Annotated in this window: 48 protein-coding genes and 2 riboswitches (2 of these 50 running past the window's edge); of the genes, 31 read left to right on the top strand and 17 right to left on the bottom strand. The window is 74.1% G+C overall.

Translation table 11 applies throughout. The features are described from left to right. A protein-coding gene (locus AB0L74_RS18885) for a TetR/AcrR family transcriptional regulator (protein ID WP_365652995.1) crosses the window boundary here: on the bottom strand, positions 1–480 show its 5' portion. Its footprint begins 180 nt before the window's first position; 480 of the gene's 660 nt are visible here — the first part of the coding sequence; its start codon is at positions 478–480; the stop codon falls past the left edge of the window. Positions 481–672: 192 nt separating this feature from the next. Between AB0L74_RS18885 and AB0L74_RS18880 the strand changes: the two genes are divergently transcribed. From AB0L74_RS18880 to AB0L74_RS18865, 4 genes are all read left to right on the top strand, one after another. Continuing rightward, positions 673–2,202 carry an ABC transporter substrate-binding protein gene (locus AB0L74_RS18880; protein WP_365652992.1) on the top strand — a complete coding sequence of 510 codons (1,530 nt, stop codon included), beginning with the start codon at positions 673–675 and terminating at the stop codon, positions 2,200–2,202. A 69-nt stretch (positions 2,203–2,271) separates the two neighbouring features. Then, on the top strand, positions 2,272–3,213 hold the full coding sequence (locus AB0L74_RS18875) for an ABC transporter permease (RefSeq protein ID WP_365652989.1): 942 nt from the start codon (positions 2,272–2,274) through the stop codon (positions 3,211–3,213). Next, positions 3,210–5,054, top strand: a complete 1,845-nt coding sequence (locus tag AB0L74_RS18870; protein WP_365652986.1) for a dipeptide/oligopeptide/nickel ABC transporter permease/ATP-binding protein — start codon at positions 3,210–3,212, stop codon at positions 5,052–5,054. The genes AB0L74_RS18875 and AB0L74_RS18870 overlap by 4 nt, the downstream gene beginning before the upstream one ends. Continuing rightward, entirely contained in the window at positions 5,051–5,902 is an 852-nt protein-coding gene (locus AB0L74_RS18865) for an ATP-binding cassette domain-containing protein (RefSeq protein ID WP_365652983.1), read from the top strand. The genes AB0L74_RS18870 and AB0L74_RS18865 overlap by 4 nt, the downstream gene beginning before the upstream one ends. 90 nt (positions 5,903–5,992) lie before the next feature. Here the strand turns inward: AB0L74_RS18865 and pgm are convergent, their stop codons facing one another. Further along, complete coding sequence (pgm, locus tag AB0L74_RS18860) at positions 5,993–7,633, bottom strand: phosphoglucomutase (alpha-D-glucose-1,6-bisphosphate-dependent) (RefSeq protein WP_365652979.1); 1,641 nt, start codon at positions 7,631–7,633, stop codon at positions 5,993–5,995. 554 nt (positions 7,634–8,187) lie between these two features. Here pgm and AB0L74_RS18855 point away from each other — a divergent pair. After that, positions 8,188–8,328: a hypothetical protein gene (locus AB0L74_RS18855; RefSeq protein WP_365652976.1), complete on the top strand. Its 141-nt coding sequence runs from the start codon at positions 8,188–8,190 to the stop codon at positions 8,326–8,328. 320 nt (positions 8,329–8,648) lie between these two features. Here AB0L74_RS18855 and AB0L74_RS18850 read toward each other — a convergent pair whose 3' ends face one another. Beyond that, positions 8,649–9,002, bottom strand: a complete 354-nt coding sequence (locus tag AB0L74_RS18850; protein WP_365653181.1) for a hypothetical protein — start codon at positions 9,000–9,002, stop codon at positions 8,649–8,651. A gap of 160 nt (positions 9,003–9,162) precedes the next feature. Here AB0L74_RS18850 and AB0L74_RS18845 point away from each other — a divergent pair, with 160 nt between their 5' ends. Then, positions 9,163–9,912, top strand: a complete 750-nt coding sequence (locus AB0L74_RS18845; RefSeq protein ID WP_365652973.1) for an SOS response-associated peptidase — start codon at positions 9,163–9,165, stop codon at positions 9,910–9,912. 128 nt (positions 9,913–10,040) lie between these two features. Further along, positions 10,041–11,198 carry a Ku protein gene (locus AB0L74_RS18840; protein ID WP_365652968.1) on the top strand — a complete coding sequence of 386 codons (1,158 nt, stop codon included), beginning with the start codon at positions 10,041–10,043 and terminating at the stop codon, positions 11,196–11,198. A gap of 283 nt (positions 11,199–11,481) precedes the next feature. Here the strand turns inward: AB0L74_RS18840 and AB0L74_RS18835 are convergent, their stop codons facing one another. Beyond that, a complete protein-coding gene (locus tag AB0L74_RS18835) occupies positions 11,482–12,372 on the bottom strand; it encodes a hypothetical protein (RefSeq protein WP_365652965.1) in 891 nt (296 codons plus the stop codon). A gap of 218 nt (positions 12,373–12,590) precedes the next feature. Here AB0L74_RS18835 and AB0L74_RS18830 point away from each other — a divergent pair, with 218 nt between their 5' ends. Both AB0L74_RS18830 and AB0L74_RS18825 read left to right on the top strand, forming a co-directional pair. After that, on the top strand, positions 12,591–12,803 hold the full coding sequence (locus tag AB0L74_RS18830) for a hypothetical protein (RefSeq protein ID WP_365652962.1): 213 nt from the start codon (positions 12,591–12,593) through the stop codon (positions 12,801–12,803). Positions 12,804–12,938: 135 nt separating this feature from the next. Next, positions 12,939–13,622: a PepSY domain-containing protein gene (locus AB0L74_RS18825; RefSeq protein WP_365653180.1), complete on the top strand. Its 684-nt coding sequence runs from the start codon at positions 12,939–12,941 to the stop codon at positions 13,620–13,622. A gap of 178 nt (positions 13,623–13,800) precedes the next feature. On the opposite strand, the gene AB0L74_RS18820 is transcribed toward AB0L74_RS18825, so the two are convergent. From AB0L74_RS18820 to AB0L74_RS18810, 3 genes are all read right to left on the bottom strand, one after another. Beyond that, positions 13,801–14,226 (bottom strand): GAF domain-containing protein, encoded by a 426-nt coding sequence (locus tag AB0L74_RS18820; RefSeq protein ID WP_365652959.1) that lies wholly within the window; start codon positions 14,224–14,226, stop codon positions 13,801–13,803. Then, positions 14,156–14,779: an ANTAR domain-containing protein gene (locus AB0L74_RS18815; RefSeq protein WP_365652956.1), complete on the bottom strand. Its 624-nt coding sequence runs from the start codon at positions 14,777–14,779 to the stop codon at positions 14,156–14,158. The genes AB0L74_RS18820 and AB0L74_RS18815 overlap by 71 nt, the downstream gene beginning before the upstream one ends. Before the next feature lie 166 nt (positions 14,780–14,945). Next, a complete protein-coding gene (locus tag AB0L74_RS18810; RefSeq protein ID WP_365652953.1) occupies positions 14,946–16,319 on the bottom strand; it encodes an APC family permease in 1,374 nt (457 codons plus the stop codon). 490 nt (positions 16,320–16,809) lie between these two features. On the opposite strand from AB0L74_RS18810, the gene AB0L74_RS18805 reads away from it, so the two are divergent. The 3 genes from AB0L74_RS18805 to AB0L74_RS18795 all read left to right on the top strand — a co-directional run bounded on the left by AB0L74_RS18805 (position 16,810) and on the right by AB0L74_RS18795 (position 20,136). Further along, complete coding sequence (locus tag AB0L74_RS18805) at positions 16,810–17,250, top strand: amidohydrolase family protein (protein ID WP_365653178.1); 441 nt, start codon at positions 16,810–16,812, stop codon at positions 17,248–17,250. Positions 17,251–17,282: 32 nt separating this feature from the next. Next, complete coding sequence (locus tag AB0L74_RS18800; RefSeq protein ID WP_365652950.1) at positions 17,283–18,269, top strand: LuxR C-terminal-related transcriptional regulator; 987 nt, start codon at positions 17,283–17,285, stop codon at positions 18,267–18,269. Positions 18,270–19,032: 763 nt separating this feature from the next. Beyond that, positions 19,033–20,136, top strand: coding sequence for a GNAT family N-acetyltransferase (locus AB0L74_RS18795; RefSeq protein ID WP_365652947.1), 1,104 nt, complete (start codon positions 19,033–19,035; stop codon positions 20,134–20,136). A 127-nt stretch (positions 20,137–20,263) separates the two neighbouring features. Here AB0L74_RS18795 and AB0L74_RS18790 read toward each other — a convergent pair whose 3' ends face one another. Further along, the gene (locus tag AB0L74_RS18790) at positions 20,264–21,217 is read right to left on the bottom strand and encodes a LysR family transcriptional regulator (RefSeq protein WP_365652944.1); all 954 of its coding nucleotides are present in this window, start codon (positions 21,215–21,217) and stop codon (positions 20,264–20,266) included. A gap of 97 nt (positions 21,218–21,314) precedes the next feature. Here AB0L74_RS18790 and mdlC point away from each other — a divergent pair, with 97 nt between their 5' ends. From mdlC to AB0L74_RS18775, 3 genes are all read left to right on the top strand, one after another. Next, positions 21,315–22,895 (top strand): benzoylformate decarboxylase, encoded by a 1,581-nt coding sequence (gene mdlC, locus AB0L74_RS18785; RefSeq protein ID WP_365652940.1) that lies wholly within the window; start codon positions 21,315–21,317, stop codon positions 22,893–22,895. A 116-nt stretch (positions 22,896–23,011) separates the two neighbouring features. After that, positions 23,012–24,466: a benzaldehyde dehydrogenase gene (locus AB0L74_RS18780; protein WP_365652937.1), complete on the top strand. Its 1,455-nt coding sequence runs from the start codon at positions 23,012–23,014 to the stop codon at positions 24,464–24,466. Positions 24,467–24,549: 83 nt separating this feature from the next. Then, a complete protein-coding gene (locus tag AB0L74_RS18775; RefSeq protein WP_365652934.1) occupies positions 24,550–25,806 on the top strand; it encodes an aromatic acid/H+ symport family MFS transporter in 1,257 nt (418 codons plus the stop codon). Positions 25,807–25,918: 112 nt separating this feature from the next. On the opposite strand, the gene AB0L74_RS18770 is transcribed toward AB0L74_RS18775, so the two are convergent. Further along, the gene (locus AB0L74_RS18770) at positions 25,919–26,338 is read right to left on the bottom strand and encodes a hypothetical protein (protein ID WP_365652931.1); all 420 of its coding nucleotides are present in this window, start codon (positions 26,336–26,338) and stop codon (positions 25,919–25,921) included. A gap of 386 nt (positions 26,339–26,724) precedes the next feature. Here AB0L74_RS18770 and AB0L74_RS18765 point away from each other — a divergent pair, with 386 nt between their 5' ends. The 4 genes from AB0L74_RS18765 to AB0L74_RS18750 all read left to right on the top strand — a co-directional run bounded on the left by AB0L74_RS18765 (position 26,725) and on the right by AB0L74_RS18750 (position 31,666). After that, complete coding sequence (locus AB0L74_RS18765; protein WP_365652928.1) at positions 26,725–27,447, top strand: TetR family transcriptional regulator; 723 nt, start codon at positions 26,725–26,727, stop codon at positions 27,445–27,447. 171 nt (positions 27,448–27,618) lie between these two features. After that, positions 27,619–29,247: an MDR family MFS transporter gene (locus AB0L74_RS18760; RefSeq protein WP_365653175.1), complete on the top strand. Its 1,629-nt coding sequence runs from the start codon at positions 27,619–27,621 to the stop codon at positions 29,245–29,247. A gap of 212 nt (positions 29,248–29,459) precedes the next feature. Further along, positions 29,460–30,836 carry a cytochrome P450 gene (locus AB0L74_RS18755; protein ID WP_365652925.1) on the top strand — a complete coding sequence of 459 codons (1,377 nt, stop codon included), beginning with the start codon at positions 29,460–29,462 and terminating at the stop codon, positions 30,834–30,836. A 194-nt stretch (positions 30,837–31,030) separates the two neighbouring features. Next, the gene (locus tag AB0L74_RS18750) at positions 31,031–31,666 is read left to right on the top strand and encodes an adenosylcobinamide amidohydrolase (RefSeq protein WP_365653172.1); all 636 of its coding nucleotides are present in this window, start codon (positions 31,031–31,033) and stop codon (positions 31,664–31,666) included. A 21-nt stretch (positions 31,667–31,687) separates the two neighbouring features. On the opposite strand, the gene AB0L74_RS18745 is transcribed toward AB0L74_RS18750, so the two are convergent. Together AB0L74_RS18745 and AB0L74_RS18740 are read right to left on the bottom strand one after the other, a co-directional pair. Then, positions 31,688–33,259: an amidohydrolase gene (locus tag AB0L74_RS18745; RefSeq protein ID WP_365652921.1), complete on the bottom strand. Its 1,572-nt coding sequence runs from the start codon at positions 33,257–33,259 to the stop codon at positions 31,688–31,690. Positions 33,260–33,364: 105 nt separating this feature from the next. Next, a complete protein-coding gene (locus tag AB0L74_RS18740; RefSeq protein WP_365652918.1) occupies positions 33,365–34,921 on the bottom strand; it encodes an APC family permease in 1,557 nt (518 codons plus the stop codon). 141 nt (positions 34,922–35,062) lie between these two features. Between AB0L74_RS18740 and AB0L74_RS18735 the strand changes: the two genes are divergently transcribed. Next, a complete protein-coding gene (locus AB0L74_RS18735; protein WP_365652915.1) occupies positions 35,063–35,683 on the top strand; it encodes a TetR/AcrR family transcriptional regulator C-terminal domain-containing protein in 621 nt (206 codons plus the stop codon). A gap of 141 nt (positions 35,684–35,824) precedes the next feature. Here AB0L74_RS18735 and AB0L74_RS18730 read toward each other — a convergent pair whose 3' ends face one another. Then, on the bottom strand, positions 35,825–36,199 hold the full coding sequence (locus AB0L74_RS18730; RefSeq protein ID WP_365652912.1) for a transglycosylase family protein: 375 nt from the start codon (positions 36,197–36,199) through the stop codon (positions 35,825–35,827). Between the two features lie 100 nt (positions 36,200–36,299). Then, positions 36,300–36,758: a phosphotransferase gene (locus tag AB0L74_RS18725; RefSeq protein WP_365652909.1), complete on the bottom strand. Its 459-nt coding sequence runs from the start codon at positions 36,756–36,758 to the stop codon at positions 36,300–36,302. 793 nt (positions 36,759–37,551) lie between these two features. Here AB0L74_RS18725 and AB0L74_RS18720 point away from each other — a divergent pair. Next, the gene (locus AB0L74_RS18720; RefSeq protein WP_365652906.1) at positions 37,552–38,052 is read left to right on the top strand and encodes a lamin tail domain-containing protein; all 501 of its coding nucleotides are present in this window, start codon (positions 37,552–37,554) and stop codon (positions 38,050–38,052) included. Positions 38,053–38,058: 6 nt separating this feature from the next. On the opposite strand, the gene AB0L74_RS18715 is transcribed toward AB0L74_RS18720, so the two are convergent. The 3 genes from AB0L74_RS18715 to AB0L74_RS18705 form a co-directional block, all read right to left on the bottom strand. Beyond that, positions 38,059–38,940 carry a universal stress protein gene (locus tag AB0L74_RS18715; RefSeq protein ID WP_365652903.1) on the bottom strand — a complete coding sequence of 294 codons (882 nt, stop codon included), beginning with the start codon at positions 38,938–38,940 and terminating at the stop codon, positions 38,059–38,061. A gap of 97 nt (positions 38,941–39,037) precedes the next feature. Then, the gene (locus tag AB0L74_RS18710) at positions 39,038–41,407 is read right to left on the bottom strand and encodes a glycosyl hydrolase family 65 protein (protein ID WP_365653169.1); all 2,370 of its coding nucleotides are present in this window, start codon (positions 41,405–41,407) and stop codon (positions 39,038–39,040) included. Between the two features lie 241 nt (positions 41,408–41,648). Beyond that, positions 41,649–42,161, bottom strand: coding sequence for an N-acetyltransferase (locus AB0L74_RS18705; RefSeq protein WP_365652900.1), 513 nt, complete (start codon positions 42,159–42,161; stop codon positions 41,649–41,651). Positions 42,162–42,659: 498 nt separating this feature from the next. Here AB0L74_RS18705 and AB0L74_RS18700 point away from each other — a divergent pair, with 498 nt between their 5' ends. Both AB0L74_RS18700 and AB0L74_RS18695 read left to right on the top strand, forming a co-directional pair. Continuing rightward, positions 42,660–43,982, top strand: coding sequence for a lipase family protein (locus tag AB0L74_RS18700; RefSeq protein WP_365652897.1), 1,323 nt, complete (start codon positions 42,660–42,662; stop codon positions 43,980–43,982). Between the two features lie 394 nt (positions 43,983–44,376). After that, positions 44,377–45,864 (top strand): MFS transporter, encoded by a 1,488-nt coding sequence (locus AB0L74_RS18695; RefSeq protein WP_365653166.1) that lies wholly within the window; start codon positions 44,377–44,379, stop codon positions 45,862–45,864. Positions 45,865–46,072: 208 nt separating this feature from the next. Here the strand turns inward: AB0L74_RS18695 and AB0L74_RS18690 are convergent, their stop codons facing one another. Then, positions 46,073–47,059, bottom strand: coding sequence for a ferric reductase-like transmembrane domain-containing protein (locus tag AB0L74_RS18690; RefSeq protein ID WP_365652894.1), 987 nt, complete (start codon positions 47,057–47,059; stop codon positions 46,073–46,075). Positions 47,060–47,337: 278 nt separating this feature from the next. After that, positions 47,338–47,495, top strand: a riboswitch (cobalamin riboswitch). A gap of 179 nt (positions 47,496–47,674) precedes the next feature. Between AB0L74_RS18690 and AB0L74_RS18685 the strand changes: the two genes are divergently transcribed. The 8 genes from AB0L74_RS18685 to AB0L74_RS18650 form a co-directional block, all read left to right on the top strand. After that, the gene (locus AB0L74_RS18685) at positions 47,675–48,616 is read left to right on the top strand and encodes a hypothetical protein (RefSeq protein WP_365652891.1); all 942 of its coding nucleotides are present in this window, start codon (positions 47,675–47,677) and stop codon (positions 48,614–48,616) included. Next, positions 48,613–49,635, top strand: a complete 1,023-nt coding sequence (locus AB0L74_RS18680) for a cysteine synthase family protein (protein ID WP_365652889.1) — start codon at positions 48,613–48,615, stop codon at positions 49,633–49,635. The genes AB0L74_RS18685 and AB0L74_RS18680 overlap by 4 nt, the downstream gene beginning before the upstream one ends. Further along, positions 49,632–50,885: an ATP-grasp domain-containing protein gene (locus AB0L74_RS18675; RefSeq protein WP_365652886.1), complete on the top strand. Its 1,254-nt coding sequence runs from the start codon at positions 49,632–49,634 to the stop codon at positions 50,883–50,885. Before AB0L74_RS18680 ends, AB0L74_RS18675 begins: the two co-directional genes overlap by 4 nt. A 31-nt stretch (positions 50,886–50,916) precedes the next feature. Continuing rightward, positions 50,917–52,143 (top strand): MFS transporter, encoded by a 1,227-nt coding sequence (locus AB0L74_RS18670; RefSeq protein ID WP_365652883.1) that lies wholly within the window; start codon positions 50,917–50,919, stop codon positions 52,141–52,143. Next, the gene (locus AB0L74_RS18665) at positions 52,112–52,861 is read left to right on the top strand and encodes a class I SAM-dependent methyltransferase (RefSeq protein ID WP_365652879.1); all 750 of its coding nucleotides are present in this window, start codon (positions 52,112–52,114) and stop codon (positions 52,859–52,861) included. The genes AB0L74_RS18670 and AB0L74_RS18665 overlap by 32 nt, the downstream gene beginning before the upstream one ends. A 53-nt stretch (positions 52,862–52,914) precedes the next feature. Next, a riboswitch (cobalamin riboswitch) is annotated at positions 52,915–53,097 on the top strand. Between the two features lie 29 nt (positions 53,098–53,126). Continuing rightward, positions 53,127–54,170: an ABC transporter substrate-binding protein gene (locus AB0L74_RS18660; protein WP_365652876.1), complete on the top strand. Its 1,044-nt coding sequence runs from the start codon at positions 53,127–53,129 to the stop codon at positions 54,168–54,170. Positions 54,171–54,229: 59 nt separating this feature from the next. Continuing rightward, the gene (locus tag AB0L74_RS18655) at positions 54,230–55,282 is read left to right on the top strand and encodes an iron ABC transporter permease (protein ID WP_365653163.1); all 1,053 of its coding nucleotides are present in this window, start codon (positions 54,230–54,232) and stop codon (positions 55,280–55,282) included. Continuing rightward, positions 55,279–56,013, top strand: partial view of an ABC transporter ATP-binding protein gene (locus AB0L74_RS18650; RefSeq protein WP_365652873.1) — the 5' portion only. The gene runs 84 nt beyond the window's last position; 735 of the gene's 819 nt are visible here — the first part of the coding sequence; its start codon is at positions 55,279–55,281; its stop codon lies off the right edge, out of view. The genes AB0L74_RS18655 and AB0L74_RS18650 overlap by 4 nt, the downstream gene beginning before the upstream one ends.

Here is a 56,013-nt window from a genome sequence, read left to right as displayed (position 1 = left end):
CGGGCCGCCCTCGGCTTGCAGAGCGGCGACGAGCACCGTCACCTCCTCCCGCAGGATGCGGTAGCGCTCCTTGAAGTAGCGGTGCGCGGGATGCCCGGGGTCGGTGGCCTCGGCGGACAACTTCGTGTACAAAGCGACGAGTCCGGGAGTGGCGCTGTTGCGCGCGACCAGACCGACCAGCCGGCGCAGCCGTTCGCGCGGACCGGGCTCCGGCGTGCCGGGGTGGGCGATGCCGGGGAAGACGGACTGCGCGTCGATCCTGTCGCGGCGCTCCAGCACCTCGATGAGCAGGGACTCCTTGCCCGAAAAGTGGTGCAGCAGCCCGGGGTGGGTCAGCCCCGCGTGTGCGGCGATGTCGCGCAGTGACACCGCGTTGAAGCCGCAGCGGGAGAACAGTTCGGCCGCGGAGTCGAGGATGCGGGCCCGTGTGCGCTCGCCCTTCGACGGGCGGCGCGGGCCGCTCGCGGATCGTTGGCTCACTGCGGCGGCCCCCTCGTTCCCCTCGCGCCGGCTCTTCCGGCGGGCCCGCGCTCCCGGGCGGCGCCCGCCAGAACCTACCAGCCGGCCGATTCAGCCAGCGGAAAACCTACCAAGTGGTTGATTCCGCGGGTAAGCTCACCGCCCATCTCGCCCGGGACGCCCCTCCCCGGCTCTCCAGACGGAGTGAACCTCATGAGCACAAAAGCCCGAAACGGGGCCGTCGCCGCGTGCGTGGCGGCATCCCTCGCCCTCGCGGGATGCACCGGCTCCGGCGCCGAGAGCACCGGTTCGTCGACCCTGAACATCGCGACGCTGACCTTCCCCCAGAGCCTGGATCCCGCCCAGGCGGTCGGCAGCGCCCTGCCCTTCTTCCAGGCCACGTACGACACGCTCGTCAAGCGGGAACCGGACGGCCGCTTCAGTCCGATGCTCGCCACCGAGTGGTCGTACAACGACGACCGCACCGAACTCGGCCTCACCCTGCGCAAGGACGTCAAGTTCGCGGACGGCACCGCTTTCGACGCGGCGGCCGTCAAGGCGAACATGGAGCGCTTCCGGAAGGGCGGCGGCGCCGCCGCGAAGTGGCTGGGCGACCTGGAGTCGGTGCGGGTCGTCGACCCCGCCCATGTGACGCTGAAGCTCAAGCAGGCCAACCCGGCCATGTTGTTCTACCTGAGCGACGCCGCCGGCCTCATGGCGAACCCCGCCAAGTTCAAGGAGGCCGACAGCCTCAAGACGAACCCCGACGGCACCGGCCCCTACCGCCTCGCCAAGTCCAGGACGACGATCGGCACCAAGTGGGTCTACGAGCGCAACCCCGACTACTGGGGCGCACGGCTCCCCTACGACACCCTCACGATCAGCTTCTTCGACAACGAGACGGCGATCGTCAACGGCCTGCGGACCGGGCAGGTGAACGCGGCCCTGCTGCAGAGCGCCGATCAGCAGGTCGGCATCGAGTCCGACACCCGGATGAAGACGGTGAAGCAGGAGTTCGACTTCCAGGGGCTGCTGCTCTTCGACCGTGACGGGAAGCTGACGCCCGCGCTCAAGGACGCCCGCGTCCGCCAGGCGCTGAATCACGCCATCGACCGCAAGACGATGCTCGGCACCATCCGCCAGAACCGCGGTGAGATCACCGGCCAGGTCTTCGGCCCGGACACCCAGGGGTACGACGAGAAGCTGGACACGTACTACTCCCACGACCCGGCCAGAGCCAAGGCGCTGCTGAGGGAGGCGGGATACGCCGGGGGCTTCACGCTGAAGCTGCCCCGCATCGCGGCGATCGTCAACGACGCCCTCGCCTCGTCCCTCGCCACCGACCTGAAGGCCGTCGGCGTGAAGTTGGTCTGGGAGGACCTCGACGGCGCCTCGGCGGTCCAGAAGGTGTTCACCGACCGCGCGTACTCCGGCATGGTCATGAACATCGGACAGTCCGCGTCCGACTGGGTCGTCGTCAACGAGCTGGTCACCCCCGGTGCGTTCAACATGTTCGGCACCACCGACGCCACCGTGCGCGAGCTGATCCCCCGGGTGCAGACCGGCACCGGCGAGGAGGCGAAGCGGGCCGCGCGGGCGCTGAACGAGCACCTCGTGAAGGAGGGCTGGTTCGTGCCCTTCTACCGGATGACCTACCTGCACGTCTCCGACGGCACGGTCGAGATCACTCCGCAGTCGGGGATGGCCGTCCCCTCCCTCTACAACTACGCCCCCGTCAAGTGAGCCCGCGCCGGGGGCCGTCGCGGTGACCTCGCGGCAGCCCCCGGCGGACGGTCACGGATACCGAGTGCCATGCTGAACTTCATCGCCCGCAGGATCGCGGCGGGGGCCCTGCTCCTGGTCGTCATATCGTTCCTCTCCTACCTGCTGCTGTCGGTCCCCGGCACCGACGTCGGGCGGCAGCTCCTCGGCCAGGGCGCCGACCAGGCGGCCGTCGACGCCAAGAACGCCTCCCTGGGCCTGGACCGGCCGGTCCTCACGCAGTACGCCGACTGGCTGGCCCACGCCGTGCGCGGCGACCTGGGCACTTCCTGGTTCACCAGTGAGGACGTCGGTGCCGCCGTCGCGGGCCGGCTGCCGGTCACCGCGAGCCTGATGCTGGGCGTCACCCTCGTCACCACCGTGGTGTCGTTCCTCCTCGGGGTCTGGGCGGGCGTCCGCCGCGGCGCCGTCGACCGCTTCGTGCAGGTGCTGGGCGTCGTGGGCTACGCGCTGCCCGGCTTCCTCGTGACCCTGGTCCTGGTGCTGGTCTTCGCGGTCCGGCTGAACTGGTTCCCGGCCATCGGGTACACCCCGTTCACCGAGTCGCCCGGCGGCTGGCTGTCCACCATCACGCTGCCGGTGCTGTCCCTGTCGGTGGCCTCCGTCGCCGGGGTCTCCCAGCAGGTCCGCGGCGCGGTGATCGACGTCCTGCGCCAGGACTACGTCCGCACCCTGCGCGCCCGGGGCCTGCCCGCCTCCCGGATCGTGTTCCGGCACGTCCTGCGCAACGCCTCGGCGCCCGCGCTGTCGGTCCTCGGCATGCAGTTCGTGGGCCTGCTCGGCGGTGCCGTGATCGTGGAGCAGATCTTCGGCCTGCCCGGCATCGGCAGCATGACCGTCACCTACACCGCCCGCGGCGACATCCCCGTGATCATGGCGCTCGTCATGCTCACCGTGGTCGGTGTCGTCCTGATCAACCTCCTGGTCGACATCGTGATCGGCTGGCTCAACCCGAAGGCGAGGGCCGCATGAGCGAGAACCTCCCGGCCGGAGCCCCCGCCGCGGGGCTCTCCGGCGTTCCGCCCCGCGACGCCGGGGGCGCTGGCACCCCGCCCGTCCGCCGCGGCGGCGCCGTACGGCGCCTGCTGCGCAACCCCCTGGGCGCGTTCTCCGCCGCCGTGCTGCTCCTCCTCGTCGCCGCCGTCGCCCTGGCGCCGCTGCTCGCGCCGCAGGACCCCTCGGCCTCCTCACTCGGCGACGCCTTCACCGGACCTGGCGGCGGGCACCCGCTGGGGACGGACTCCGCGGGCCGCGACATCCTCTCCCGCCTTCTCCACGGCGGCCGCAACACCCTCGGCGGCGCGCTGATCGCCCTGGGGATCGCCCTCGCCCTCGGGGTGCCCTCCGGGCTGTACGCCGGTTACCGCGGCGGCCGGTTCGACTCCGCCGCCAACTGGGTCGTCAACCTCGTCATGGCGCTGCCCGCCATGGTGGTGCTGCTCGCCTCCCGCGCCATCCTCGGCCCCAACGTCTGGGCCCTGATGACGGTGCTCGGCGTGCTCGCGGCACCGAGCTTCTTCCGCCTCGTGCGCGGCATCGTCGCCGGTGTCCGCAAGGAGCTCTACGTCGACGCCGCGAAGGTGTCCGGCCTGTCCGACGCCCGCATCGTCGCCCGGCACATCCTGACCGTGGTGCGGGGCCCGGTCATCATCCAGGTGGCGCTCGTCGCCGGCATCGCCATCGGGCTCCAGGCCGGCCTGGAGTTCCTCGGCATCGGCAGCGGATCCGCCCCCACCTGGGGAGCGATGCTGAACGAGGCGTTCCAGAACATCCAGCGGGAGCCGCTGCTGATGCTCTGGCCGGGCCTCGCCCTCGGGCTGACCAACGCGGCCCTCGTCCTGCTCGCCGGGGCCCTGCGCGACGGTCTGGAGGACCGCGCCGGGCGGCCCGCCGCACCCCGCCGGGCGGCCCGCCGCCACGGCGGCGGCACCGTGCCCGCCGTCACCGCCGCGCACTGCCCCGGCCGGGCGGAGCGCTCCGGGCTGCTCTCGGTGCGCGGCCTCACCGTCGCCTACGCCCGGCCGGACGGCGGCGACAAGGAGGTGGTCCACGGCGTCGACCTCGACGTACGGGCGGGCGAGATCGTGGGCCTGGTCGGCGAGTCCGGGTCCGGCAAGACGCAGACCGCCTTCGCCGTGCTGGGCATCCTGCCCGAGGGCGGACGGATCGCCGGCGGCAGCATCACCGTCAAGGGTCAGGAGGTCGTCGGCCTGCCCGAACGCGCCCGCCGCGGCCTGCGCGGCGGCACCGTGGCCTACGTCCCGCAGGAACCCATGAGCAACCTCGACCCCGCCTTCACCATCGGCAGCCAGCTCACCGAGCCCATGCGCCACGTCCTCGGCCTGTCCCGCCGGGAGGCGGCCCGCCGCGCGGTGGACCTGCTGCGCCTGGTGGAGATCCCCCGTCCCGAGCATGTGCTGCGCCTGTACCCCCACGAGATCTCGGGCGGCATGGCCCAGCGGGTCCTCATCGCGGGGGCCATGTCCTGCGACCCGGAGCTCCTCATCGCCGACGAGCCCACCACCGCGCTCGACGTCCGCGTCCAGGCGGAGATCCTCGATCTGCTGCGCCGGCTGCAGAAGGACCGCGGCCTGGGCGTGCTCCTGGTCACCCACGACCTCGGCGTCGTCGCCGACCTCTGCGACCGCGTCGCCGTGATGAGCGCCGGCCGGATCGTGGAGACCGGCACCACCGAACGGGTCCTGCGCGCCCCCGAGGACCCCTACACCCGGACCCTGCTCGGCGCCGTCCTCGACCAGGCCCCGGCCCGTTCCCCCTGGCAGCCCCGAGAGGCGAGGAGTGCCACCGCATGACCGTCACCGAAGCCGAGGTGCCCGACGACGCCCTGCTGCGGGTGCGGGACCTGCGGGTCTCCTTCCCCGGGAAGGGCTGGCGCGCCCCGCGTACCGAGGTGCTCAAGGGCGTCTGCCTCGACATCCGACCGGGTGAGACCCTCGGGCTGGTCGGCGAGTCCGGGTCGGGCAAGACGACCCTCGGCCGCGCGGTCCTCGGTCTCGCCCCCGTCGCCTCGGGCACCATCACCTTCGCCGGGGAACGCATCGACCAGGCCGGCCGGGCCCGCCGCCGGGAGCTGAGCCGCGACCTCCAGGTCGTCTTCCAGGATCCCTACACGTCCCTGAACCCCTCCCTCACCATCGGGGACACCCTCGCCGAGCCCTTGCTCGGCCACGGGGTGGGCGCCCGTCAGGCCCGTGCCCGGGTCGGCGACCTGCTGGACCGCGTCCATCTGCCGGCCGACGCCGCGGCCCGCCTGCCCCGCGAGTTCTCCGGCGGTCAGCGCCAGCGCGTCGCCATCGCCCGGGCGCTGGCGCTGCGCCCCCGGCTCGTCATCTGCGACGAACCGGTGTCCGCGCTCGACCTCACCACCCGGCGGACCGTCCTCGACCTCCTTTTGGAGATCCAGGAGGAGACGGGGGTCGCCTACCTCTTCGTCACACACGATCTGTCGGTGGTGCGCTTCATGAGCCACCGGGTGGCGGTGATCCACCACGGGGACATCGTCGAGACGGGCGACGCCCGTACGGTCACCACCGAGCCGCGCCACGACTACACCCGGGCACTGATGCTCGCCGCTCCCGTGGCGGACGTGGCGGAGCAGCGCCGCCGCAGGCAGGCCGCGCGCGCGTCGGCCGGCCGCTGACGGCGCGGCCCGGCGCGCGGGCCGGGGCGTATGCGGGAGGTCGGGCTCCGCCGGCCGCGCGAGGGCCGGCGGAGCGATCGGCGGGGCCGGTCAGCCGCCCAGCGCGGCCAGGACCACCTGTTGGGCCTCGTCCTGCACCTGCCGCAGATGGGCGGGGCCGCGGAAGGACTCCGCGTAGACCTTGTAGACGTCCTCGGTGCCGGACGGGCGGGCCGCGAACCAGGCGTTCTCGGTGGTCACCTTGATGCCGCCGATGGGTGCGCCGTTGCCGGGCGCCTCGCTGAGCACAGCGGTGACCGGCTCCCCGGCGAGGGTGTCGGCGGTGACCTGGGCCGGGGACAGCTTGGCCAGGCGTGCCTTCTCCTCGCGGGAGGCCGGCGCGTCGGTGCGGGCGTACGCCGGTTCGCCGAAGCGCGCGGTGAGCGCGGCGTAGTGCTCGGACGGCGTCTTCCCGGTGACGGCGGTGATCTCGGAGGCGAGCAGGGCGAGGATGATGCCGTCCTTGTCGGTGGTCCACACCGAACCGTCCCGGCGCAGGAAGGACGCCCCGGCGGACTCCTCGCCGCCGAAGCCGATCGACCCGCCGATCAGCCCGTCCACGAACCACTTGAACCCGACGGGCACCTCGGCCAGCGGGCGGCCCAGGTCGGCGGCGACGCGGTCGATCATCCCGGACGACACCAGCGTCTTGCCGACGCCCGCGCCGGCGGGCCACTCGGTGCGGTGGGCGTAGAGGTAGGAGATCGCCGCGGCGAGATAATGGTTGGGGTTCATCAGACCGGCGTCGGGGGTGACGATGCCGTGCCGGTCGGCGTCGGCGTCGTTGCCCGTCGCGATCCGGAAGCGGTCCCGCTGTCCGATCAGCGAGGCCATGGCGTGCGGCGACGAGCAGTCCATACGGATCTTCCCGTCCCAGTCCAGCGTCATGAACCGCCAGGTGGGGTCGGTGAGCGGGTTGACCACGGTGAGGTCGAGGCGGTGCTGTTCGGCGATCCGGCCCCAGTACGCGACGGAGGCGCCGCCCAGCGGATCGGCGCCGATGCGCAGGCCCGCCGCCCGGATCGCGTCGAGGTCCAGCACGCTGGGCAGGTCGGAGACGTAGGTGCCGAGGAAGTCGTAGCGGCCGGTGCCGGGCGCGGCGAGCGCCTGGGCGTAGGGCACGCGCCGTACGTCCTTCAGGCCGCCCGCGATGATCTCGTTGGCCCGGTCCTGGATCCAGGAGGTCGCCTCGCCGCCCGCCGGGCCGCCGCTGGGCGGGTTGTACTTGAAACCGCCGTCGGCGGGCGGGTTGTGCGAGGGGGTGACGACCACACCGTCGGCGAGGCCGGAGGTGCGGCCCCGGTTGTGGGTGAGGATGGCGTGCGAGACGGCGGGGGTGGGGGTGTAGCCGTCCGCCGAGTCGATCAGGACGGTCACGTCGTTGGCGGCGAACACCTCGAGCGCGGTGGTCTTCGCCGGCTCGGACAGGGCGTGCGTGTCGGCGCCGAGGAACAGCGGGCCGTCCGTGCCCTGTGCGGCGCGGTACTCGCAGATGGCCTGGCTGGTGGCGGCGATGTGGTCCTCGTTGAACGCCGCCGCGAGCGACGATCCGCGGTGCCCTGATGTGCCGAACGTCACCCGCTGCCCCGGGTCGGCCGGGTCGGGGTGCAGCGTGTAGTACGCCGTCACCAGCCGGGCGACGTCCACCAGGTCCTCGGGCCCGGCCGGCTTGCCCGCTCGCTCGTGCTGCATGAGCTCACTCCTCCACATCGATCGTGCGTGCGCTCGCGATCTCATCTTCCCCCGGGAGCCGGGACAAGCCGCACCGCGGCCGGCCGGGTTCCGCCACACCCACTCGACCCACTCACCTGCCTTCCGGGCGGATTTCGTCCTTTTGCTCCGGCCCTGTCCCTCGGTGGGTGCCCGCATAGGGTGGGGACATGGCCGACGCGGAGGCGCTGCGCCTGCTGGTGTCGCCGTCGCACCGGCTGGCCGGGCGGCCCGGCGACCTCTCGCCTCCGCTCCGCCCGACGAGCGCGTGCCGCGGGTGGAGGTACGCCGCCATCCGGGGCTGGTCGGCGACCGCCACTGCGCCAGGCCCGCGCACCGGAACGCGGCGGTGACCCTCATGGCCGAGGAGAAGCCGCCCCTGGGCATCGACCCGTCGGCCGATCTGCGGCACACGCGGTGGAACATCCTCCTGCGGGGCGTCGGCATCGACACCTACCTCGGAGCGACGATCGCCCTCGACAGCGGCGGCGGGCCGGTGTGTTCGCCGTCAACCGGCCGCCCGGCCCTGTGCCTGGATGGACGTCACCATCGGCCCGGGCGCCCAGCGCGCGCTGCGCGGCGGGGGCCGTGTGCGCTGCACACCGCTGAGTGACGGCGTGATCCGGCTCGGCCCGGCGGCGTTCCGCGTCCCGCGGGGACCGGACGGCGCCGCCTGATCCGGGGTCGCGGACCGCGGCTCGCGCACCGGCGTGACGGTGCCGGCGCGGCGTCGTCGCCCCGCCCCGGCCCCGGTTGCGCACGGCCATGACCGGCGTGTCCGATCGGCTGCTCCGGTCCGGCCCCGCTCCCCCTCGATTCCCGGTCTCCGAGGGACCGGACCCGGTGGTGGTTTTCCCCGGCCCGGCCGTGGCGGAGCGGCGGACGCCCCTGCCCGCCGCCGAGCGGACGGCCCGCCCGCTGGGCGGGGACGGCCGCGCGCGGACGGTCGGCGGAGGCTCCCGAAGGGACCGGCAGGGGGCGGTGGACGGCCCGGACGTCAGGCGGCCGCCGTGAACGCGGCGGCGGTGACGGCGGCGTCGGCGCGCGCGTGGACGACGAGCCGGGGGCCGCTGGTGTCGGCGCCCGCCTCCAGCAACCGCCGGGCGGGGGCGCTGCGGGTGGCCACGGACAGCGGGACGCCCAGGCGGCCGCACAGCCGGTGAGCGCGCAGGACCACGCTGACGGCCGCGCCCTGGGCCGCCGGCTCGTCCAGGACGATGACCACGGGGGCCGGCCGGTGGGCCCGGACCAGGTCGTCGATCTTCTCGAGCAGCGGCGCCCGCCCGTCGATGCCCGGGTCGCTGGGCACCGTGATGACGAGCACGCCGCGCTCGAGCGCATGAGACAGCATCACGCCCCGGTCCTTCCTGCCGTCTTTCGTCCATAGCGGAACTACCCCGGCCGTAACGCGCCATACACCCCCAGGAGATACCGTCTCGGTCACGACCGCGGACCCCCGCGGCCCGGCGGACGCGTCCGCGCGCCGGGCCGCACCGTGGCACAGTGGCCGTATGTGCGGCCGCTACGTCTCCACCCGCGGCCCGGAGGACCTGGCCGGGCTCTTCCATGTCACCGACTGGCGCCCCGAGGAGGCGCTGGCGCCGAGCTGGAACGTGGCCCCGACCGACGACGTGTACGCGGTCCTCGACCGCGCCCCGCGCGAGGACGACGCGACCGCCCCGCGGCGCAGGCGGCTGCGGCCGGTGCGCTGGGGTCTGGTGCCGAGCTGGGCGAAGGACCCGCGGACGGGTTCGCGGCTGATCAACGCGCGCGTGGAGACGGTGCACTCCAAGCCCTCCTTCCGCCGTGCCTTCGCCAAGCGCCGCTGCCTGCTGCCGGCCGACGGCTTCTACGAGTGGCAGGAGCGTGCGGACCGGTCCACCGGCAAGGCCCGCAAACAGCCGTACTTCATCCATCCGGCCGACGGCGGGGTGATGGCCCTCGCCGGCCTGTACGAGTTCTGGCGCGATCCCGGGGTGGAGCAGGACGACGATCCGGCCGCCTGGCTGATGACCTGCGCCCTCATCACCACGGAGGCCACCGACGCGGCCGGGCGCGTCCACCCCCGTATGCCGCTGGCGCTCCCCCCGCACCACTACGACGCCTGGCTCGACCCCCGTCACGGGGACCCGGGGGAACTGCGGGCCCTGCTCACCCAGCCCGCCGGCGGGCATCTGGACGCCCGCCCCGTCTCCACGGCCGTCAACGACGTCCGCGCCGACGGCCCCCACCTCCTGGCGGAGATCGGTCCCGAAACCTGAGGGCGCCCACCGGGGTGCGGACCGCCCGGCCGGGCTGTCTCATGAAGGGGACGGGGGCGGGGCGCCGGCCCGGACACGGCGGCCGCGGCCCCGCCCCACCGGTCGAGGCGGAACGGAGTGCGACGGCCATGGCTCGGGCGATCTGGACCGGAGTGATCACGTTCGGGCTGGTCACCGTGCCGGTCGGCCTGTTCAGCGCGACGGAGGACCATACGGTCCACTTCCATCAGCTCCAGCGCGGCACCTCCGACCGGATCCGCAACCGGCGGGTCAACGAGCGCACCGGCGAGGAAGTCGCCACGGCGGACATCGTCAAGGGGTTCGAGGTGGCCGAGGGCGAGTACGTCGTCGTGGAGCCCGAGGAACTGGACGGGATCGCTCCGGGCCGCTCCCAGACGATCGAGATCTCCGACTTCGTCGATCTGGCGGCGATCGAGCCGGTGTACTTCGCCCGCACCTACTACCTCGCCCCGCGCGGCAAGGAGTACCTGAAGGTCTACGAGCTGCTCCGTTCGGCGCTGGCGGAGACGAACCGGGTGGGCCTGGCCACGTTCGTCATGCGCGGCAGGCAGCATCTGACCGCGCTGCGGGCGGAGGACAGGCTCCTGGTGCTGCAAACGCTGCACTGGGCGGACGAGGTCCGCGACCCGGCCGGCGAGCTGCCCGAGCTTCCCTCGGACCGCGCCGAGCGGGGCAAGGAGCTGGAGATGGCGGTCCGGCTGGTGGATGCCCTGAGCGGCCCGTGGGACCCCGCCCGGTATCACGACACCTACCAGGAGAAGGTACGGGAACTGGTGCGGGCCAAGGCGGAGGGGCGCGAGATCGCCGCGGCGGAGGAGCCGCCGCCGGCGACCAACGTCATCGACCTGATGGAGGTGCTTCAGGGCAGCCTCGACCGGGCACGGTCCCCGGCCCGCCCCTCCCGCCCGGAACGGGGGGCGAAGACGTCCCCGGGCCGGGAGGCCGCGCGCGGGCCCGCGCGGCGGACGACGGAAGCGAAGACGGCGGAGAAGGAGACCGCCGGGAAGAAGACCGCGGGGAAGAAGACCGCCGGGAAGCGGCCGGCGGCGCGGGAGACCGCCGCCGGCAAGGCTCAGGGGAAGGGGCGCGGCGGTCCGGGCGGGGCGGCCCGGAGCGAGCTGCGGCGGCTGAGCAAGGCCGAGTTGTACCAGCGTGCCACCGACCAGGATGTCTCCGGCCGGTCCCGGATGAGCCGCGAGGAGCTGATCGAGGCCCTCGCCGGCAGCGGACGCCGGGGGAAGAGCCGGAGGAAGACGGCCGCCTGACCGCTCCGGCCGGACGGGACCGCGGGACACGGGGCGACGGGACGGCCGCGCCGCAGGGAGCCGGGCACCGGCCGTCGGTGGCCGGCGCCCGGGCGGTGGCCCCGGCACCCGTCTCACGCCGGTCACCGGTCACCGGTCACCGGCCACCGGCCACCGGCCACCCATCGTCAGGGTCGGCCACCGCCCCTCGGCCGGCGTGCCACGGCCCCGGTCACCGCCCCGCTCCGTCGGGCGGCCCCGGTCAGGCGGCTCCGATCAGGCGGCTCCGATCAGGGGGTCCCTGTCAGGCGGTCCACCCGCGCGGCGGCCGTTTCGGCTCGGCGTGCGGCCTCCCGTGCGCGGCGGCCGGCGGTCCGCGCCCGGGTGCGCGCCGCGCGGGCGGCGGCTCGGGCCCGTTCGTGCTCGTCCTCCAGCCGGCGCAGTTCCCCGGCCAGCTCGCTGACGCGGCGCCCGAGCCGCTCCGCCCGTTCCTCCGCCGTGTCCTCGTCGCGCCGGGCGTCCGCCGCCTCACGCTCGCGGGCTCGCAGCTCGCGGTCGGCTGCGTCGGCGTCCCGCCGCGCCCGGGCCAGCCGGCGCAGCCGCTCCGCTCGCCCTCGGTCTCCTCGCGGGCCGGGGACGGGCGCGCCGGTCCCGCGTCCGGTGCGGCGGGTGCGGGACGGGGAGGGGCGGGCTCGCGGCGGGGTGCGGCGCCTTCCGCCACGGCGGGAAAGCCGCTGGCGGCGCCGAGCGGCCTGTCCAGCCGGCCGCTCGCCCACTCCCCGGCGGCTCCGGGGTCGGCCAGCACGGCGTGCAGGGTGTTCTCGACCTCGCGCTGCGCGCCCGCGCCGAGGGGGTGTCCGGCCTGAGCCGCGAGGTGCCGCGCCTGCCGGGACAGGGCGCCGATCACGTCCCGCTGCCGGCGGCTGAGTTCGCGCAGTCGCGCGCCGTCCAGTTCACGGTGTGCCTGCCGCAGCCCCTCCCCCAGGCGCAGCAGCCGTCGCACCTCCTCGGGCCGCTCCCGGACCAGCAGATTGCCGGCCCAGGCCGACAGACTCGGGCGGCGCATCCGGCCGATCGCCTCCGCTAGGGCCCGGTCCCCGGCCTTGCGGGCCTGGGCCGCGCGCGCGTTGCGGGCGGCCGTGAAGTCCTCCGGCCGCAACGCGTACAGCTCGTCGGCGACGGCCTCGGCGTCCATCGGCGTTCCTCCCGGCGTGGCGGGCCCCGCGTCGATCGTCTCAGACCGCGTCGCCGCGGGCGCGGGATCGCGGCTCGAGGACGACCGTTCCGCCCCGCCGGGCCGCGGCGAGCGCCGCCCGTACGGCCACGCCGCGACCGCGGTGCGGCCCGCGGTTCACCGGTCGGCTCCCGGCTTCTCGACGTGCGGGTACGGCCGTATCCCGGGAGGCTGGTGGCATGTCTGAGCCCCCGGTGATCGTGTATCCGCCCGACGAGGACGGTGGCCGCAGGGTGCGGGCCGACGGGAGGATCCTGGGCCGCGCCTACAGTCTGCGCGATGTCACGGCCTTCCTCCAGGAAGCCGGATTGCAGGGCTGGGACGAGCTCGATGTCGCGGGCTCCTCCCTGATCGAGTGGCGGGGCGGCGGCCCGGACGCGTGGGGGCCCTGACCGGAGGGGCCCAGCGCTTCGTTGACCTGTTGCGGTGATCCCCGGCCTGTCCCGGTGTGTCGGCGCGGGGTTGCGGATAGTGACACGTACATGAGCGCTATGTCACGTTTTGCGAGTATGCGCGGGCGGCGGCCGATGCGGTCGGTGGCCGTTCTCTGCGCCCTCGGCGGCTCCACCCTGCTGCTGGCCGCCTGCGGAAACGCGGAGACCACCGAGGCCAGCGCCGCCGCGCCGGCCCAGACCACCCCCGCCGCCACCTCTCCCTCGCTCAGCGAGGACCAGGCCGAACGCAGGGATCTGGTCCCGAAGGCGAAGGTGAGCTGGGACAAGGCCGCGGCCACCGCCGTCAAGGAAGTCCCCCGCGGCAAGCTCACCCACCTCGAACTGAAGCACACGCCCCGCGACGCCACCTCGTCACCGGGCAGCCCCAGCCCCAGTACCCCGAACCCGGCCCCCTCCCCGGGCGCGCCGGAGTGGGCCGCCGAGGTCGCCGCCGAGGACGGCACCGTCCACCGTGTCGACATCGACGCCGTCAACGGCAAGGTGTTCCGTACGCAGGCCGACCCCGACCAGGACGCGGACGACAAGCGTAAGATCACCGACCGGCTGGGCAACGCCCGCCAGTCTCCGGAGCAGGCCGTGCGGGCGGCCACCGGCAGGACGAAGGGGACCGTCACCGGCGTCGAACTCGACGAGAACGACGACCGGCGTCTGATCTGGTCCGTCGACGTCGTCTCCACCGACAACTGGAACAAGACCACGTACGACGTCGACGCTTCGAACGGCAAGATCCTGCGCGAGCACGTCGACCGCGACTGAGTCGCCACGCCGCCGCCCGTCGGCGGGCGGCGGCCTCCGGCCGGTCCGGGCGGCGCCCCGGTGCGCCTGCCGGATGCCGGTGGCCGCGCCCGCCGAGGCGGCGGCTCGGTGCGCGGCGCACGCCCGCGCCGACTGTCCGGCTCCGGCGGACGCCTCCCCCGGCGCCGCCGCGGGCCGCTCAGCCGCAGCCCCGCCGCACGGGACCGCCCTCCGGTGCCACGCACCGCCCCCGCGCCGTGACGCGCAGGTACTCGAGAGCGTCCAGGACGACGGTGCGGCGGTGCCACGCCAGCCAGTGACCGGCCGTGCTGCCGATGTCCCGCAGCGCGCGCGGCTGGGCCTGGGTGAAACCCGTCAGGGGCCGTTCGTGGTGCGAGGAGACCATGCCCAGGACCGATCCGGACCGGTCGACCAGCGGAACGCTGTGGACGGCGCGGCTGCCGGCGCGCAGGATGGTCCGCCGGGACGCCTCGTCGAAGAGCGCCGCGGTGGCGATGTCGCGCACGGTGACCTGCCGTCCGCTCTCGGCGGCCTTACCGCACGCCGTGGTGGAGTCGTCGACGAACGCGAAGAAGTCGGTGAACTCCCCGTCCCAGCCCGACATGCTTGACCAGCCTGAGCCGACCGTGCTCCGCCAGTTGCACGTTACCCATGCCGGCCCCTGTCACGGTGAGCACCCGGCGCAGCACCGCGTTCAGCACGGCGCCCTGGTTGTCGCGGCCGGCGGGGTCCACCGCCAGTTCGCGCAGCGCGGGCGGGCCGCCGCGGGCCCGGCCCCGGAACCACACGTCGGTGTCCGGGGCCGGGCCGGGCGTACGGACGACCGCGTCGGCCAGCGTGTGCAGCTTGATGTGGAACCGCTGAGAGGCGTCCCGCAGCAGGGCGAACGCCTCCTGTCGTCCCGGCAGCGCGTACCGCTCCATGAGGATGCCCTGGGCCAGTGAGATGCCCGGGTGGGCGAGCAGCCGTCCGCGCAGGTCGGCGATCTCCCCGCGCAGCCGGGCCAGCTCCGCTTCCCCGCCCCTCCCGTCCGGGCCGCCGTGGGCGGTCTCCCCGCCCGGCGACGGGGGCGGCGTCTCGGCCTGGTAGTCCATCAACGGGTCCTCACTGACCACGATCACCGGGCGGCGGCCCGCGTCGAGGCGTGACGGTGCCACCGCCCTCAGCGGCCCTGGCCGTACGCCCACGGGTGTCCGCTGTTCACGGGCCTGCCCGCGTCCCGAGCACTGCCCTGAGCCTAACCACGAGGGGTACGCCGACGACAACCCCGCCCCGGGCCGGGTGCGGGCCCCCCGCGCCCCCCGCCCCGCCGGCGGCCCGCCCTCAGCGCGGCATGCCGGCGTCCTGCCGGGCCGCTCGGTTCCGTCCCCGGGCACCGCGCCCGCGGCGGCGGGCGGTGGCCGCCCCGGCGAGCACGACGCCGACCGCGAGCACCACCAGGCCGCGCAGCCACACCTCTGCCTCGATCTGCGTGGCGAGCAGCACACAGGAGGCGGCGCCGAGGACCGGTATGGCGGTGGGCGCCCGGAAGTGACCGTCCTCGCCGGGCTCCCGCCGCAGGACCAGGACGGCGACGTTGACGATGAGGAACACCACCAGGAGCAGCAGGACGAGGGTGGAGGCCAGCGTGGCGACGCTGCCGGTGAGCGCCAGCAGGACGGCGGGCACCGTGGTCGCCGCGATGGCGGCCCACGGGGTACGGCGGCCGGGCAGCACCCGGGTGAGCCCGGAGGGCAGCAGTCCGTCCCTGGCCATGCCGTAGGCGAGGCGGGAGGACATGATGCCGGTGAGCAGCGCCCCGTTGGCGACGGCGACCAGGGCGATGGCGCTGAACAGCCGCGTCGGCACGCCGCCCGCCTCCTTGACGACCTCCAGCAGCGGTCCGCTCGACTCGACGAGCCGCGCGGTCGGTACGGCGGCGGAGGCCGCGACGCCCACGAGGACGTACACGGCGCCCGCGGTGACGAGCGCGCCGAAGAGGGCGCGCGGGTAGGAGCGCCGCGGGTCGCGGGTCTCCTCGGCGACGTTCACGGACGTCTCGAAGCCGACGAAGGAGTAGTACGCCAGGACGGAGCCGCTCAGGACGGCGGCCGCCGCGCCCTTCTCGGGCGTGCCGAGCTGGGTGAGGCGTCCCGCGTCGCCGTCGCCGCGCAGCAGCAGCCAGGCACCGAGGACGACGATGACCGCGAGGCCGCCCACCTCGACGATCGTGGCGGCGACGTTGGCACGCGTCGACTCCTTGATCCCCCTGGCGTTGACCAGCGCCAGCCCGATGAGGAAGACGACGGCGACGAGCCCGACGGGCAGGGTGACGAACTCCGACAGATAGTCGCCGCCGAAGCCCCGGGCCAGCGCCGCGACCGAGACGATGCCCGCCGCGAGCATGCAGAAGCCGGCGACGAAGCCGGCGAACGGCCCGAAGGCCCGGGTGGCGTAGTGGGAGGCCCCGCCGGCTCTCGGGTACTTGGTGGCGAGCTCGGCGTACGAGGCCGCGGTGAGCAGCGCCAGGAGGAGCGCCACGAGGAGGGGGAGCCAGACCGCGCCGCCCGAGTCGGCGGCGACCTGGCCGACGAGGACGTACACCCCGGCGCCGAGTACGTCCCCGAGGATGAAGAAGTAGAGCAGGGGGGTGGTCAGGGCACGCTTGAGCACCGGGCCGGAGGTGCCGGCCGGCGGCTGGTCCGTGGTTGTCGACATATGGCTCCGTGTCCCCTGCACCACGCGACTCACGCGCCACTGTGACGCGTTTTCGCAGCCCGGCGGGGGCGCTCGGGGCGGCGTGTCCCGCCCGCGTACCCCGCGCCCGGCACCGGTCGGCGGCGTCCGCCCCTTCCTGCCGCGCCGGAGCCGTCCGGCCTCGTCCCGTTCATCCGGCGGTCGCCCCCCTTCCACCGCCGCCCCGCCGGACGCCCCCTTCCGCGGCCGCCCGCTGCGGGCGGCCGCCGCACGCGTACGTCCCGTCCGCTGGACCGGTCCGCGGCCGGAACCGCGGAATCCCTCCCCGGCGACCGGCTCCCGCCGGAAAGCGAGCGTCCCTCGGTCGGATGACCGATGCGGGGCCCGCCCGGCCCGGGGGACAGTGCGTGCCGCCCCCCGGCACGTCCCCACGGCTCCCGCGCACGCGCGGCCGTGGGGGGCTGTCGCGGGTGCCGATCCCGCTCGTTCCGACGGAAGGACATCACCTTGACTGCCGCGCACCCGGCGGTGGGCCGTCGCGGACATCGAGGAGCAGTACGTCGGCCCCGAACGGGCGGCGTACGAGTGGCCCTACCGGGACGCCCTCGACGCGGGCGTGCGGGTGACCAGCGGATCGGACGCGCCGGTCACCTTCCCCGACTGGCGGCAGGGCATCGCGACGATGATGCTGCGCGAGGCCAAGGGGAGCGGCCGGGTCAGCGGCGCGGACCAGCGCATCCGGCTCGCCGAGGCGGTGCGGACCTATACCGCCGACGCGGCCTGGCAGGACTTCGCGGAGAGCTGGAAGGGCTCGCTGGAGGTGGGCAAGGCCGCCGACCTGTGCGTCCTCGCCGGAGACCTGCGGGCGGCCGACCCGCACGACATCCCCCACCTGCCGGTGGTGCTCACCGCCGTCGGCGGGGAGGTCGTACACGACGAACTCGCCGGTTGACCGCCACCGCATCCGGTGATCATCCTGGGCGGATGGCAGCGACACGCAGGACGGCGGACGTGCTGAGCGCGGCGCTGGGCCTGCGCCGGGCCGCGCGGCACGCCGCCCGCGGCACCACCGGCACCGACGCCGTTCTCGCGGCGCTGTCCGGGGTGATCGACCACGACTTCGCCTCCCTGGCCCGGTGGGACCCGCTGCGCCGCCGGCACGTCACGCTGGCCGGCACCTACCCGGACGCCGCGACCGCGTACATCGAGCACCGGCTCCACGACGACCCGGCCTTCGCCGCCATCCGCCGCTCGCCGGACGGCGTGCGCTGGTGGCGGGAGGTGCCGGAACCCGAGCGGCGGGTCTCCCCCGGCATCCGGGAGGCCCTCGGTCCCCTGGGTGTGCGCGGCGGCCTCGCCCAGTGCCTGTTCGCCGCGGACGGCAGGTATGTCGGCGTCCTCAACGTGAGCACCACGCGGGCGCGCCGCGAACCGGACGCGCTGCGCGCCGTGATGGCTCTGCTGGGCGAGTCCCTCGGTGCCCTGGCCGACCCGCTGACGGCGGCCCGGCCGCCCGGCGCGCCGGACGGCGGGGCCTGTGCCGTGGTGCTGCCGCCGGAGCGGGACGCGGACCCCGTCCCGGTGAGCGGGCCGCCCCTGCCCGGGCTGGCCTCGGCGGACGCCCCGCTGACCCGGCTCGTACGGCAGGTCGCCGCCGGGCGGCCCCTGCCCGCCGCCGTCCTGGTGCCCTACCAGCGGCGTCTGCTCGAACTCCGGGTGGCCCGTCAGGGCTCGGCGCTGCACGCGGTCTGCCGTCCGGTCGCCCGGCCCGCGGCGCTGTCCGCCCGTGAGACGGAGGTCCTCGCGGAGCTCACCCGGGGCCGGACGAACCGGGAGATCGCGGACCGTCTCAGCGTCGGGGTCCGCACCGTCGCCACGCACATCGAGCACATCCTCGCCAAGCTGGGCGTCCCCAACCGGGCCGCCGCCGCGGCACGCGCCGCCGCCTGGGGCCTCGAACCGGCTCCGTGAGCGCCGCCGGTGGCGGGGGGCGGCCGACCCGCGCGGGCCACTCGGCCGGGGCACCGGATCGGCTCGATAACCGTCGGAGTCGTACGGAACCGTTCGCTTCCGGACAGAGGTGGTCAATGGCTTTGCCAGGGCTTGACGGACCGGGACGCGCTCGGCCTACTTGAAGGGGCGGCCGGGCGTACGGGGGACTCGGCCGGTGCCGACCCCGTCCGCCGGCCCGTGCCACCCCCGCCGAGACGCATGCCGGGGGTTGGATGGTGCGGCGTGGATGGGCAGCGGCAGGGGTTCTGCCGGCTTCCGTGCCGCTGCGTCTGCTGTTTCAGGGGCCCGCGCCGGACGCGGGCGGCGCGGCGCGGGCCGTGACCGCGGCGGAGAGGGCGACACCCCCACGGGCGCCGGGAGCCGGGGCCGAAGACACCGGGACTCCGGCCCGGGGCGAGGACGACCTGCCCGTCCACCGGACCGTCGCGCCGGCTTCGAGGACGGTGAAGGCCGCGGGGTCCGGCCGCACGGTGACCCGTGCCCCCGTGGGGCGCCCGGCCGACGCCGGGCCCGGGACGGACCGGATGGTGTCCGTGAGGTCGGCGTACGCGCCCTGGGCGGGCGTCGATCCCCGTGGCGCCGCGTTGCGGACGTTTCGCTGCTGAGTGACGGCAGTACCGATCGGGGGCCCGCGTGCGGTCCGGGTGCCCGCCGGCTCCGGCAGGCACCGCTGAGCGGGCCTGGTGCGTGTCCGGCATGTCGACGACACAGGAGGCGGAAGTTGCTTGGGAAGCGCGTTCTCGTCCTCGGTCCGCACGAACTGAGCCCGGACGACCACAAGGCGTGGAGGGGGATGCGGGCGGAGTCCGGGGCGCCGGCGAACCCGTTCCTCGATCCGGTGTTCGCCACGGCCGTCGGGCGGGTCAGACCGGGGGCAAGGGTCGCGGTGCTGACGGAGGACGGGGTTCCGGCCGGGTTCTTCCCCTACGAGAAGGGGCGGTGGGGACAGGGCCGGGCCATCGGACTGGGCGTGTCGGACAGTCAGGGCGCCGTCCTGCGCCCCGGCGTCGCCCTGGACGCGCGCAGGCTGCTGCGGGCCTGCGGGCTGTCGTCCTGGGAGTTCGACAACCTGGAGGCCGGCCAGCGGCCGTTCGTGCCGCACGCCGTCGCGGAACTCGCCTCTCCCGTCGTCGACCTCGGCGACGGGTTCGAGCGGTACCGGGAGCGGCTGCGGGAGAAGTCGCCGGGCTTCCTGCGGCAGACCCTGGCCAAGGAGCGCAAGCTGGCCCGGCAGGTCGGCGAGGTGCGGTTCGTGCACGGCGCCCGGGACCCTCAGGCGCTGCGGGCGCTGATGCGGTGGAAGTCCGCACAGTACCGGCGGACCGGTCGCCGGGACCGGTTCGCGCAGGAGTGGATCACCCGGCTCGTGGAACTGCTCGCCCAGGGGGAGGACCCCGAGTGCCGCGGTGTGCTGTCCGTCCTGTACGCCGCCGGCCGGCCGGTGGCCGCGCACTTCGGGCTGTGCTCGCCCACGGTGCTGTCCTGGTGGTTCCCGGCGTACGACCGTGCCTACGGCCGCTACTCGCCCGGGCTCCTGCTGCACCTGCGCATGCTGGAGGCCGCGGCGGCCGAGGGCACCGAGATGGTCGACCTGGGCAGTGGACCGGCCCGTTACAAGGACTCGTTCAAGACCCGGGACATCCCCGTCTACGAGGGTGCGGTGGTCCGTCCGGGGCCCGGCGGGGCGGCCTACCTGCTGGGGCGCGAACCCGCGCGGCTCGCACGCCGGTTCGTGCGCGACCGGCCCCGGCTGGCGGGTGCCGCCGCGAGGACGCTGACGCGCCTGGGGCGGCTGCGTGAGCGCGGACCGCTGCCCGCCCGGTGAGGGCCGCCCCGCCCGCGGCGGCCGGCCGGAGCGGGCGGACCGCCGCGACGGGGCGTCGCGGCGCAGCGGCGGTGCGGGCCGGGTCCGGCCGCACGCGGCCGCGTGGCCGTCCCCCGCGTCCCGCCGGTCAGAGGACCGGCCGCGGCAGGTGACCCGCGGACGGGGGCAGTTGGGAAGGGCTCACCCGGGTGCCCAGCACCTCGGCCATGAACCGGACCAGCCACCGCTGCGAGGGGCTGCGCGAGGACTCGTGCCGGGCGTAGAGAGCCACCTCGATCGGCTCGGTCTCGAACGGCAGCCGTACCAGGCGCAGGGGCCGGGAGGCGGTGAGGACCTCCCCGACGTACTCGGGGACGATTGCGACCAGGTCGGTGTGCTCCAGGAGGTAGGGCAGCATCGAGAAGCGGGTCGCGTCGACGACCACGCGGTCCAGCAGGCCGTGCATCGCCAGCACGGCCCGCGGCACCACATGCCCGCTCGGGCCGAAGACCGTCGCGTGGTGCTCGGTCTCCAGCTGCGCCAGGGTGACCGACTCGCCCCGGACCCGGGGGTGACCGGCGGCGACCATGGCGACGTAGCGCTCGTGGAACAGGGGGATGCGCACGGTCCGGTGCGAGGTGAGCACCGGGGTGGCGACGAACGCGTCCAGATCACCGCGGCGCAGCTGCCGCTCGGCGTCGTCCACGTCCAGCGGCCGGACGGTGAACGACACCCTGGGCGCCCGCTCGCGGGCCGCCGCCAGAAGGCGCGGCAGAAGGGTCGCCTCCCCGAGGTCGGACAGAGCGATCGTGAACCGGCCCGCCATGGTCCGGGGGTCGAAGTCATCGGCCTGCCGAATCGTTCCGTCGATCTCCGCCAGGGCGCGCTGGAGCGGCTCGTACAGCCGGCGGGCGCCGGCGGTGGGCGTCAGTCCGCGCCCGGTGCGCCGGAACAGGTCGTCACCGAAGTGACGGCGCAGCTTGGCCAGGCTGTAGCTGACCGTGGGCTGGGTGACGTGAAGCGTCTCCGCGGTGGCCGTGACACTGCCGGTCTCGTACAGCAGCACGAAGACCCGGGCGAGATTGAGGTCGAAGGTCCCCATATCGATGGACTCTATATCGGGCCGCCGGAACATCTATTGGTGCCCATGTCACGGCGTTCCTTAGCGTGTCCGGCATCACTTTTGGAAAGGAACGTCAGTGCCATCCGTGCGTCGCCTCTCCCACGAGTTCCTGGAGCGCCAAGGGCTCACCACTGTCTTCGGCAACCCCGGCTCCAACGAGCTCCCCTTCCTCGCCGACCTCCCCGACGGCTTCCGCTACGTCCTCGGGCTGCACGAAGGTGCCGTTCTCGGGATGGCGGACGGCTACGCGCAGGCCAGCGGCCGCCCGGTGCTGGTCAATCTGCACGCCGCCTCGGGCTCCGGGAACGCGATGGGCGCGCTGACGAACGCCGTGGCCTCCCGGACCCCGCTGGTGATCGTCGCCGGGCAGCAGGTGCGGTCCGCCGTCGGCCCGGAGGCCAACCTGGCCAACGTCGACGCCCCGGCGCTGATGAAGCCCCTCGTCGGCTGGGCCGCCGAGCCGGCGTGCGCGCAGGACGTGCCGCGCGCGCTGGCGCAGGCCGTCTTCGAGGCGCGGTTGCAGCGGCGGCCGACCTACCTCTCCGTGCCGTACGACGACTGGGACGCCGAGGCCGGCGCCAACGGCCTGCCGGTGCTGGACCGGCGGGTGCAGCGCGCCGCGGCTCCCGCCGGCGAGCAGGGCCGCCTGCTGGCCGAACAGGTCGCGACCGCCCGGCGGCCCGTGCTGGTGCTCGGCGGTGACATCGACTCGGCCGGCCTCTTCGACGACGCGGTCCGGCTGGCCGAGCGCCTGGGCGGTCCGGTGTGGGCGGCGCCCTCCCTGTTCCGGCTCCCCTTCCCCAACCGCCACCCGCTGTTCCGCGGGGTGCTGCCCGCCGGGATCGCGCCCGTCTCCCGGGCGCTGGAGGGCCACGACCTGGTGCTGGTGCTGGGAGCGCCCGTGTTCCGCTACCACGAGCACCTTCCCGGTCCCTATCTGCCCGAGGGCACCCGGCTGATCCAGGTGACGGACGACGCCTCCGCCGCCGCGCGGGCCCCGATGGGCGAGGCGCTGGTCGCCGACCCGGGCGCGGTGATCGATCTGCTGATGAAGGAACTCGGCGCCCCCTCCGCGCCGGTGGGCGCCTACCGGTCCGCGCCCGAGCCGCGCACGGCCGAAGGGCCCCGGCTGCACCCGGAGGAGGTCTTCGCCGCACTGCGCGACGAGATGCCCGGGGACACCGCGTACGTGGTCGAGTCGACGTCGACGAACTCCGCGTGGTGGCGGCAGATGGACCTGCGCCGGCCGGGCTCCTACTACTTCCCGGCGGCCGGCGGCCTCGGGTTCGGGCTGCCCGGCGCGGTCGGGGTCGCCATGGCCCAGCCGGACCGCCCGGTCGTCGGCGTGATCGGGGACGGTTCGGCCAACTACGGCATCACCGCGCTGTGGACGGCGGCCCAGCACCGGATCCCGGTCACGTTCGTCCTGCTGCGCAACGGGACGTACGGGGCGCTGCGCTGGTTCGGCGGCCTCCTCGGCGTGCCGGACGCTCCGGGACTGGACATCCCCGGTCTGGACTTCACCCGCATCGCGGAGGGCTACGGGGTCCCGTCCCGGCACGTCTCCGGGGCCGGGGACCTGCGCGCCGCCCTCGCCGAGCGGCCGGACCACCCCCGGCTGCTCCAGGTGGACACGGCGGTCACCACGCCCTCGTGACGCGAGGGCGCGCACGGCGGCCCCCGTCGCAGCCGGGCCGGCGGCACCGGCCCCCGCCGGTTCACGACCGGCGCCATCAACTCATCACCGACGCAGTACCGAGGAAGGGCAAGCCGATGACACTCCTGGACAGCGCCGTCTGGGGCAAGAGGTTCTTCAGCGACGGCTGGCGGGACTCCGCCGTCGAGCACCCGGTGGTCGAACCGGCCACCGGGGACCGGCTCGGCACGGTGGGCCTGGCGGCCGCCGAGGACGTGGGCCGCGCGGCCGCCCGCGCCGCCGAGGCGCAGCGCGCGTGGGCGGCGACCTCTCCGCAGGAGCGGGCCGCCGTGCTGCGGCGGGCCGGGGAACTGTTCACCGAGCACGCCGCGGAGATCGAGGACTGGCTGATCAGGGAGGCCGGTTCCGTACGGGCCAAGGCCGGCTTCGAGGCGCGGCTCGCGGTGGGCGAGTGCTTCGAGTGCGCGGCGCTGCCCACGCACCCGCAGGGCGAGGTGCTGACCTCCGAGGAGGCCCGCTGGTCCCTGGCGCGCCGTCGCCCGGCCGGTGTGGTGAGCGTGATCGCCCCCTTCAACTTCCCGCTCATCCTCGGCCTGCGGTCGGTGGCGCCCGCGCTCGCCCTCGGCAACGCCGTGCTGCTCAAGCCGGATCCGCGTACCGCGGTCAGCGGCGGCGTCGTCATCGCGCGTGTCTTCGAGGAGGCCGGACTGCCGGCGGGCGTCCTGCATCTGCTGCCGGGCGACGGCTCGGTGGGGCAGGCGGTGGTGGAGGCCCCCGAGGTGCGGGTCGTCTCCTTCACGGGGTCCACGCCGGTCGGGCGCGCCATCGGCGAGCGGGCCGGGCGGCTGCTGAAGCGGGCCCACCTTGAACTGGGCGGCAACAACGCGCTGGTGGTTCTGCCCGGCGCCGATGTGCCCAAGGCGGCCTCCGCGGGCGCGTTCGGCTCCTATCTGCACCAGGGTCAGATATGCATGACGACCGGCCGTCACATCGTGCACGAGTCGCTGCTCGACGCGTACACGGCCGCGCTGGCCGCGAAGGCCGAGGCGCTGCCGGTCGGTGACCCGGCCCGCGAGGACGTGGCGCTCGGCCCGATCATCGACCGGCGCCAGCTGGAGCGAGTGCACCGCATCGTCACCGACAGCGTCGCCGCGGGGGCGACCGTCGCCGCGGGCGGCGAGATCGCCGGCGCCTGCTACCGGGCGACCGTGCTGACCGGAGTGACGACCGGCATGCCGGCGTGGCGGGAGGAGATCTTCGGCCCCGTCGCGCCCGTCATCGGCTTCTCGACGCTGGAGGAGGCCGCGCGGATCGTCAACGACTGCGAGTACGGGCTGTCGGTCGGCATCCTCGGGGACGTCGGTACCGCGATGAAGCTGGCCGACCGGATCGACTCCGGCAAGGTCCACATCAACGAGCAGACGGTCAGCGACGAGCCCAACGCGCCCTTCGGGGGAGTCAAGAACTCCGGTACGGGGTCCCGTTTCGGCGGCGCCGCCGCCAACGTCGAGGCGTTCACCGAGACCCAGTGGCTCACGGTCCGCCCCGACATCGCGGACTACCCGTTCTGACCCCCGCGTTCGCGCTCACCCCCTCGTCCCCTTCATCACCTCCGTCCCCGTCTCCCGTAGCCGCCCTTGAGGGGAATGTCCTCATGAGATCCGTCACCTCGCCCAGAACGCCGGCACCGGCCGGCAGCCGCGGAAGCGGCGCCTGGACCGTCGCCCTGTGCTGGATCACCGTCATGCTCGAGGGGTACGACCTCGTCGTCCTCGGCGCCATCATCCCGACTCTGCTCAAGACGCATCACCTCGGCATGACCGCGGGTGACGCGACCACCATCGCGACCCTCTCCCTGGTGGGCGTGGCCATCGGCGCGGTCTGCGTCGGCCCGCTGGCCGACCGGCTGGGGCGGCGTCTGCTGCTCATCGGTTCCGTGGTGGTGTTCTCCCTGTTCACCATCCTGGTGCCGCTGGCCGGTTCCGTCACGATGTTCGCCGTGCTCCGCCTCCTCGCCGGCCTCGGCCTGGGCGCCTGTATGCCGGTGTCCCTGACGATGATGGCCGAGCACATGCCGGCCAGCCGTCGCGCCCGGGCCAGCACACTGACCATGACCGGCTACCACACCGGTGCCGTGATCACGTCCCTGCTGGCCCTCCAGGTCACGGACGACTGGGAGATCCTGTTCTACGTCCTCGGCGTCGCGGGCTTCGCCGTCGCCGTCATCCAGTGGTTCCGGCTGCCGGAGTCGGAGGCGTTCGTCCAGGCCAGGCAGACCACCGGTGCGAAGCGGGTCCCCTTCACCGAGCTGCTCAAGCCCGCCTATCTGCGCGCGGGCGTCGGGATCTGGGTGGCCTCCTTCATGGGGCTGTTGCTGGTGTACGGCCTCAACACCTGGCTGCCGAAGCTGATGAACGACGCCGGCTATCCCGTCCCGACGGCCGTCACCCAGCTGCTGGTCCTCAACATCGGCGGTGTCGTCGGCCTGGTCCTCGGCGGGTTCGTCGCCGACCTGCGGGGCATCAAGGGCACCACGCTCGGCTGGTTCGGGATCTCCGTGGTGATGCTGGCCTGCCTGAGCGTCAAGATGGAGAGCGACCTGCTGCTCAACACGGTCGTCTTCCTCACCGGTGTGTTCGTCTTCTCGGCGCAGGTGCTGGTCTACGCCTACGTGACCAACTTCTACCCGGCCGCCGTGCGCGGCACCGCGCTCGGCTCGGCCTCGGGCATCGGCCGGATCGGCTCCATCGTCGGCCCGTCCATCACCGGGGCCCTGGTCACCGCCGGAATCGGCCATCCCTGGGGCTTCTACTTCTTCGCCGCCATCGCGGTCCTGGGCTTCCTGGCCGTGCTGACCCTGCCGCGCCGGGCCGAGGACGCACCGGCTCAGGGCGCCGCGGCCACGGCCTGACACCCGGCACGGCACCGCTCACCGCCGTGGCGCGGCCCGGGTCCCCTCCGGACCCGGGCCGCGTCCGGTCGGCATGGCCCGCCGTCGGCCGGCGGGCCATGCCGACCACGCGTCAGATGCGTCCGCCGGCGAGCCGGGTCAGCGGGCCGAGCGCGCGGCGGCCCGAGCGGCGGCCCGCCGCGTACGAGACCGCGCTCAGCGCCGTCACACCGGCCGCCGCTCCGGCGGCGATCAGCTTCCGGTGGGAGATCACCGTCCAGGCGGTCTGGGCCGTGGTGGTGACCCGGCCCGGGACCGTGGCGAGCGCCCGGCGCCCCGCCTCGACGCCCTTGACCGCGGTCTGTGCGGCGCCGGACGCGACCTCGGCCGGCCGGCGGGCTCCCGTCCTGGCCGCCGACGCCGCCTCATCGGCGGCCGAGGCGGCACTCTTCGCGGCCCGTGAGCCCCCGCCGGCCGCCTTGTCGGCGGTGCGCCGGGCCTTCGTCTGGGCCGAAGTGCGCTTCCCTTGCGTGTCGTTGTTCGGTTCCGTCATGCACACCGCCTTGCCCCTCCTTCCCGCGCCAAACGCGCGTCCGTCGGGCCGGACGCCGCTTGGCCGAACGCGGCGCCGCCCGGCCCCTGTCCGCACGGCGCCGGCCCCCGCCGGTACGGGCGGAAGGCGGGACCCGGCCGGGTGGGTTGTCGCCCCGCCGCCGTCCCACCGCGCGACCGGCGGCGGCTCGCTCACCATCCCGCGCTGAATCGCGGCCGGAGCCCCGCCGCCCCCGAGCACCCCGACGACGCCGACCGGCGCGCCACCCTGCCGGACAGCGCCACCGCCGTCCCGCACCGGCTCCATCAGGCCCGCCGGCAACAGCCGCCGGCCTCACCGGACGGCACCCCGGGCGGAATTTTGCATGCCGTGCATCTTTGCATAGCATGCAACCTATGTCGGGGAGGAATGCCGCCGGGGGCGGCCTGCGCGAGCGGAAGAAGCGGGCGACGCGTGCCGCGTTGGCGGAGGCCGCCGTACGCCTGGCGGCGGAGCACGGGGTGGAGAAGGTCACCGTCGAGGCCATCAGCGCCGCGGCGGGGGTCTCGGTGAGGACGTTCTTCAACTACTTCGACTCCCGCGACGACGCCTTCGTCGCGATCGACACCGACTCCCATGCCCGCGTCCGCCGATCCGTGCTCGACGCCCCCGCCGCCCTCTCGCCCCTCGACGCCGTGCGCGAGGCCATCGGGGCGGAGCTCGCCGAAGCGGAACAGCGCCACAAGCTGTGGCTGCTCCATGCCGACGTGCTGCGCGCCTCCCCCCACCTCCTGGTCCGCAAGATCAGTGCGCACATGGCGGACGAGACGGAACTGGCCGAGGCCGTCGCCGAACGCATCCGGGCCGGCTCCGGCTCCTCGCGCGGCGCGCCGGCGACGAGGGCCGCGTCCGCCGAGGCCGCAGCGCCCTCGCCGGAGGCGGCGACCGAAGAGGAACGGCGTGCGGCCCTGGACCTCTACCCCCGGCTGCTGGCCGCGGTGGCGACCACCGCGGTCCGCGTCAGCCTGGAGCACTGGTGCGCCCGCCAGGACGAACTCTCCTTCCCCGGCGTGTTCCAGGAGACCTTCTCCCTCCTGGCCGCCGGGCTGCCGGCGCCTCCCACGCGGTGACCCCGCCGCCGGCCGGTCCACCGGCCGGCGGCCACCGCCCCCCTGTCTGTCACGCGCGTTCCGGACACCGACGCCCCCGTCGGTGCCCCGGCCCGCGCGCCCCACCGAACCACCGTCGAAAGAGATCTCGTGACCGCACCCCCGGCGCCCGACCAGGCGCCCGCCACCTCCATGACCAACCGGCAGATACTCCAGGCCATGTCCGGCCTGATGGCCGGTATGTTCGTCGCCATCCTCGCGGGCACCGTCGTGTCCAACGCGCTGCCCCGGATCATCGCCGACCTCGGTGCCAGCCAGTCCTCCTACACGTGGGTCGTCACGTCGGAACTGCTGGCCATGACCGCGACGGTGCCCCTGTGGGGCAAGCTGTCCGACCTCTACAACAAGAAGCTGCTCCTTCAGCTGTCCCTGTGCATGTTCGTCGTCGGCTCGCTGCTGGCCGGCTTCTCGCACGGCGTCGGACTGCTCATCTTCAGCCGTGTCGTCCAGGGCATCGGCGCGGGCGGTCTGACGGCCCTCGCCCAGGTCGTCATGGCCTCCGTGATCCCGCCGCGCAGGCTCGGCAAGTACGCCGGCATCTTCGGTGCCGTCTTCGCCGTCGGCACCGTGGCCGGCCCGCTGGTCGGCGGCGTACTGGTCGACACCTCCTGGCTCGGCTGGCGCTGGTGCTTCTTCATCGGCGTGCCGTTCGCCCTGCTGGCCATCGCGCTGTTGCAGCGCACGCTGCACCTGCCCACCGTCCGGCGCGAGGTGAAGATCGACTACCTGGGCGCCCTCCTCATCGTGACGGGCGTCTGCGCCCTGCTCATCTGGGTCTCGCTCGCCGGCAACCAGTTCGACTGGGCGTCCTGGCAGACCGCCGTACTGACCGTCGGCGGCGTGCTGCTGCTCGTCGCCGCGGTGTTCGTCGAGGCGCGGACCCCGGAGCCGGTCATCCCGCTCGGCATCTTCCGCAACCGCACGGTGAGCCTGACGACCGTCGCCAGCCTCCTGGTCGGCGTGGCGATGTTCGGCGGCACCGTCTTCCTCTCCCAGTACTTCCAGGTCTCCCTGGGCAAGTCCCCGACCGTGGCCGGGCTGATGAGCCTGCCGATGATCCTGGGCCTGCTGGTGTCCTCCACCGTCGCCGGCCAGATCATCAGCAAGACCGGCAAGTGGAAGATGTACCTGGTGGCCGGCGCGGTCGTGATGACCGTGGGCCTCGGGCTGCTGTCCACGATCGGCGCGGAGACGCACTTCGCCCTGCTCAGCCTGTACATGGCCGTGCTCGGCGTCGGTGTCGGCATGCTGATGCAGAACCTGGTGCTGGCCGCCCAGAACGACGTCCCCGCCGCCGAACTGGGCGCGGCGACCTCCGTGCTGTCCTTCTTCCGCAGCATGGGCGGCACCATCGGCACCAGTGTCCTCGGCGCGATCCTCGCCAACCGGGTCGCCGACGAGATGGCCAAGGGGCTGAGTGAATCCGGCATCGCCGGTGCGGCCGGCGGCGGTTCGGGCGGTGAGTCCAGTGTGCCGGACATGACCACGCTGCCCGCCCCGATGCGGTCCATCGTCGAGCACGCCTACGGTGTGGCCACGGCCGACCTGTTCCTCATCGCCACCCCGTTCGCCCTGCTGGCGCTGATCGCCGTGGTGTTCCTCAAGGAGAAGCCGCTGAAGACCACCAGCGGCATGGAGCGTCTCGCCGAGGAGTCCTCCGGGGCCGCCGGAGACGGCGTGACGGCCGGTACGCCGGAGGCGGCGCGGCCGGGCAAGGCCGCGTCGCCGGCGGACAGCGGTCCGGCGGCGCCGGTCGGCTGACGCCTGGCCCGCCTTTCCCGGAGCCCTTCCGCGACGACGGGGCCGCCTGGCCGCTGGGCCAGGCGGCCCCGTCGCCGTGTCCGCGGCCGTCGGTGCCCCGGCCGCTCCGGGGTCTGGACCACCCGGCGGCCTGTGCCGGATGCTGGGGAGCACGCCGCCGGGGCCGGCGGCGGGAAGCACCGCCCGGCACGGTGACCGAGGAGGTGGGCCCGGTGCGCGACCACGAAGGCACCGCGCGGAAGGCCGACAGGGGGCGGGAGCGTCCCGGATGCCCCGTCACCCGGGCGGCCGACGGGACCTGGCGGGTGCACGACCACGCCGTCGCCCGCGCGCTCCTGCGAAGCCCCGGAACCGTCCAGGCCGGTCTGGGTGTCGAGACGGTGGAGAAGCTGCCGCGGCGCGTCCGCCGTCCGGTGCTGTACCGGGACGGCCCCGAACACCTCGAACACCGCCGGCAGACCGCGCGCTTCTTCACGCCCCGCCGGGTCGACGAGCACTACCGCGACCTGATGGCGCGCATCGCGGAGGAACAGCTCGCGTCCCTGCGCGCGGCGGGCGAGGCCCGGCTCGCCGACCTCGCCTTCGAGCTGGCCATCGGCGTGGTGAGCGAGGTGATCGGTCTGCGGTACGGCAGGCCCGGCATCCGCCGGAGGCTGGAGCGTTTCTTCCCCGAGGAGTTCGGCGAGCCGGGTCTGACCAGCCTGCGGGGCCTGTCCTGGCTGGTGCGGCAGAACGCCAACTGGCTGCGCGTCCATCTCGCCGATGTGCGCCCCGCGATCCGCGCGCACCGCCGCCGGGAACACGACGACCTGATCTCCCATCTGATCGGGGAGGGCTGTTCGGACGCGGAGATCCTCGGCGAGTGCCTGACCTTCGCCGCGGCAGGCATGGTCACCACGCGCGAGTTCGTCTCCCTGGCAGCCTGGCATCTGTTCACCGGCCCCGGGCTGCTCGCACACTACCGAGCGGCCGAGGAGTCCGGGCGCCTGGCCGTCCTCCAGGAGATCCTGCGCCTGGAACCCGTGGTAGCGCGGCTTCGCCGGCGGGCGGTCACCGCACTGGAACTGCCCACGGACGACGGGCCCTTCGCCATACGGCCCGGTGAGGTCGTGGAGCTCCGTCTCGACGACACCAACACCGATCCCCGCGTCGCGGGCCGCGACCCGCTGTGCCTCCGGCCGGGCCGGGCCATGGGGTCCGGCGCCGGACCGGTGGGGCTCTCCTTCGGTGACGGGGCCCACCGGTGCCCCGGAGCGCACATCGCCCTGCTGGAGACCGACGTCTTCCTCAGCCGTCTGTTCGCGCTCGACGGCATCCGGATGACGGCACCGCCCCGCGTCTCCTTCAAGGACGCCATCGGCGGCTACGAGATCCGGGGGCTCGCTCGCCGTGGGCCTGCCTGCCGGCGCCTGACAGCGGCACGGGCGGGCACCCGGGTGCGCGAGGCGGAGGCGTACCCGTGCCGGCGCCGTGGTTGCCGGAGTGCGCCGGCACGGGCGGCGCCGAGAGCGGGCGGGCGCCGCCCGGACGCGCGCCACCGGAACCCCGGCGGTGCCCGGCGCCGGCCCGGGCCGATGTCCGCGCGGTGAACCCCGTCATGACCGTGGGCGCCCGCCCGCCCCCGTCGCCGCCGGGTACAGGGCCACCGATTAGGGTGCCTCGCATGCCTGCCGTCGCCTCCGCCACCCCGACCGGCCTGCCCGAGCGGCCGGACCCGTCCCGTCTGTCCGCCCTGGACGGCCTTCCGCTGCTGACCCGCGAGGAGGACGGGACCGCCTGGCCGATGCTGCTGTGGGTGCCCGGCGAGAGCATGCGCATGATCTCCACCGCCGTCCTGGGCGGGGGCCTGGCCGAGCGCGAGTGGGTGCTCAACGCACAGGTCCCGCCCGGCTACCCGCGCCGCGACCCGGCGGCGCACCTGGCCGCGATGGCGGCCTCGCTCGGCGTACACGGGGACGGTGTCGGGCTGATGACGGCGGCCCGGGTGGCGGACCGGGGCTGCGCGGCGGACGACGGTGTGGTGGCCCTGGTCACGGCGGGTCTCGGAGTGCGCGGCTGGGCCGCGGTACCCGCTCCCGGCCGCCCGGGACCCTCCCCGGCGGGCACCATCAACATCGTCGTGTCGGTTCCCGTGCCCCTGTGCGACGCCGCCCTCGTCAACGCCGTCGCCACCGCCACCGAGGCGAAGGTGCAGGCGCTGCGCGACGCCGGGTTCGATGCCTCCGGCACGCCCACCGACGCGGTCTGCGTCGCCGCCGCCCGCCCCGTCCCCGGCCGGGCCGCCGAGTCGTTCGCCGGGCCCCGGTCGGTGTGGGGGGCCCGTATCGCCCGCGCGGTGCACCGGGCGGCGTACGAGGCGTGCGTGCGCGGTGAGGCGGACGGCGGGCGGCACGGCGACGGCGGGTTCCCCGCCCGCTGACGCGGGCCGGGTCGGTCTCTGTCACACCCCCCGGTGGACGACGTGCCCGCCGGTCACGGTGAGCCGTACCGGTGCCTCGGCGACCTCGTCGGCGGGCGCGTCGGCGGGGTCGACGCCCAGGGCGGTCAGGTCCGCCCGGCAGCCCACGGCGACACGGCCGGCGACGTCCGTCTCCCCGGCGGCGACCGCCGCGTGGGTGGTGCAGCCCTCCAGCGCCTGGAGGCCCGTCAGGCCCTCCCGCGCCGAGGCCGCTCCCCGGGGCGCCCGCGCGGTGGCCAGCACGGCGCGGGCGTCGTAGTGGGCGATGGGCCAGTCCGAGCCGAGCGCGACGACCGCGCCCGCCTCCCGCAGGTCCCGCAGGCGCCAGGCCCGGCCGGCACGGCCCTCCCCCAGCCGCTGGGACCACTCGTCGGAGTGGTCGGCACGGGTGTAACCGGTGTGCGGGGGCTGCATGGAAGCGACGACACCCAGGCGGGCGAACCGGACCAGGGTGTCGTCGGGCACCGACTCGATGTGCTCCACCCGGTGCGCGAAGCGGGCGTCCGCGCCGAGCGTCTCGACCGTGTCGAGGACGTGGCGTACGGCGGCGTCGCCGATGGCGTGGGTCGCCGTGCGCACCCCGGCGCGGTGCAGACGGCGCACGGCGTCGCTGTACGCGGACGGGTCGGGCCAGAACGCCTCGGTGCCCTGCCCGTGGCAGTCCGGGTGCTCCAGCCAGGCCGTGCCGCCTTCGACGGTGCCGTCCATGAAGAACTTCACCCCGCCGATGCGCCAGTGCCGCCCGGCGCGGCTCTGCAGCGCGACGAGCTCGTCCAGGGCCGCCTCGTCGTCGCCGGGCATGCACCAGGGCGCGAAGCGCAGCCGCAGCGGCAGGACGGTCTCCTCGGCCACGGAGCCGACCAGGTCGAGGTCGCCGAGATCCATCACATGGGCACCGGTGAGCCCCGTGGCGGCCATGGCGGACAGCAACTCCACCAGCCGGGCGCGCCGTTCGGCGTACGTCGGCCGGGGCGTCACCGTGGCGACCAGGTCCATGGCGGCGTGCTCGACCAGATGCCCGGTCAGCCGCCCGCCGGCGTCGACGGCGAGGTGGGAGCGCTGCGCGAACGTCCGGGGCCCGGTGACGCCGGCCGCCTTCAGCGCGGCCCCGGTGACGAGGGCCGAGTGCCCGTCGTACAGGCGCAGGAAGGCCGGGGCGCCGTCCAGGACGTCCTCGATCAGCGCCCGGTCGATGGGGCGCCCGCCGAACACGTTGTGGTCCAGGCCGAAGCCCACGACCCATCCGCCGGTCCGCTCGGCCGTGGCGAGCCGGGCGCGCAGCCCCTCCAGGTCGCGGACCCCGGACAGGTCGAGCCCGGTGGCCATGTCCAGGCCCCACACGGGGTGGCTGTGGCCGTCGACCAGGCCGGGTACCAGGCAGGCGCCGGCCAGGTCCACGACCTCGGTGCCGGGTCCGCGCCAGTCGCGTACGTCGGACTCGTCGCCGACGGCGGTGATCAGTCCGTCGCGTACGGCGACCGCGGAGGCCCGAGGACACTGCGGATCGAGGGTGCGGACACGGGCGCCGGTGAGAACCAGGTCGGCGATGGGCATGCGGGCGGTCTCCTTGGGGGTGGTTGAGGGTGGGTGAGGGCGGGGATGGACGGGTGCCGCGGGCCCCGCCCCCGGGCCGGCGGGCCTGCCGGGGTGGTGCCGCGGTCAGTCGCCGGGCACGGTGCGCCGCGCGGGCGCGACGGCCCCGGGTTCGTGCCCCGGCCCGGTCTCGTTTCGGGGCTCGTGTCCGGGCACGGAGCCGGCCTCCGGTTCGGCGGCGAACCGCTCGTAGACCCCGGGGCGGTGACGGCGCAGCCACCCCGCGAGGCCGAGTCCGGCGGCGAAGACCGCGAGAACGAGGGCGGCGAGCACGGTGTTGACGGTCGCCGAGGCCCCCGTGAACAGGTCCAGGTGAGTGACCACCAGGACGATGGCGGCGGTGAGCAGCGCCGCCGCGGTGACGGGTGCCACCACCGTGCGCAGGGCGCCCTCGCGGTGGCGTACCCGCCGGAAGTACCGGAACACGGCGAGCGCGGCCAGCAGTTGCAGTGCCATCAGGCCGAGCATGCCCGGGGTGTTGACCCACAGCAGCAGTTGCCCGTACGGGTCGGCGCCGGCCGCCGCGAAGCCGAGGACGACGACGGCGCCGAGGACGGTCTGGGCGATGCCCGCGACGTGCGGGGATCCGTGGCGCGGGTGCACCCGGGCCAGCGCCTTGGGCAGGACGCCTTCTTCGGCGAGGGCCAGTCCGTAACGGTTGATGGCGTTGTGGAAGGCGAGCAGGGACGCCAGGACGCTGGTGACGATCAGTACGTGCATGAGGTCCGCCGCCCAGCCGCCGACGTAGGTGGTGATGGCGGTGAAGAAGAGTCCGGCCGGGTCGCCGCCGGCGGCCTCGACGACCTCCGCGTCGCCGAAGGACTGGATCGCGATCCAGACGACGAACGCGTAGAACAGGCCGAGGAAGCCGACGGCCGCGTAGGTGGCGCGCGGCACCGTGCGGGCCGGGTCGCGGGCCTCGCGGCGGTAGATGACGGTGGACTCGAAGCCGGTGAACGCGGCGAAGGCGAAGGCCAGCACGGCCGCCGTTCCGGGCACGAACACGTTGCCGGGAGCGAAGGAGTCCAGGGACAGGCCGTGGGCGCCGCCCTTGACGAGCACTCCGACGGCGAGCAGGACGAGGATGCCGGTCTCGGCGACGAGGAGGACACCGAGGAGCTTGGCGCCGAAGTCGATGGACCGGTAGCCGCCGTACCCGATGAGCAGCAGACCGGCGAGCGAGACGGGCAGCCACGGGACGTCGGCGCCGAACAGGGCGTGGGCGGTGTCCTGGGTGGCGCTGCCCAGCAGGCCGTAGACGCCGATCTCCATGCCGTTGTAGCCGATGAGGGCGAGCAGCGCGGCTCCCACGCCGACGGCGCGGCCCAGGCCGCGGGTGATGTACGCGTAGAAGGCGCCGCCGTTGTGGACATGGCGGCTCATCGTGGTGAAGCCGACGGCGAAGACGGCGAGGGTGACGCCGGCGAGCAGATACCCCACCGGTGCGCCGATCCCGCCGAGGAGGATCGCGAGGGGGGCCACCCCGGCCATGACGGTGAGCGGGGCGGCGGCGGAGACGACGAAGAAGGCGATGTCGGCGGTCCCGAGCGCCCCGGAGCGCAGGGCGGCGGCGGGCGCCGGTGAGCCCCCGGAGGGGCTCGGGCTGGAACTGGTGTCGGGCACGGGGAAGCCCTTCTTGCTGCGTGAGGGACGGAAGGCAGGCGTGGGGGGTGTCCGGCGCCGGTAAACCTAAAGGCATTCGGTTTCCGCAATGTAACCTCCTCTTCAGACAGCTGGGAAGACCCTCCAGGAAGAGCACACGACATGGGACGGCCGCGCACACCCCTGCTGGACCGGGAGCGCATCACCACCACGGCACTCGAACTCGTGGACGAGAAGGGGGAATTCAGCGTTCCGCAGATCGCGCGCCGCCTCGGGGTGCAGACGGGATCGCTGTACCACCATGTGGACGGCCGGGACGGCATCGTCGAGCTGCTGCGCGAACGGGTGTCGGCGGGCATCGACATCGCCACGTTGGACCTCCGGCCGTGGGACGAGGCCCTGCGGGCGTGGGCGCGCTCCTACCGCGCCGCCTTCGCCGCGCATCCGCGGGCCATCCCCCTGCTGATGACGAACCCGGTGCGGGCACCGCGCGTCCTCGACCAGTACGAGCGGGCCGTCTCGCTTCTGCTCGACACGGGCTTTCCCCCGGCGGACGTCATGCCGGTCATCGTCGCCCTGGAGAACGTCGTCCTCGGGTCGGCGCTCGATCTGGCCGCCCCCGAGGCCATGTGGGAGCTCGCCGACGACACGGCCACGCCGCGGCTGGCGGGGGCACTGGACGCGGCGGGTGAGCGACGGGCGGATCGGGCCTTCGAACTGGCCCTGGAGGGTTTCCTGTCCCATGCGCGCCGGAGGCTGGAGGAACACCGGTCCACCGGCTGACGTCCGCGTCTCGGGCGGGTTTCGGGCACCGGGCCGGGGCCGCATCCCGCGCGGCCCGGACCGCCGGCCTCGTCCGCCCCGGCACCGGGCCCCGGCGACCGGGCGGACGAGGCGTTCACGCGGGCCGCGGCCGGACGGCGGTCAGCCCGCCCAGGAACAGGCCCAGGCCGACATGCCTTGCAGGGCGGCCAGCCGCTCCGCCACGGCGATCTGCTCCTTGCGGGTCGCCAGGTCCGCTCGCGGGGCGTACCTCAGCCCGCCGGCGGCGATCCAGCTGGACCGCGAGAACTGCAAGCCGCCGTAGTGGCCGTTGCCCGTGTTCGCCTTCCAGTCGCCTCCGGACTCGCACCGCGCGATGGCGTCCCAGTCCGGTTCGAGGCGCACGGACGGCGAGGCCGCCGCCGCCCCGGCCGTGGCGCCCAGCACCGCCGTGGCCGTCAGGACCACCAGCGCGGCCCGGCCGCCGCGCAGCCGGGGGCGGCGGCCGTCTGTCGTGTCAGCATGTCGCCAGATCATGACCAGACTGTTACACGACATGACGGACGGTGCCGGTCACCGGAGTGCCCTCCTACTCCGGACGGAGCACACGCGGCCGGACCCGCCGGGAGCCCGGCCCTCAGCCGTCGGCCAGCTGGCGCCAATGGGCAACGATCCAGCCGCGGGAGCGCCGGTTCATCTCCTCATAGCAGGCGGCCCACATGCCCGCATACCCCGGATGCCCGGCCTCCGCGCTCGCGCGGATGTCCTCCAGAGCGATATCGAGGAAGCCCAGCAGGATTTCGAGCACCTGTCCCCGCTCATCGGACGACAAACCGTGCACCGCGGCGAAGCGGTGGAAACGGCCGAAGGGATCGCTGTGGGCTCGGGCGTCGGCGATGTCCGACGGAGCCCGCAGGGGCACCCAGTGCCGGACGGCGACCGCGATGTCGAAGAGCCGGGACGCGGGCACGGCGAGGTCGAAGTTGATGAAGGCCGCCGCCCGCCCGTCGCGCACCACGACGTTCTCCAGGCAGAGATCGGTATGGCAGACCAAGTCCCCCCCCCGGCCCCCGGCGGCAGGCGTCTCCCGCGCCAAACAACCCCTTCCGGCAACGCGAAACCGGCCGCCGCGGCATGCAGCGCGCGCTGCGTCCGAGCAACGCTGAGCAGCAGTTCCTCGTCCGCTGCCCAGTCCGGGAAAGCGGCACCGCGACCTCGCCTGCCACGTAGTCCAAGAACTCCCGGCCCTGCCGGTCCAGCCCCAGAAAGCGCGGCGCCGCGCGGAAACCCGACCGCTCCAAGTACGTCAGGAACAGCCGCACGGCCTCGGCGTTCACACCCCCGGGCCGCCGCACCGTCTCGCCGACCCGTACCACCGCTCCAGCCTGGTCGATCCCGCCGGCCAGTACGCGCTCCCCCATCTCGTCGGTCATACGCCGATTCTCACCCGGGCCCGGCACGCCTTTGGGGCAACGGCTCCAGAAGCCGAGGCGGCGGGGGCGGACTCTCCTTTGCCCCGGCAGACATGGGGACCCCGCCCGCGCGGGGTGCGGGGGCGGGGTCTCGACGGAGCGTTGGGCAGGCCTTGCACCTGCATCTCCCCGCAGGAAGCGGAGCGTCTTGCCTTGGACCACCAACGCACGGTCCGCCCGTCTTCGCCCTGGGCGGCTCGCTCACGGTCGACTCTAGCGGGGCGCTTCGGCCCGCGCGTGGCGATGGGGCCGATGGGGTGAGCCGGGACGTCAATCGCCGGGGCAGGGCGCCCGGTTGTCCCGCCCGGGAAGCCTCTCCACGTTTTCTCCGTGTTTTCCCCACCCTTCCGCCACGCTCCGTTCACAGGCGCTGTAAGCTCCAGGCGCTCCATTCGCACCATCGAGGGGGGACTCCTCATGCGTCAGCGTCATGCCCTGGTCACCGTGTCCGCCGGGATAGCCGGGATAGCCGGGTTCGTGACCGCGGCCCCGGCCCAGGCCGCCGAGTACTCGTCGGCGCTGAAGATCAAGGCGATCCAGTACGACGCGCCCGGGCGGGACTCCAACAAGTGCTCGGGCGGCAACACCAAGGACGAGTACCTGGTCATCAAGAACTACTCGCGCACCGCGACGGTGAACCTGAAGGGGTACGTGGTCAAGGACGCCACCGGGAACCGGTTCGCCTTCACCGCCAACCACCAGCTCCAGCCCGGCGACTTCGTCAAGCTGCGCGGCGGCCGCGGCACCGACTCCGACGCCGGCAACGTCGTCTACCGCCAGAACTGCAACTTCATCTGGAACAACGACAAGGACACCATCTACTTCTCCAAGCCGTCCGGCGCCCGCGCCGACGTCCACTCCTACACGCGGTCCGCGAACGACCGCGACGGCAACGGCTACATCACCTACCACGGCTGACGCGGGTCACGGCGGGCCCGAGCGCACCACGGCCACGGGACAGTGGGCGTGGTGCAGCAGGGCCTGGCTGACCGAGCCGAGCAGCAGGCCCCCGAAACCGCCCCGGCCCCGCGCGCCGGCCACGACCAGCTGGGCCCCGCCGCTCGCGTCGATGAGGGCCGCGCGGACCCGTCCCCGGACCAGCCGGGACTCCACGGCGACCTCCGGATGGCACTCCCGGTGGCCGGAGAGCGCCCCGGCGAGCATCCGCTCCTCCTCGTCGCGCAGATGCCCCTCGTCGTACGTCACGAAGGGCGGATCGGCGGGACCGTCGTAGGCGCGTTCGGTCCGGGTGCTCCACACGTGCAGCGCCAGCAGGCCGGCGCCGCGCAGGGACGCCTCGGCGAAGGCGAACGCGACGGCCGCATCCCCGGCGGGCGAGCCGTCGGCCGCGAGCAGCACGGGGCCCGCCGGGTCCGGCCTGCCGCGTACCACCAGCACCGGGCAGTGGCCGTGGGCGGCCAGGTGCACGCCCGTCGAGCCGAGGAGCAGGCTGCCGAAGCCGCTCAGGCCGCGGCTGCCGACCACCACCAGCGAGGCGGTGCGCGACTCGATCTCCAGCACCATGACCGGCTCCCCCACGGTGACGTCACGGGCGACCTCCACCCGCGGCGCCGCCCCGCGGGCGCGCCGCTCCGCTTCCGCCAGGGTCCCGTCGACCAGCTCGCGCAGACCGGCGGTGGCGGGGCTCCACGGCCGCACATGGGGCGGCAGGTGCACCGACGGCCCGCCGAAGGCGTGGACCAGCCGCAGCTCGGTGCCGCGCAGGGCGGCCTCGCGCGCCGCGACCTCCACCGCGGACAGGCTGGAGGGGGAACCGTCCACCCCGACCACCACCGGGTTCACCATGACAGCGCCTCCTCACCGCGAGGCCGTCTCCGGTCTTCGCCCCCCTTTTTTTGGCCTACTCCCTATCTCTCTTCCGGGTTCCCCCGCCGTGTGGTCGTCAGTCGGGCAGGGCGAGACGGCAGGTGTCGCCCGGCCGGACCCGGACCGTGCGATCCGGGAGGCGGACCTCGATGGGGACCGGGTCGGACGGCGGTACGGCGATCTCCAGCAGGCCGTGCTCCAGTCGCAGCCGCACCCCCCAGTCGCCCTGGTACCGGAGGGAGAACCCGTAGGAGGACAGCTCCGGCAGCGGCACGGGGTCCAGCCACAGCGCCCCGGCGCGGGTCTCCAGGCCGGTCAGGCCCCGCTGGACGAGGTCGAGGGTGCCGGCCATGGCGCCGAGGTGGATACCCTCGCCGGTGGTGCCGCCCTGGAGGTCGGCGACGTCCCCCTTGAGGGCCTCCTGGCAGAAGGTCCATGCCTCGGCGCGCCGGCACCGGGCCAGGATCCAGCCGTGGACCAGGCCGCTGAGGGTGGATCCGTGGCTGGTCCGGGCGAGGTAGTGGTCGACGGTGCGCCGCCAGGTCTCCTCGTCCAGCCGGTAGCCCAGCCGCTCCAACAGGCCCCGCAGCTCGGCCGGGGAGAAGAGGTAGCCGAGCATCAGCACATCGGCCTGCTTGGACGCCCGGTAGCGGTTGACGGTGTCGCCCTCCGCCTCCAGGATCCGGTCCAGCCGCCGGATGTCGCCGTACCGGCGGCGGTAGTCCTCCCAGTCGAGTTCGGTGAGGTCGCCGTACCCGTCGAACTGGCTGATCACACCGTCGTGGAAGGGCACGTGGAGAGTGCGGGAGACGTCCTCCCACCGCTCCAGTTCCCCGCCGTCCAGGCCGGTGCGTTCGACGACTTCGCGCCGGCGCGGTTCGGGCAGGGTGCGCAGCACCTCCAGGGTGCGGGCGAGGACCCAGGCGGCGGTGACGTTGGTGTACGCGTTGTCGTCCAGGCCGGGCCGCCCGGCGCCGGGGTAGCCCTCGTGGTACTCGTCGGGGCCGACCACGCCCCGGATGCGGTGCCGTCCCAGCCCGGCGTCCCAGGCGGCGGAGTCCGCCCAGAAGCGGGCGATCTCCAGCAGCATCTCGGCGCCCTTGGTGTGCAGGAACTCCGCGTCGCCGCTCGCCTCGCAGTACTGCCACACGTTGTAGGCGATCGCCGATCCGACGTGGTGCTGGAGGTGGGAGTGGTCCGGCAGCCAGCGGCCGGAGCGCGGGTTGAGGTGCAGCTGCTGGGTCTCCTCGCGTCCGTCGCTGCCGCTCTGCCACGGGTACAGCGCGCCCCGCCGGCCGAGTGCGCGGGCGGCGGCACGGGCGGGGTCCAGGCGGCGGTGCCGGTAGTGCAGCAGGGCGCGGGAGACCTCGGGGAAGTGCAGGTTGAGGTAGGGCAGGACGAACAGCTCGTCCCAGAAGACGTGGCCGCGGTACGCCTCCCCGTGCAGACCCCGGGCGGGCACGCCGACGTCCAGGTCCGCGGTGTGCGGGGAGAGGGTCTGCAGGACGTGGAACAGGTGCAGGCGCAGGATGTGGCCCGCCTCTCCGGGGACGTCCAGCTCGGCCCGGCGCCACAGCTGGTTCCACGCCGTGCGGTGGGAGCGCAGCAGCGCGTCGAAGGCCGGTGCCGCCTCCACCCGGTCCACGGCGGCCTGCAAGGGGTCGCTGATCGCCGCGTCGCGGGAGGTGTGCAGGGCCACCGTCTTGTCGACGACGGTGGTGCGGCCGGGGCCGACGCGCAGCCGCATCCGCTGTACGGCGCGTGGCTGCTCGTGCGCGGCCACGACGGGTACGTCGGCGGTGACGCGGGCCGCCAGCCCGATCCGGATGTCGGAGGTGCGGGTGCGGCAGCGCAGCCACACGGTGTCGGGGGCGGCGTCCCCGGTGTGCACGTGGGTGAGGTGGCGGCCCTCCAGCTCCCGGTACCGCGCCACGCCCGCGTTGGTGACACCCCCGTCCAGCGCGGCCTCGGCGTCGAGCTCGACGGTGCCGCCCTCCACCGTCAGCTCGGTGCGCAGTGCCGCCAGGTGGGGGTCGGCCATGTGGACCAGGCGCCGCTGGCGCACGTCCAGCGCGCGTCCGCCGCCGAGCCCGTAACGGGTGTGGCGCTCCAGCAGACCGCAGTCCAGGTGGACGGCCTGGCGGTGTCCGAGCACCGGCGCGGTGTCCGGGGTCAGCCAGTCTCCGCCGGGGAGCCGGAAGCGCAGCGGCAGCCAGTTGGGCAGGTTGACCATGTCCTCGTTCTCCACCTGGCGCCCGGCGACGGTGGAGGTGAGCCGGTTGTAGCAGCCGGCCGCGTAGGTGCCGGGGTAGTGCGCGTCGTCCGCGGCGCACTCGGGCAGGGCCCCCCGGGTGGCGACGTAGCCGTTGCCCAGCGCGCACAGCGACTCCCGCAGCCGCTCGGCCGCGGCGTCGTATCCGTCGTATTGCCAGGTCCACGCCGTCACCGCGGTGCCGTCCTCCCGTGGGGGCGAGCGGGCGGGTCCGTCCCGCACCGGCGGCCGGGTACCCGCCAGAGCCCTCCGGGTCACGCCGGGTCCGGTCCGCGTCCGCCCGGCCCGCGCCGGGGGGCGGGCCGGCCCGTACGGGCGGCCGGGTTACCCGCCGCGCGCGGACGGCGCGGCGGCGGGGGCGCCGGGGACGGTGACGGTCGCGGGGCGGCTTCCCCGCGGCGCCTTCAGCCGGGGCTCAGATCCCGAACGGCGCGGCGTAGCGCACGGTTCCGGCGGGCAGCGGATGACCGGCGTCGAGGGTGAGGGCCATCAAAGCCTCGTCCGGGACGTCGATGGTCAGGCCGATGCCGTGGGCGGAGGCGCGGGTGAAACCGAACCGCGGGTAGTACGCCGGGTGCCCCAGGACGACGACGTGGTGCTCGCCCCGGCTCCGGGCCGCGGCCAGCGCCGCGCGGATGGCGGCGGAACCGGCTCCGCGGTTCTGCCGTTCGGGCCGTACGGCACACGGCGCCAGGCACAGGGCCGGACTGTCGCCGATGTGGCAGCGGGTCAGCAGCGCGTGGCCGGCGAGCCGTCCGTCGCCGTCCGCGGCGACCAGGGACAGGCCGTCGATCCATGCGGCCGGGTCGGCGCGGAGCGCGTCCACGAGGTCGGCTTCCAGAGCCGTGGGGAAGGCCGCGAGGAGGATTTCGCGGATCGCGGGGATGTCGGCGCCGGTCTCGGCGCGGGTGATCCAGGTGTCGCCCATGGTGGAGGGAGGATCCGTTCTGCGTGGGTTCGTGTGGGTGCCCGCGGGCTCACGCTCCCGGCGGGGTGGGGCGGGACGAGGTCAGGCCACGGTCCGGGACGTGAGGGAGACCCGGGCGCTGGGCGCGATGGCCAGGGGCGCGGTCATCCACCCCACCTCCCTCGGTGACGTCTGCGGGCACACGAACGGGCTCCACTGTACCCGTTCGCCACGGGGGCCCGCGGTCCCGGTGCTCCGGGCGACGGGCCGGTCGCGGACCTCCGCACGGCGAGGGCGCCCGGCGCGCTTATTAGACATCATGTCAAGTTACCGAAACGTAACATGCCTGGTGCTACCGCTGGTAACACCTGTCTCGGTACGGTCCCGTCACCCACAGGAGCAGCGCGAGCACCGTCGGGCGACCGTGCCGTCTGGCGCCGGTACGCCTGCCCGAGACCGGGCCGCCTCTCCCCGGACCGCGGACGACCGGTCCGGCCCGCCCTCCCCAGGAGGTTCGCCATGCCCGCACGCAGACCCCTGCTCGCCGCGGCCGTGACCGCGGCTCTCGCCCTGGGCGCCCAGGCCGTGCCCGCCGCCGGCACCGCGGCGGCCGCCGAGGCGTCCCGCGGCGCCGCCGTCCCCGCCTTCTACACCCCGCCCGCCGACCTTCCCGAGGCCGACGGCGCGCTCATACGCAGTGAACCGCTGCGTCTCGCGCTGAGTCTGCCCAGCCTCGGCGGGCCGCTGCCCGGCCGGGCCACCCGCCTGATGTACAAGTCCACGGATGCCAACGGCGAACCCGTCGCCGTGACCGGCGCCTACATCGAGCCGACGGCGGCCTGGCGGGGCGGCGGACCGCGCCCGCTGGTCGCCGTCGCCCCCGGCACCATGGGCCAGGGCGACCAGTGCGCCGCGTCCCTGGGCCTGGAACACCCGCTGAGGATCGACGGCGACACCGTGTCGGTCGGGTACGAGGACCTGTCGGTCTACCGGCTGCTGGCCCGCGGCATCGCCGTCGTCGTCACCGACTACGTCGGCCTCGGCGCCACCGACCGGCTGCACACCTACGTCAACCGTGTCGACGGAGCCCACGCCGTGCTGGACGCCGTACGCGCCGCGCGCGCCCTCGACGCGGCGTCCGTCACGGCGGACTCCCCCGTAGGCCTGTTCGGATACAGCCAGGGCGGCGGCGCCACGGCCGCCGCCGCCGAGCTCCAGCCCTCCTACGCCCCGGAAGTCCGGCTCGCCGGCACCTACTCCGGAGCACCGCCCGCGGACCTGACCGAGGTCACCGGGGCGATCGACGGCAGTGACCTGGCGGGCGCCCTGGGCTGGTCGCTGAACGGCTTCCTCCAGACGGAGCCGTCCCTGCGGCCCCTCGCCGACCGGTACCTCAGCGACGCGGGCCGCGCGGCCCTGGCGGACCTGTCGACCCGGTGCGTCGGCGACGCGCTGTTCGCGTACGGCTCCTCCCGCAGCACGGCCTGGACCACCACGGGGCAGTCGGTCGGCGACGTCATCGCGGCCGAGCCCGCCCTTCAGGCGTTCCTCGGCAAGCAGCGCATCGGCACGCTGAAGCCCAGCGGCCCGGTCCGGGTGGCCACCGGCGTCAACGACGACCTGGTCCCGCACGCCCAGGCCCGGCGGATGGCCGTCGACTGGTGCCGGCTGGGCGGGAACGTCACCTACGCCCCGGTCGTCCTGCCCGACGTCGGACGGGGGCTGCTGAACCACTTCGGCCCGCTGCTGACCGACCAGGGCGACGCCCTCTCCTGGCTCACGGACCGGCTGTCGGGCAAGCCGGCCACCGCCAACTGCCGGACGCTGCCGCTGCTGCCGTAGGCCCCGCCTCCCGGATCGCCTCGGACCGGACTCGGGAAGGCGGCACACCCCCCGCGTCACGGGACCGGGCCCGGTCCGAGAACCGGCCGAGCCCGGTCGGGGAGCCGGCAGAGCCCGGTCCGGCCGCCGGGCCCCGCCGGTCCTCCGCGGTCTCCGCGCCACCCATGCCGCCGGCGCGGAGACCGCCGCCGCGTCCGCACCGCTGCCGGTCCGTGACATACCGGACACACCCGCGGTGTGTGCCGCGTGCGAACACGGGCAGCAGCCCTGGCATGCGACCCATGATCACCTGGGCGCAGAATTCGCATAGGCGAACAGAGTGCAGCAACAGAAAGGCGGCAGCGTGAGCGACGCGATGCCCGACGGACGGCCCGGTGCGCGCGGCCGGGCGAGGATGCCGAAGACGGTCGCCGACATGCCGCGGCAGGTCCGCGAGGAGCTGACACGCCGGCTCCACCGGAAGAAGGGGGCCTTCCGCGAAGAGGACGTCCAGGTCGTCGAACGGCCCCTGCTCAAACGCGCGGTCGGCGCCTCCGCGCTCGGCAACTGCATGGAGTGGTTCGACTTCGGCGTCTACAGCTATCTAGCCGCCACCATCGGCAAGGTCTTCTTCCCCGGCGCGTCTCCGGGCGCTCAGCTGATCTCCTCGTTCGCGACCTTCGCCGCGGCGTTCGTCGTCCGTCCGCTCGGCGGCCTGGTCTTCGGCCCCCTCGGGGACCGTGTCGGCCGGCAGAAGGTGCTCGCCGCCACCATGATCTTGATGGCGGTCGGCACCTTCTCCATCGGCCTGATCCCCAGCTACGCGAGCATCGGGATCGCGGCCCCCGCCCTGCTGCTGCTCGCCCGCATGGTCCAGGGCTTCTCGACCGGGGGCGAGTACGGCGGCGCCACCACGTTCGTCGCCGAGTACTCGCCGGACCGGCGGCGCGGCTTCCTCTCCAGCTGGCTCGACTTCGGCACCTTCGTCGGCTACGCGCTCGGTTCGGCGCTGGTCACCGTACTGAACCTGGCGCTCACGGACGCTGAGATGCTCTCCTGGGGCTGGCGCGTCCCGTTCCTGATCGCCGGCCCGCTCGGCCTGATCGGTCTGTACATGCGGCTGAAGCTGGAGGAATCCCCCGCCTTCCAGAAGCAGCTCGACGAACACGAGAAGAGCCTCGCCCAGGCTTCGGCGGGCAGCGAGTTCAAGACGATCATCCGCAGGCACTGGCGCCCGCTGCTGGTCTGCATGGGGCTGGTCCTGCTCTACAACGTCACCAACTACATGGTCACCGGCTTCCTGCCGACCTACCAGACGGAGAATGTGGGCCGCTCCACCAGCTTCGCCGACCTGCTGGTGCTGATCGGCATGGTGTGGATCGTCCTGCTGATCACCTTCCTCGGGCGGCTCAGCGACCGCATCGGGCGCCGCCCGCTCTACTCGGTCGGCGCCGCCGCGATGATCGTCCTCGCGGTGCCGGCCTTCCTGCTGCTGAAGGCGGACGGCACCTGGCAGCCCATCGCCGGCGTGCTGGTGCTGTCCACCCTGCTGGCCTGCTTCGCCGCGCCGAGCGCCGCCACACTGCCGGCGCTGTTCCCGACCGCCGTGCGGTACGCGGCCATGGGCATCGGCTTCAACTTCGCCGTCGCCGCCTTCGGCGGCACCACTCCGCTGGTCACCGAGGCCCTCGTGGACGCCACCGGCAACGACATGGTGCCGGCCTTCTATCTGATGGCGGCCGGGGTGGTCGGACTGATCACAGTGAGGTTCCTGCCCGAGAGCGCCCAGGTGCCCCTCAACGGCTCGCAGCCGATGGTCGGTTCCCGGCGGGAGCTGCGGGACCTGATCAGGACGTCCAAGGAGCTCTATCACTTCTCCAAGGAGCGCTCCACGACGCGGTGACGGGCGCGCCTGCCGGGAGCCGAGCAGCACCCCCGAAGGCCGGCGGAGCCGCGCCGACCGGTGACCGGTGCGAGCGGTCACCTCGGCGGGCGGCTGGTCCCCGAGTCGCCGCCGACGCGCCACCGGGTGCGGTGTCCGGCCCGCTTTCCCGGCCGGCCCCCGCCCGCGGGCCGTGCGCGCCCTGCCGTCACGGCCAGGCTGCCGCGGTTCAGTCGGGCTCGGGGGCGTGCGGGCTCGTCGAGGGCGGCTCGGCCGGGCGTTCCCGGCCGCCGTCACGGCCGGACGCCACCACGACGAGCAGACCCACCACGACGGCCACGGCGGCGGCCCGGCCGGCGGCCCGCACCGCCCAGCCCGGCAGCGACACGCCCTCCCCCCGCCTCGGCGCGCCCAGCCGCTCGGCCCGCCGGGCGGGCCGCAGCAGACGGAGCGACAGCAGGACGGCGACGGGCAGTTGCAGCAGCCACAGCACGGTGCGCGGCCACTCGCCGTACCAGACGTTGGTGCCGTAGAGCAGGGTGTGCCACACACTCAGCACGTACACGACGATCACGAAGCGGTGCAGCCGCCGCCAGGTGTTCGCCCCGATGCGGTGCCGGACGTAGAACAGCAGCCCGAGCGGAACCGCCAGATACAGAGCACCCTGCCCCAGCGGAATGGCGATGCGGCCGGTGCCCGAGTCGTACCAGCCGGGCACGAACGTGTCCGCGAAGCCCGCCCAGAGCCGCTCGGCCCACGCCAACCGGGCCTCATACCGTACGAGCTCGGCGGCGAACATCAACGCGTGCGCGAACATCAGAGCCATCGTCGTCAGGCTCGTGGTGCGGTGCCAGCGTTCCAGGACCTGCCGGGAGACCGTCGGCCGGGCCGGGCGCGGCCCCGACAGCAGCAGGCCGAGCATGACCGTGCCCCAGGCCCACAGCAGGCCCGACCAGCCGAACGCCTGGCTGAGCAGGTACATCCAGTAGGTGCCGGCGTCGTCCATGAACGGCATGACCGCGACCGTCGCCGAGTCACCCGACTCCACGCGCGCGTACAGGAACGCGAAGACGGCCGCGGTGACCAGGACCGCCGCGCTCGCGTCGGGCAGCGCGGCCCGCAGGTCGGCGCGCAGGACGCCGCGATCGGCCGGGCCCCGGTCACGGGCGGGCGGCGGGGTCGTGCCGTCGTCCTCGGGCGTCGTCTCTGGCAGCATCCTGTGCCTTCCGGGGCGCGGGACACCGACGGGCGGTGTGCGCGTGTGATGGGAGGAACCAGTGTGGCCGAAACCGCCGGGAATACGGAGGCCACATCCAGCCAGAGTGGCTGCTGGGAGTCGGCTGAGCCGCCCCGGGGTCCTGATGCCCGCACATGGACCGATCACATTCGGACAACCGGCGACGCACCCCCTGCCGCGGGAGTGCGAGCCACCCTACGCTGTGCGTGCAGTCGGTTCGTGCCTCCCGTCCGACCGGACTCCGGGCGGCGCGAGGCAAGGGGGAACCCGGTGGGAATCCGGGACTGTCCCGCAGCGGTGAGTGGGGACGAAAGCCGTCAACGGCACTGGGCCCGCATCCGGTGGGGGCCGGGAGGCGACGGCCGGCAAGCGCCCGCCGGTTCCCCGGTGGGCGAGCCCACGAGTCCGAAGACCTGCCACTGCGCCCGCACCTGACGTGCGGGCTGTGCACGGTGACCTCGAGGACTGGGTCGGCGGTACGGACGGCTCGTACGGCGTACGCTGCGCCGCGCCTCCTTCCCGGCCCTGACGCGGGGCTCGGAACCACGAGGAGGACGTGTCCGTGACCGCGCGAGTTCCCGTCATCCGTGCCGGATGCCGGCCGGCCCGCTCTTCGACGGACCGGACCGGACGGTGCTGACGCCCGCCGGGGCGGCCCGTGAGGTGCGGTGCCCGCCGGGCCGCACGGTGTCCGGCGTCTGCCACGGCACCCTGGGCGAGCTGTACCAGGGTCCGCTGCGGGCGGGTGCCGAGCCGGACATCGCCGTGGTGTCCTTTCCCGTGGACCGTCATTCCTGGGTGCACTTCACCCCGGGGACGGGTTCGCCGGACCCGCTGCCCCTCGGGGAGAAGTCCGCGACGGCGGCCCGGCTCTTCCTGGAGCACTTCGGGCTCACGCTGCCGCCGGGCCGCTGGAGCGCCTGCTCCGAACTGCGGGTGGGCGTGGGGATGGCGAGTTCGACCGCGGACATCGTGGCGACACTGCGCTGTCTGTTCCGGCTGTTCACCCTGCCGTACGACCCGGACGTGGTCCTCGGCGTCCTGGCGGCGATCGAGCGGGCCGACAGTGTCTTCCTCGACGAGTTCGCGCTCCACCTCAGCGGCCGGCACCGGGTGATACGGCGGCTGGGCACGGACATCGGTTTCCACACCGCGTACATCATCGAGCCCGGGACGGTGGACACCGCCGCCGTCACCGATCTGCTGCTGGAGCACTACCGGCGGTACGGGGAGGAGTACGAGCGCTGCCTGGCCGATCTGCTGAAGGGCTTCGCCTCGGGGGACCCGGCGGCCGTCGCCCGGGCGGCCACCGCCAGCGCCGCCCTGTCGCAGAGCGTGCTGCCCAAGGCGGCGTTCGACCGCATGCTCGCCCACCGCGAACGGTTCGGCGCGGACGGCGTCTTCGTCGCCCACACGGGCTGCCTGATCGGCTACCTCTTCCCCGGCCGCCTCGACGCCGGCCTCAAGTCGGACCTGTCCGCCTTCTTCCACTCGCTCGGCCACCAGTGTTCCTTCGCCCAAGGAGGCTACGGGTGATCCACCCCCACATCGCCGACGCCCTGAAGGTTCCCGATCTCGTCCGGCTCACCGACGGCCTCGTCCTGGTCCGGTTCGAGTCGATGAAGATCTACTCGGCGCTCGCCGCCGTCCGCCACCTCCTGGAGCGGGGCACGATCCGTCCGGGACAAACCCTGATCGACAGCTCCAGCGGCATCTACGCCTACGCCCTGGCGCTCGCCTGCCACCGCTACGGCATGCGCTGCCACATCGTCGCGTCCACCACCGTGGACACCACCACCCGTGCCCAGCTGGAGGTCCTCGGCGCCACCGTGGAACAGGTCAGACCCTCCGAAAACCTCAAGCTGGACCAGGAGTTACGGGTGCGGCGGGTGACGGAGCTCCTCGCCGACCACCCCCACTGGCACTGGATGCGCCAGTACCACGACGACGTCCACTACCTCGGCTACCACGAGGTCGCCGACCGGATCACGACCACGTTTCCCGCGACCGCGCTGACCGTCGTCGGAGGGGTGGGCTCCGGAGCGTCGACGGGCGGCATCGTGGAGCGCCTGCGCGCCACGGACCCCTCGGTGCGGCTGGTCGGCGTCCAGCCCTTCGGAAGCGTCACGTTCGGCAGCCAGGAGCACCACGACCCGGAAGCGATCATCGCCGGCATCGGGTCGTCCATCGCCTTCGACAACGTCCGCCACCACCTCTACGACGCCCTCCACTGGCTGGACTTCAGCCACGCCATGTCCGGCACGATCGCCCTCCTGCGCGACCACGCCGTCTTCGCCGGGCTCTCCACCGGCGCCGGATACCTGGCCGCGGCGTACGAAGCCCGCCGCCACCCCGACCGGCTGCACCTGGTGATCGGTGCCGACACCGGGCACCGCTACGTCGAGCGTGTCTTCGCCCGGCACACGGAAGCCCTGGACCCCGCCGCGTTGAAACCCGTCGAGGTCTCCGCACCCGAGGAGATGTCCATGCCCTGGTCCACGATGGCCTGGCGGCGTACCGCCCGCCCGGCGCACGGGAAGGGGCGAGCGGCATGAGCGTCGTCTGCCTGGAGTCACTCACCTTCGGCCTCGGACACCTGGTGCGCGCCGCCGACGCGCTCGGTGAGCGGCTGACCCTGCTCACGCGCGACCGCTCTTATTACACGTACGAGCTGGAGCGGCTGGGGGCCGGTGCCCTCGACCTCGTGGAGACCGACACCTTCGACGTGGAGCGGGTGGCGGAACTGCTGCGCCGGACTCCCGGACTGCGCGGCCTGATCAGCTCCACCGACACCTGGACGCTGGTCGGCGCGGAACTCACCGACCGTCTTGGCCTGCCCGGGCTCGATCCGGCCGTACTGCGGCTGACCCGGGACAAGGCGGCCGTACGCGGCCGCCTGCACCATGCCGGGCTGACGCGCGGACGGGCCGTGGAGGTCGCCGGCCCCGGCGCGCAGCTGCGGGGGTCGCTGCTCAAGGATGTCGGTCTGCCCGCCGTCCTCAAGGACACGGCGGGCACCGGCAGCCAGAATGTCTGGCTGGTGCGCGATGAGCCGGAGCTGGACGCGGCCCTGGACGAGGCGGCCGGGCGGGAGCTGAAGGGACGGCTGTTCGCGGAGCCGTACTTCAGCGGGCCGGTGTACAGCGCCGAGACCCTCAGCTGGGCGGGCCGGACGCGGCTGCTGGGCGTCTCCAGCCGGCTGATGTCACCGGAGCCGCGTTTCCGGGAGGAGATCACGGCGTTTCCCGTGGCTTTCCCCGAGACTCGGCGGGCGTCGCTGGAGCGGTGGCTCGGTGAGGTGCTGGCGGCTATCGGCTACACCGACCGCTTCGCGCACGTGGAGTTCGTACTGACCACCGGCGGCCCGGAGGTCGTGGAGGTCAATCCCCGGATCGGTGGTGCCCTGGTCGGCGAGGGCATGTGCCGGTCGCTCGGCGTCAACGTGTACGAGGCGATGATCGAGGCCGCGCTCGGCCGCCGCCCCCGCCTGATGGACATGGAGCTGCCCGGCGGTCCGGCCGTCGCCTTCGTCCTGGGCTACCCGGCCGAGCCCGGGGTGTTCACCGGCGTCGCCGGGCTGGACCGCCTGGCGGACATGCCGGGATCACCGGCCTGGTACCCGGTCAGGTCTGCCGGCGACGTCGTCGAGCACCTGGCCGACAGCCGTGGTTACGCGGGCATCGTCTACGCGGAGGCCGAGACCGCCGAACTGGCCACACACCACGCGGTGGCCGCCGCCAACGCCCTGACGGTGCTCACCGAGCCGCCGCACGGGGCCGCCGGCCGCGAGGCGTCCGGTGGGTGAACGCACGACAGGCAGGGAAGGCCCGCGGGCCGTGTTGTCCGCGCTCGACGGCCCGCTGCGTTTCCTGCTGCTCAGCTCGTTCCTGATCCCGCTCGGCAGCTTCATGGTCCTGCCGTTCATGTCGGTGTTCCTGCACGAACGGCTCGGAATGGGGCTCGGCACGGTGGGCGTCGTGCTGGCCGTGGCGTCCCTGGTGCAGTTCTCCGGGGGGATCGTGGGCGGTGCCCTGGCGGACCGGATCGGGTTGCGCCGCACGATGCTGTGGGCGCTGATCATCCGCACGGCCGGGTTCGCCGGCCTGCTGTCGGCCCTGCGCTGGCCGCCCCTGGCCGTCGGGGCGCTGGTCCTGACGTGCTGCGGCGCCGCGCTGTACCTGCCCGCCAACAAGGCGTACCTCGTGCACGGCGTGGACGACGAGCGCCGCCCGGCGTTCCTGTCGGCGGGCAACGCGGCCCTCAACGCGGGCATGGCGGTGGGGCCGCTGGTCGCCGGGCCGTTCGTGCTGTCCTCGCCCGGCTGGCTGTTCGTCGCCGTCACGGCGCTGTTCGTCCTGGTCACCGCGGGCCACGCGCGGCTCCCCCCGGCGGCCGGGCAGGAGCAGCCGGGCGGGCGGGCGGCCGAGCAGGGCCTGCTGGCCGGGGTGGCGGTCCTGCCGTTCGCGGCCAACGCGCTCGCCTTCCACCTCTACTTCCACTTCCAGCACTACCTGGCGGTGTACGCCGTCGAGCAGGCATCCAGCGCCTTCTACAGCCTGGTCCTGCTGCTCTGCTTCGCTCTGGTCATCGTCGTACAGCCCCTCGCGTCCGGCCTGATCCGGCGCATGTCCTACGCGAGCGCCCTCACGGCCGGCTTCGCCGGCCTGGCGGCCGGGATGGCCGTCCTGGCGATCGGCACCCGGCCGGCGCTGCTGGCGGGCGGGGCGCTGATCACCCTGGGCGACATCGTGCTCTTCCTCAAGAACGACCTGGAGGCGCTGCGCCGCAGCCCCCGTTCGGACGCCGTGGTCTTCGGCCAGCAACGGCTGGCCGCCGGGCTCGGCGCCTGCACCAGCGGAGTACTGGGCGGGCAGCTCTACGGCCTCGCCGAACACGCCGGGAGCACAGGCCGGTTCTGGCTGCTGGCCGCCGCACAGTGCCTGGTGCTGCCCCCTGTGCTGCTGGCACTGCGCGACCGCACGGTGAAACAGCCCCACCCGCACGAGGACGACGAAGGAGCACTGAGACCGCATGACACGGACGGGCGGGTTCCAGGACGATGACTTCTGGACCGAGTTCCACGACTTCCTCTTCTCCGAACAGCGCTACGCGCAGGCCGAGGAGCTGCTCGGCACCTCTCCCCTGCTGTCCTTCCCCGCCGGCGCCCGGGTGCTGGACCTGTGCTGCGGGCCCGGTGTGTTCACCGTGCCGCTCGCCCGCCGGGGCTACGCCGTCACCGGGGTGGACCTGAGCCCGGCCATGCTGGAGCGGGCCCGGAAGCGAGCGGCCGACGCCGGCGTCCGGGTCGCCCACGTGCGGGCCGACGCCCGGGAGTACGAGGCGCCGGGCGGATTCGATGTCGTCCTCAACATGTTCACCTCGTTCGGTTACTTCGAGGACCCCGCCGACAACGCCCGCGTGCTGCGCGCCATGCACACCTGCCTGACACCCGGCGGCACCCTCGTCCTGGACCTCGCCGGCAAGGAACTCCTGGCCCGCAAGGTCACCCCGCCGAAGGTGGTGCGGCGCGGCGACGACCTGATGGTGCAGACCGACAGCGTGCTGGACGACTGGGCGCGGCTGCGCAGCGACTGGGTACTGGTCCGCGGCGAGCGGGTCACGCGAGCCACCCTGGTGTGGTTCGTGTACAGCGCGGTGGAGCTGCGGCGGATGGCTCGGGAGGCGGGGTTCGGCCGGGTGGAGGTCTTCGGCGGTTTCGACGGCCGCCCGTACGACGAGAACGCCGAGCGGCTGGTGCTGCGGGCCGTCCGCGAGGAGTGAGGGCGGGCGGGAGCGCGCAGGCGGATTCGCACGCCCTTTTGACCTCGACTCCGCGGACCGTAGTATCACCAGGTCATCACCGCGACGGGAGACAGGAAGCCGGTGCGAATCCGGCACGGTCCCGCCACTGTGACCGGGGAGTGCACCCCTTCGGCATGCCACCGCGCACCGCGCGGGAAGGCAGGGGGAACGTCGATCCGGGAGTCAGGACACTGGCCTGTCGCGGGCCCGTTCCGAGGAGCGCGGACTCCCCAGGAGGCTCTACGTGTACGACGGCACGTCCCGTCCCCCGCTGTTCACCCCTGCCCACCGGCGCCACGCCCTGCGTGCCGTGGCGGCGGCCGTCGCCCTGTCGGCGGCCCTGCTCACCGCCGGCTGCGGTTCGCCGCAGGGCACCGCCCAGGGCGCCGAAACCACGGCCTCGCCGGCCGACGGCTTCCCCGTCACCGTCGACAACTGCGGCGTGAAGACGACGTACGACGAGCCGCCCTCCCGAGTCGTCACCATCCACCAGCACCCGGCGGAACTGATGCTCGCCCTCGGCCTGAAGGACCGTATGGCAGGCACCGCCTTCCCCGATTCCGCCGTCCTGCCCGGCCTGAGGGAGGACTACGAGTCGATTCCGGAACTGGCGAAGAGGGAACCGTCCTTCGAGACCGTCCTGGAGGCGGAGCCAGACCTCGTCTACGGCGGCTACGGCAGCGCCTTCGCCGAGAACGAGGGCCGTTCTCGCGAGGCGTTCGCCGACGCGGGCATCGACACCTATCTCAACCGCGAGTACTGCGGGAAGGAACGGGTGACGATGAAGGACACCTACGAAGAGATCCGCACCATCGGCCGGATCTTCGGCGTACCCGGCCGGGCGGACGAGCTGGTGTCCGACCTCCGCGACCGCGTCGGCCGGGCCACCACGGCTGTCGAGGGCGAACCCCGCCTTTCCGTCTTCGTGTACGACAGCGGGGACAAGACCGCCTTCACCGCGGGCGGCAAGAGCCTGGCCACCGAACTGATCCGCCTGGCCGGCGGCGAGAACGTCTTCGCCGACCTCGATGACGTCTTCGGCGACGTCTCCTGGGAACAGGTCGTCCAGCGCAAGCCGGAAGTCATCGCCATCTACGACTACGAGGGCGCCGGCAGCGTCGAGCGGAAGAAGAAGTTCCTGCTGTCCCAGCCGGCCCTCGCCGACGTGCCCGCCGTCCGGAACCAGCGGTTCGTCGTGCTGCCGTTGACCGCCACCCTGGTCGGCGTCCGGTCGGCCTACGCGGTCGAGGACCTGGCCCGCGGCCTGCACCCCGAGAGCTTCCGGTGACCGCCGCCGTCACCGGCACGGACACCGGACCGACCGCCCGGCAGGGGCGCCGCCAGGGGATACGGACGGGCCGGGCGGCACTCGCCACCACGCTCGTCCTCCTCACCGCCCTGCTCCTGCTCTCGGCCACAGCCGGCCTGACCATCGGCTCCGTACACGTGCCACCGGGCCAGGTGTGGGGCATCGTGACCCACGCGCTGGGCGCGGGCTGGGCCGAACCCGACTGGCCGCGGGCGCGGGAGACCATCGTCCTGGACGTACGAGCGCCGCGCGTCCTGCTCGGAGCGGTGACGGGCGCCGGACTCGCCGTCGTGGGCACCACACTCCAGGCCCTGCTCCGCAACCCGCTCGCCGAGCCCTACCTGCTCGGCGTCTCCTCCGGGGCGTCCCTCGGCGCCGTCGCGGTGATCGTCTTCGGGGTGACCGTGTTCGGGCCGGTGTCACTGCCGGTCGCCGCCTTCCTGGGTGCCCTGGGCGCTCTGCTCCTGGTGTACGCCACCGCCCGCACCGGCGGTCGCATCACCTCCGCGCGGCTCGTCCTGTCCGGCGTCGCCATCGCCGCGGTGCTCACCGCGCTGCTCGACCTGCTGCTGCTCACCACCGACCACGGCAACGAGGCCCGCGCGGTCCTCGCCTGGACCCTCGGCGGTCTCGGCGGCGTCAACTGGGGCACGCTGTGGCTGCCCAGCGCGGCCCTGCTGGCCGGCATCGGCGTCCTGATGGTCCAGGCCCGCAACCTGAACCTGCTGCTGGCGGGCGAGGAGGCCGCGACGACGATGGGGCTGGACGTGGGCCGCTTCCGCGCCCGTATGTTCGTCCTGCTCTCCCTCGTCACCGGGGTCCTCGTCGCGGCGGCCGGACCGATCGGCTTCGTCGGCCTCATGCTCCCGCACATCGTGCGCCTCGTCGTCGGCGGCGACCACCGCCGCGTCCTGCCGACGGCCGCGCTCGGCGGCGCGGTCTTCCTCGTCTGGGCCGACATCGCCGCACGCACCGTCGCCGCGCCCATGGAGATCCCCGTCGGGGTGCTGACGGCGCTGTGCGGCGGCCCGTTCTTCCTGTGGCTGATGCGCCGCGACGCCCGGCGGACCACCGACCGAGGAGGGGCATGACCGGCAGCGAACTCGTCGTCGACGGCGTCACCCTCACCGCCGGTGCGCGCCGCCTGGTGCGCGACGTCTCCCTGACCGCCCGACCCGGGGAGGTCATCGGCCTGGTCGGCCCCAACGGCAGCGGCAAGTCCACCCTCCTGCGCGCCGTCTACCGCGTCCTCCGTCCCCACGATGGGCAGGTCCGCGTCGACGGCAGGGACGCCTGGTCGCTGCCCGTACGGCGACTGGCCCGCACCGTGGCGGCGGTGGTCCAGGAGCCGGGCGCCGACGTCGACCTCACGGTCCGCGAGGTCGTCGCCATGGGCCGCACCCCGCACAAACGGCTGCTCGACGGTGACACCCCCGAGGACGCCGCGCTGATCGAGTCGGCGCTCGGGGCGGTGGACGCCACCGGCCTGGCCGACCGGTCCTTCGACCGGCTCTCCGGCGGTGAACGCCAACGCGTGCTCATCGCCCGCGCCCTCGCCCAGCAGCCGTCGCTCCTCGTCCTGGACGAGCCGACCAACCATCTCGACATCCGCCACCAGCTGGAAGTCCTCGGCACCCTGCGGCGACTGCCCGCCACCGTCCTGGTCGCCTTGCACGACCTCAACCTGGCCGCCTACTACTGCGACCGCCTCTACGTCCTGCGCGACGGCGGGGTCACCGCCTCGGGCCCGCCCGGAGAGGTCCTCACGCCCCGCCTGCTGGCCGAGGTGTACGGCGTCGCGAGCGAGGTCGCGGTCCATCCC

Origin of the sequence: Streptomyces sp. NPDC052020 (assembly GCF_040680575.1) — a bacterium.
Taxonomy (GTDB): domain Bacteria; phylum Actinomycetota; class Actinomycetes; order Streptomycetales; family Streptomycetaceae; genus Streptomyces.
Note: the sequence above shows the minus strand (reverse complement) of the source record. Positions and strands in the feature narration are given on the sequence as shown.

Excerpts from the sequence above, each read along its gene's own strand:
- AB0L74_RS18855 (WP_365652976.1), top strand. The coding sequence starts at position 8,188 with ATGGACGTCACCATCGGCCCGGGCGCCCAGCGCGCGCTGCGCGGCGGG.
- AB0L74_RS18730 (WP_365652912.1), bottom strand. The coding sequence starts at position 36,199 with ATGATCTGGCGACATGCTGACACGACAGACGGCCGCCGCCCCCGGCTG.
- AB0L74_RS18735 (WP_365652915.1), top strand. The coding sequence starts at position 35,063 with ATGGGACGGCCGCGCACACCCCTGCTGGACCGGGAGCGCATCACCACC.
- AB0L74_RS18830 (WP_365652962.1), top strand. The coding sequence starts at position 12,591 with ATGTCTGAGCCCCCGGTGATCGTGTATCCGCCCGACGAGGACGGTGGC.
- AB0L74_RS18745 (WP_365652921.1), bottom strand. The coding sequence starts at position 33,259 with ATGCCCATCGCCGACCTGGTTCTCACCGGCGCCCGTGTCCGCACCCTC.
- AB0L74_RS18770 (WP_365652931.1), bottom strand. The coding sequence starts at position 26,338 with ATGACGGAACCGAACAACGACACGCAAGGGAAGCGCACTTCGGCCCAG.
- AB0L74_RS18775 (WP_365652934.1), top strand. The coding sequence starts at position 24,550 with ATGAGATCCGTCACCTCGCCCAGAACGCCGGCACCGGCCGGCAGCCGC.
- AB0L74_RS18800 (WP_365652950.1), top strand. The coding sequence starts at position 17,283 with ATGGCAGCGACACGCAGGACGGCGGACGTGCTGAGCGCGGCGCTGGGC.
- AB0L74_RS18790 (WP_365652944.1), bottom strand. The coding sequence starts at position 21,217 with ATGGGGACCTTCGACCTCAATCTCGCCCGGGTCTTCGTGCTGCTGTAC.
- AB0L74_RS18685 (WP_365652891.1), top strand. The coding sequence starts at position 47,675 with ATGCCGGCCGGCCCGCTCTTCGACGGACCGGACCGGACGGTGCTGACG.
- AB0L74_RS18765 (WP_365652928.1), top strand. The coding sequence starts at position 26,725 with ATGCAACCTATGTCGGGGAGGAATGCCGCCGGGGGCGGCCTGCGCGAG.
- AB0L74_RS18715 (WP_365652903.1), bottom strand. The coding sequence starts at position 38,940 with ATGGTGAACCCGGTGGTGGTCGGGGTGGACGGTTCCCCCTCCAGCCTG.
- AB0L74_RS18705 (WP_365652900.1), bottom strand. The coding sequence starts at position 42,161 with ATGGGCGACACCTGGATCACCCGCGCCGAGACCGGCGCCGACATCCCC.
- AB0L74_RS18835 (WP_365652965.1), bottom strand. The coding sequence starts at position 12,372 with ATGGACGCCGAGGCCGTCGCCGACGAGCTGTACGCGTTGCGGCCGGAG.
- AB0L74_RS18850 (WP_365653181.1), bottom strand. The coding sequence starts at position 9,002 with ATGCTGTCTCATGCGCTCGAGCGCGGCGTGCTCGTCATCACGGTGCCC.
- AB0L74_RS18865 (WP_365652983.1), top strand. The coding sequence starts at position 5,051 with ATGACCGTCACCGAAGCCGAGGTGCCCGACGACGCCCTGCTGCGGGTG.
- AB0L74_RS18880 (WP_365652992.1), top strand. The coding sequence starts at position 673 with ATGAGCACAAAAGCCCGAAACGGGGCCGTCGCCGCGTGCGTGGCGGCA.
- AB0L74_RS18720 (WP_365652906.1), top strand. The coding sequence starts at position 37,552 with ATGCGTCAGCGTCATGCCCTGGTCACCGTGTCCGCCGGGATAGCCGGG.
- AB0L74_RS18750 (WP_365653172.1), top strand. The coding sequence starts at position 31,031 with ATGCTGCTGTGGGTGCCCGGCGAGAGCATGCGCATGATCTCCACCGCC.
- AB0L74_RS18820 (WP_365652959.1), bottom strand. The coding sequence starts at position 14,226 with ATGTCGGGCTGGGACGGGGAGTTCACCGACTTCTTCGCGTTCGTCGAC.
- AB0L74_RS18810 (WP_365652953.1), bottom strand. The coding sequence starts at position 16,319 with ATGTCGACAACCACGGACCAGCCGCCGGCCGGCACCTCCGGCCCGGTG.
- AB0L74_RS18870 (WP_365652986.1), top strand. The coding sequence starts at position 3,210 with ATGAGCGAGAACCTCCCGGCCGGAGCCCCCGCCGCGGGGCTCTCCGGC.
- AB0L74_RS18875 (WP_365652989.1), top strand. The coding sequence starts at position 2,272 with ATGCTGAACTTCATCGCCCGCAGGATCGCGGCGGGGGCCCTGCTCCTG.
- AB0L74_RS18665 (WP_365652879.1), top strand. The coding sequence starts at position 52,112 with ATGACACGGACGGGCGGGTTCCAGGACGATGACTTCTGGACCGAGTTC.
- AB0L74_RS18700 (WP_365652897.1), top strand. The coding sequence starts at position 42,660 with ATGCCCGCACGCAGACCCCTGCTCGCCGCGGCCGTGACCGCGGCTCTC.
- AB0L74_RS18675 (WP_365652886.1), top strand. The coding sequence starts at position 49,632 with ATGAGCGTCGTCTGCCTGGAGTCACTCACCTTCGGCCTCGGACACCTG.
- AB0L74_RS18695 (WP_365653166.1), top strand. The coding sequence starts at position 44,377 with ATGCCGAAGACGGTCGCCGACATGCCGCGGCAGGTCCGCGAGGAGCTG.
- pgm (WP_365652979.1), bottom strand. The coding sequence starts at position 7,633 with ATGCAGCACGAGCGAGCGGGCAAGCCGGCCGGGCCCGAGGACCTGGTG.
- AB0L74_RS18760 (WP_365653175.1), top strand. The coding sequence starts at position 27,619 with ATGACCAACCGGCAGATACTCCAGGCCATGTCCGGCCTGATGGCCGGT.
- AB0L74_RS18825 (WP_365653180.1), top strand. The coding sequence starts at position 12,939 with ATGCGGTCGGTGGCCGTTCTCTGCGCCCTCGGCGGCTCCACCCTGCTG.
- AB0L74_RS18780 (WP_365652937.1), top strand. The coding sequence starts at position 23,012 with ATGACACTCCTGGACAGCGCCGTCTGGGGCAAGAGGTTCTTCAGCGAC.
- AB0L74_RS18690 (WP_365652894.1), bottom strand. The coding sequence starts at position 47,059 with ATGCTGCCAGAGACGACGCCCGAGGACGACGGCACGACCCCGCCGCCC.
- AB0L74_RS18845 (WP_365652973.1), top strand. The coding sequence starts at position 9,163 with ATGTGCGGCCGCTACGTCTCCACCCGCGGCCCGGAGGACCTGGCCGGG.
- AB0L74_RS18840 (WP_365652968.1), top strand. The coding sequence starts at position 10,041 with ATGGCTCGGGCGATCTGGACCGGAGTGATCACGTTCGGGCTGGTCACC.